Here is a 57,671-nt window from a genome sequence, read left to right on the forward strand (position 1 = left end):
CGCAATAGCCCGAGAAAGTCGGGCTACTGGCGCAAAGCTCCCGCGCGCATCAAAAAGGGGAGCCTTCGCCCCCTTTTTATACAAACGTTCCTCTACCGCGTCATTAATCTCCTAGTAAAACGGTCCCGCCGACGTCGAACATCCCGGGAATCCGTTGATGTCTTGAACAGTATGGAATGGGTACTGTTTCGCGGCATATTGGTTCTGACCGATGAGCATCATCGCCTTCTGATACCATGGCACGGGCTGCACACCTCCTCGCACCCTCGTATGTCGCGACACTCTCAAGGAAACTTGGCCCTCGCCCGATTCGGATTACCATGACGGCCCTCGTACAGAACGGGAGCCGCTTCCCTACTCTTATGCTAAAATAGAACTCATAGAATAACGGCTTAATTCAGCGGGAGGAACATACGCCATGTCACAATCGTCCGATATCTCCTATACGACCGATGAGCTTGCGAAGCTGCTCAAAATATCCAAGCTGACCGTCTACGACCTGATCAAAAAGGGCGAGCTCCCCTCCTACCGCGTCGGCAAACAAATGAGAGTAGACGCTGCCGACCTGGAGGCGTACAAGCGTCGGAACCGAATGATCCCGGAGGGTCCTCTCGGTCAGCGGCAACAGCCCGCCTCGCACGATGCCCCAAGCTCCCCGTCAATTCCCCGCTCCATCGTGATTACGGGGCAAGACATCAGTCTGGACGTTCTCGCCAGACATTTGGAAACGGAGCTGCCGGAATATCGGATGCTTCGGTCGCACATGGGGAGCATGGACAGCCTGATCCGCATGTACAAAGGCGAAGCCGACCTTGTCAGCACCCACCTCTTGGACGGAGACAGCGGCGAATACAACGTGCCTTACATTCGTCGCCTTCTCGTCGGCATGCCTTATCTCGTCGTCAATCTGCTGACACGCAGCGCGGGACTGTTCGTCGCGGAGGACAATCCGCACTGCATCGCAGGCTGGTCCGACCTGGCTCGTCCCGGCCTGCGCATCGCGAACCGGGAGCAGGGCGCCGGCGCCCGCGTGCTGCTCGACGAGCAGCTTCGCTTGCGCGGCATTCCCCAAGAGAGCTTGCCAGGCTACGGGGAGACGGTTACGAATCACCTGTCCGTTGCGGCCAAAGTCGCCTCCGGAGAAGCCGACGTCGGCGTCGGGACGGCCAAAGCCGCCTCCATCGTGCAAGGCGTCAGCTTCATTCCGCTCATTCAGGAGCGCTACGATCTGGTCATGCTGAAGAAGCCGGAGAACAAGCTCTGGATAGAGTCCGTTCTCGGCATTCTGCGTTCGGACGGTTTTAAGCGGGAACTTCGCTCGATTGCCAACTACGATTTGAGCCGCACCGGCGAGATCATGGCGGAGGCTTGACGCCTCCGCCAGGCGCATGCAGGATCGCGGATCCCTGACCCGGCTCCGGCACCCGCGTAAGAATGGCTCCACCGATCAGGAACAGGACGACAAGGCTGAACACGCCTGTACTGGTATTGCCCGTAGCTTGCGCCGTCAGGCCGACGAGCAAAGGTCCCAGGATCGAGGCGAACTTATCGAAAATATTATAAAAGCCGAAGAAGCGGTTCGCATTTTGTTTGGGCACCATTCTGGCGAAGTAGGATCGGCTCAAGGCTTGAATGCCTCCTTGCGAGGTAGCGACCAGCATGGCGAGAATCCAGAAATCGAACGCCGTCTTCATGAAGTAGGCGTAAATGCACACGAGGATGTACACGACGATGCCTGCGTAAAGCATCAGCTTGCTCCCGAATCGGTCGGCAAGGCGCCCGTATAACATTGCGAACGGAGCTGCTACAACCTGCGTCACGAACAAAATAATAAGCAAATCGGTCGCCTCGATACCCAAATCGGAGCCGTAGGCGCTGGACATCGTAATAATCGTGCCTACCCCGTCGATATAGAAGAAGTACGCCAGCAGGAACAGAAACAGCGCTCGGTATCGTTTAATTTCCTTCAGCGTGCCCCACAGCCTGCCGAAGCTGTTCGCGATAATGCGGGGCTCCCGTTTCATGAAGTGTTTTTGCCGGACATGCCGCAGCATGGGCAGCGTGAACGCACCCCACCAGACTGCCGTGATGAAGAACGCAATCTGGCTGGCCGCCGTCACCGACAGCGGAAGCACCTCTTGCTGAGCCAGAAGAATGATCGCAATGCTGACGATAAAAGGGATCGTGCTCCCGATATAACCAAGCGCAAACCCCCTCGTTGACACCTTGTTCATCCGTTCGTCATCGCTCACGTCGACCAGGAAGGCGTCATAAAACACATTCGATCCTGCGGAGCCGATCATAATAAAGACATAACAAATCAGCAGCAGCTGCCAATGGTCGTTTGGTATGAAGGTCAGCAGCGCCGTAGAGATGACGCCCAGCAGGCTGAAGCCGGCGAAGAAGGTTTTTTTGAACCCTTGGTAGTCGGCAATGGTCCCTAAGATGGGTCCCAGAAGGGCGAGAATGAGCGTGGAGATTGCGATCGCATACCCCAAGTACGCGGTAGAATCCGCTCCGCTAATGCCGGATTGCTCGGCAGCCGCCTTGTAGAACAGCGGGAATACGGCAGTCGATATAATGACGGAGTAAGCGGAATGCCCCCAGTCATACCACATCCAACTGCGTTCTTCCTTCGAAAACGACTTCATGGGCTTGGCCTCCCGTAAAAAACCGAATGCCTTTATTGTATAGGAAATGCAGGCTGCCCGGAGACAAGAACAAAAACTTAACATTTGGGACGATTTACTAAGCAGGCTCTTGCCAGCAAGGAAAACGAGTAGTATAATTTCAAGTAATCAGCGTTTAAGAAAACGCTGTCTATTTTAGCGTCGGGGTATGGCGCAGCCTGGTAGCGCGCACCCTTGGGGTGGGTGAGGTCGCACGTTCGAATCGTGTTACTCCGATCATAGTAGTCGATGCGGGAACCCGTATCGGAACAGAAGACCGCTCTCTACTGTATTTTTATATACAGTGGGGAGCGGTCTTTTTCGTAGGGATCCTCTTAGATCATCCTGCTTCGCTTCCGGAAGCGGCCCGGCGATAAGCCCGTCATGTGAGTGAACCACTTTGTAAAAGCATGAATAGAGCCGGCCTGAACATGGTCCGCGATCTCAAGGAGAGTATCGTTCGTGCTTACAAGCAGCTGCTTTACAAGCTCTATTTTACGTTGCATGAAGTAGTTATAAGGTGTTCGGCCTGTATGTTCGCGAAATAGACGAGACGCATGATCAGGGTGATAAGCGGTATATTGGCTTAACCATTGCCTGTCGTAGCGCTCTCTCACCCGTTGATCCAGTTGATCAGCTATAGCAAGCACAACGGGATTAGTTGTCTCAAGCGACAACTCGGACGCTTCGCCTGTTTTCTTCATCGCAATGAGCAGCTCGATTACATAAGCCCGCAGTTGCAATGGAGCAAAGGCTTCATTGGCGCCATAGACACGGACAAGTCTTTCGAAATAAGGAAGGAACACTTGTCTGGACAACTTCTGATAATCTTGAATAAAGAGCGTCTCCGAAAGGTTGTCGCCAATGCAAATACGGTTGTCCATGCGGGTGTATTCTTGTCCCTTCACGAAAGAAATGTGCGGCATTATGCGGCGATCGACTGGAACGAGCTCGGAGCTCCAGTTGAAATGAAGGCCGTACAGAGAAAAGGGCTCCGCTTCATCCGCGATGATGGAATGTACAACGTTAGGTCCGTAATAGAATAAATCTCCGCTGCAGGCCTCATATGCGTTCCCTTGAATGCATACGAGGCCTTTTCCCGATGCAACAAACAAGAACTGATAATCTTCGATGACACGCGGCCCGAAGCTGTCGCCGGCATGACAGTTCAAGTAGTTTGCATAAGATACGACGGGGGAAACCATATGCCACGGAATTCGGGCCGGATTGGGCTTGTCAGGCATTGGACATAGCTCCTCATTATATCGATAATCGTTAAATATAAGTCTGCACGATCTAAATACTTCTGTAAATACTGTATTTATACTAAAAGCTATAGATCGATATTTGATAAATAAGGAGGATTAGCTATGTCTCAGTCGCTTTCCAATCCCGACCACAAACCAGTAACGCGAACGTTCAAGGACTCTACAACACTCCTACAGGATGCCGAAGCGTTAAGGGATAGAGCGCAGAAAGATGGATATCTTTTCTTTAAAGGATTATTCCCTCGCGAGCTCATTCTGGAAGTGAGGCGCCAGCTTCTGACCATCCTGGATGCTAATGGACTATTGGATCGGAGCCATCCGCTTTTGTCAGGCGCTGCGAACCAGGCCGCTGTCGACAGTCTGAGCGAAGAAGAGGCGAATTGGAATGGCGTCGGAGTCCCGCTTCACATCTATAAGGAAGTGCAGCGTCTCGAAGCGTTCCATGGGCTGGCACATGAAGCGAAGCTGCTGTCTATATTCACGACGCTGTTCGGCGAGCGTGCCATTGCGCATCCCCGCAATATCGGCAGGCTGATGCTTCCTCACAAGATGGCGTATCCGACGCCGTCCCATCAGGATTTCATCCACATTCAGGGAAGCTATGAGACTTGGACCACTTGGGTGCCTCTCGGCGACGTCCCCGGAACACTTGGAGGCTTGACGATTCTGGAAGGAAGTCACCGTGCGGGACTGCTTGGGGTAACAGCGAATTCCGGCGCCGGAGGACTGGAATCCATTCTTTGCGGACTCGGATGCGAATGGGCCGGAGGGGACTATGAAGCGGGCGATGTCATTGCCTTCAACAGCCTGACCGTCCATAAAGCGCTTCGCAATCAAACGCCTGGTCGGATAAGGCTCTCTTGCGATTTACGATTTCAGCCTGCAAGCGAGCCTATTGAAGCCTTGTCCCTGCTGCCGCATGGACCCTATACGTGGGATGAGCTGTATATGGGCTGGGAACGCAAGGATCTGCAATATTACTGGACGGATGAGAAGCTGCAGCAAGTTTCATTTGACGAATCCATAAGATGGCAGAAGGATAAAATTTGCTGAGACCCCTACCGCGCTGCCAAGAGCGCGAGAGAGCCTCTGATTGGATTCAGGGGCTCTCTCGGTTAGCTTCAACTGGCAGTCTTCAACAATGGGTTGCCGGTTTGCCCCGGCTGTCTGCCCTTCCTCCATATTCTCATACCGGCATTGCAACTCGCGCGCACGTTCCCCCCAATATGAGTTCCGGTTTCAGCTTTTTTTGCATCATATGTTTTTTTTCAGGCTCGGAAATGGTCTTCAACATGAATTGAGCGGATCGCGTGCCCAAATCCTCAAAGGAAGCGTCAATGTATGTGAGGGGCATCGGCAGCAAGTCGGCCCAGCCGTTTTTGATCACGGAAATGACGGAAAGATCCGTTGGGATAGACAGATTCAAATGATCCGTTGCCTTTTTTATACCCAATACAATTAAATCGTCGGCGGTCACGAATGCAGTCGGACGATCGTCTTTGGACAAAACATGTAATGTGGCTTCATAAGCTGATTTCAAAGTGAGATCGATGTGCATTTCGCTTAAGTTTCCTATAGGCATGCTTGCTTCTCGGTAAGCCTCTTCAGCTCCCTTGCGAATATCTACCGCTAGCGTCATAGATGAAGGTGCGTTGAGTAGACATATTTTGCGATGACCGAGCTCTAGCATCCTTTGAACCGCAAGGTAGGCTGCCTTGACGTTGTCTACATCCACGTAGTTGATTTGCTCAAGCTCCAACCCCGGCCGACCGATGATCACAAACGGAATTTTTGCGGCAAGCAATTCCATCACGTCCTCGTTATTCACGGATGGACAAGTTAGGATCAACCCGCCGACTCGCTTCTCGCGATACAGTTTTTTAAACAACTCGCTATAATTGCGATCATCCGGCGACGTAAACAATTGAAGCACAAAGTCCTGCTTTGCATAATAATGGCATATTGTAGCGGATATCGTGGAGAAGAACATATTCTGCCTCACTTGTTCCACGTCGAAAGGCATGAACAAACCGACGGTTTTGACCGTTTTAATCGCCAAATTGCGAGCTACCGCGTTAGGATGATAATCGAGCAACGCAATTGCCTTTTGGACTTCCAAGACTGTCTCGGGTTTTACGAGCGGCAAGTTGTTGATGACCCGTGAAACCGTTTGTCTGGATACACCAGCCAACTTTGCTACATCGTTTATTGTACTGGACATGAATCATGCTCCTTAAGCTGCTGATATTTCAGAGTTTATCTGCTTGCGAATGCGTAACGGCCTGCTTCGGTTTCATAAACCCGAAATCCGTTTTCGTCTTTGATATATTGAATGCCGCAGGCCTGATCAGCCGGCAGCCCATTTTCCGTTATTTGCCCTGCGGGCAATATAGGAACGTAAACCATCGCGCGCGATTGCATGGGGACATGCACCGTCAGTTCGAACGATATGTCCGCCGTACGGCTCCATGCAGCATGTACAGTCCCTTTTACCGTGTCCAGCGTGGCTTCGGCCGAAGTCAGGTCGCCAAGCGCGTGAGGCTTGAATTCCATTTCGGACCAACCGGCTGCGGTTTGCCGAATACCGGCTATGTACTCATAATACCATTGCACGATGGTCCCGAACATATAATGATTTCTCGAACGAGTGTTAACGTCCCAATATTCCCATAACGTGGTCGCTTCCTGCTCAAACCATAGCCCCATACTCGGATAAGCGATTTGTGTCGCTGCCCGATAAGCCGCCTCTCCATATCCCAATCGGGTCAAAGTCGGGTAAAAATACTTATGACCAATAATGCCTACATCGGCATGACCGCCCATTCGCCGTTCAAAATCTTCGAGCAAGCGGTTCTCGACCTGCCTCTCGACATTCGAGGGCACCAAAGAGAGTGCAAGCGGCAGTATATTTGACGTTTGCCGGTATCCCGCTTCCTGGTTCGTATGATAAAGTCCCTTCTCCCGATCGAGACATTCGCGGTTCAGTGCTTCGGCCGTTTCTTCGGCCAATTCCCCGTACCGCCCGCTATCTGCCGAAAATCCCAATAGGCCCGCAATGCCGGCCATCGTTCGCAGCACCAAAATGAGGTGGAACGATGAAGTAATTTGGCCGCCCTCCGGGGAACGTCCCTCCGAATAGCCGGGAGCCAACCAATCGCCCAAATCGCTGCTGGACATTCCTCCGTCAAGCAAGGCGATCTCATATTCGGTATACCTTTTCAAACTGCCGTAATGCTCCCGGAGCACCTGCATATCGTCATAGTACCAATATAAACGCCAGGCGATCAGGACGTAGGCGCTGCTCCATTCCGGCGCGTGAAAGTTACCCCACCCGCTGTCGGGAACCATAACGGGAATCGACCCGTCCGGCCGTTGGGAATCGCGCATGTCGATCAGCCATTTTTCCCAGAACAAGGCCATATCAAACTGAAAGGCAGCCGTTTCGGCAATCAGTTGGGCATCGCCGAGCCAGCCATTTTTCTCGTATTTGGGCGTATCGGTAATAATGCCGTGAAAATTGTTCAGCAGCGTCTTGCGGGTTGCCTCGTGAATCCGGTTAAACAGAAGATTGGAGCATTGAAAACGTCCCGTTGACCGCAAATCGGTATGCACGCGTTTGCCTGTCACATCTGAAAGTCCCATGTTGATTCCTTGCCCCGAAATCTCTACATACCGAAAACCCTTATAGCTGAATTTCGGCTCCCATTTTTCAGCCTGCCCGCTCGATTTCAAATAGTGATCCGTTTGTATTTCCGCCTCGATCGCAGTCTGACGGTTATCGACGCGGCCGGTTTCATCCAGCTTTTCGCCGTAAATAAATGAGACGGATTGTCCAGGTCTCCCGCCTCGAATAGTCGCTTCCACCCAACCCGCTATCGTGTCTCCCATATCGAAAACATAGTGGCCGTCCCCTAAAACGGCCATTTTTGCAGCATTCACATGCCCCGCGACTCGGATCGACGGCATCGACTGGGCCTCAAGCCGCGGCGATGGTGGCGGAACTATCTTCGGTTTACATGCATCCGCGGCACAAAAATCGACCTTATTCCAATCCGTCCGGTATTTTCTTGCGTCGTACCGCTCACCGGCAAATATGGAATCGGATACGGTCGGTCCATCCTCGATCAACTCCCAACGATCGTCCGTCTTGACGAGCAGATCGGATCCATCCATATATAGAATGACCAATTGGGCAATAAACCGGGGATTGTCGTTCCACTCGGCCCTATGCCAGTTCCAGACATTGGGTGTCCGCAATCCGTAGAACCCTCTGCCAAGCTCAATGCCGACACAGTTTTTACCCGCCAACAGCTGCGGCCCGATATCATAGACATGATATAAATTTCGCTTATTATAAACGGTAAACGCCGGTTCCAACTTGTGGTCCCCGACTTTGCCGCCATTCAGATAAGCTTCGCAATAACCGGCCGCGCTTATATACAGCCTGGCTTGTTTGAGGGGCTTTTCAACTTGGAACTCCCTGCGGAAAAGCGGCGCATGTTCGCCGTCGGACGAGAGCCACGCACCGGACCAATCCTCCGGATGCAGGAATCCCGTCTCCCACCAAGCGATTGGGCTCCATGAGGAAATACGGTCCTCTTCGTCCCATACACATACTTTCCAGTAATAACGGGTAGCGGACCGCAATTTTTCTCCCTCGTAGTCGATACAAACACAGCGGCCGCTCTCGCATTTCCCGGAGTCCCATACATCCCCGAACCCGGAGTCCAGATTCTCTTCAAACATGGAAACCAGAATGCGATAAGCGGATTGACGCTGCCCTCGCCGCATGGACTCGTTTATCCAGCCAAGCCGGGGATTGGACTTGTCTATGCCCAATGGATTATTTGCGTATTCGGTTGTCAGCGAACTTACCTTAATCATATGAACAACTTCCTTTCTTACATGAGAACAAGTGCCGAGAGGAAAGTTCTCGGCACTTGCCCGTCGGGTTACAGCCACTTCTCTCAATTGTGAGTCTATTTAAATTCCACAGTAACCGTCGCACCGGCAGTATGAGAATAACTGAACTGTCTTCCCGCACCGTTAGCCGTTGAGGAAACCAATGATCCATTTACATAAACCTGGTTGGATCCGATCGCACCGGTTGTCTTATAAGTGACCGAGCCGGCAACCGTAGAACTTGCCGTAAATTCCAGTTCCGAACTGCTGTTAGCCGTAACCACAATATTCGACTTGGCGCCGGAAACCGGCGTAACTTGCAAAGGGTAAGGGGATAATGTCCCCTGCGTTCCCGATACCACAAATGGTGCCGGCAAGATTGAAGCCGCAGCGCTCTCTGCTTCAATATAATTTTTGTAAGCTGTATGAAAATCGCCGGCATTATAGGCTGTATTTCCTGCGGTCAACTTTGTTGAAGCCAGCGCGTCTCCAGGAAGAAGCGTGAACGAATTTTTTAAACGAACAGCGTCACGCTCTGCCGCAATCGTCAAATTCTTTCTGCGTTGATTGACTAATGTAGCAATGCGAATCGGGTCCCCGGAAAAAGCGCTCACTTTATCGTTAAAGGCGGCGAAGCTTGGGTTGTAATACGGACTGGATATGCTCATGACATTGTAAAGCGTTACATACCTGAGGCCCAGCATAAATGAGCCGGCCGTATTTTTGTCATAGTCGCCCAGCGGCAATCCGCTGTGCTCTTGGTTCAAGTTGGCGGTTCGCCCGACATTGCTGATGATTCGCTGCGCAAGGGAGTAGTCGTGACTCAGAAAGTAACTTTCGATCCCGGTTGCCGCTTCGTTTACAACCGCAGCCTCATAACCGGAATGATAAATATCAAATAACGGATACGTCGGATGAGTCGGATTTTGCGTGAACAGATTATGTTTGACCCCATCTGTCGCGTAGGCAATCGTGTTGTTGTCAATCTTCGTGACCGGTTTATAGAGACCCCTATTGATGTTGCCGTAGATAAACTGGTTGTAGTTATTCAAATTGGTCTGCCACCACTGTTTCATCGTATCCCAGTTGCCGGCGTACGGGTCCAGGGTCACGCCGTCCGCACTGGCTTGCGCGACGGCATCCGGTCCGAAATCGCCGGAACCTCGTACGCGCATATTCCCGCTGTTGACGGAAGCATACCCAAGCGTCGGATCCGAATCCGTGTCCATCTGATAGGCCCAGTAAGCCGGTTCGTTGTCGCCCGATACGCTCAGCAACAGGTTGTCCTGATTACTGTTCGCCAAATCGAGTATGTTCTTGTTTAATTGATCCGTGCTTAATCCAAGCCGATCCTTCTTGAATCGGTTCAAGGTTCCTGAAGCGGGGCTCGTAAATCCGCCGTTATTGAATGTAAGCCATGAGGTACTGCTCCAGATATTCGGAATTGTCCTTCCATAATGCGAATCCGTTGCGTAATTCAACGACTGCGTCAGCAAATTCATGTTCGGATCGCTGTAATGATCCGTGCCGCTGAACAGGATCTGATCATAGAGGATGGAATTGTACGGGCTGTTCGGCGTCCCGCCCCAAGTCGAGTTCAGATAAAGATTGACGGGAATTCCGGCGCTTTTTGCTACTCCCATAATATAATCGATATCGGTTTGCACGTTTAACGTGTCTTTGGCATACCATTCTTCTAACGAAAAACCCGGTTTTATTGAATTGCCTCCAAGATAATTGTCGGTGCGGGTAATTACATTATTCTTAATGACATCGACCTGTTCCGGAAAACGCTGAGTTGCGGAATTCTCGCTGGCACGGCCGAGCAAGGGCGAGAAATACATGGGAACATCGTACCTCGCCGCATAGGTGTCGAAGCCGGCATAGTTCCACATTTTATCGATGTATGCATGATTAACCGAACCGGGCAATTGATTGACAACTTTGACCGAAATCGAGCTTCCGGCGTACAACTGCGGCAAATCCACAAAATGCGTAAGCGCGCCGATTCCGCGATCATACAGATTTCGTGTCTTGAACAGCGGGTTGTGGGAACTTTTGAAAGACAGCGTCTGTCCGCTTTGCATCGAACGGTTCGTATACAAAGCGCCGCGCTTGTAAGTGCTCGTCGGATAAAAACCCAGCACGAATCGTTTGGACGAATCGAACGCTTTTACAGTTGTCAATTCAAAATAGTAGGTTCTTCCTGGATAGACAAGCACTTTTTGCGGAAACACGAAGGTAGCCCAGTCATACCCGCCCGGCACCTCGTCGGGGGAAAGAACGGCTTGCCCGATAACATCCGTATTCCAAGGCTGCGTAGCCAGGTAAGAGCTGTCGCTTGTCGTCGGCGTATCGTAAAGCGTCAACACCAAGGCATTATCCGCCGGAATCGAACCCGCCTTCTCCACTTGCAGGGCGATGGCCTGCAGTTCAGTCGTGTTTCCAACGGCAAAGGTTTGACCGGGAGGCGTCGAGTTGTCGACATCAAGCGCCGTAAACCCGCTGCCGGTCGACAATTGATCGGTACCTCCGACTTGTTGCCCGCCAACCTGTATATCGTACGAGGTAGGAATATTCGGGCCGGTTTTGAAGGATAACGTTTTTCCGCTTACCGAGGATCCGCCCGAGTAGAGCGTGCCGCCCGCATAGGAACTGGCGTCGTAACCGTAAAGAATGTACCGGTTATTCCTATCAAACGGCTTGCTCGTCGTAAACTCCATGTAATACTGGTTGCCCGGAAGCACGCCGACATCCTCGGCAAAGTTGAAAATCTCCCATGCGTAACCGCCTTGAACGGATTGAGCCAACAAAGTGCTTTGAGCAAGCTGTTGATGCTTATAGGGAGAATCCCACAAGGTCAATGTCAAATTCATGCTTGCGGAGGTCTGGACAAGTCCGACTTTCTCAATCTGAACCGCAATAGAAGGAATGTAAGTCGTGTTCGGTCCGGTCGTAAACGTTTGACCGGTCACGTTTACATCAATGGGTATGCCGCCGCTGCCCGAACCCGTCTGATCCGGATTATTTAACACCTTACGATAATTCGCCGAACCGACTGGATGGATCTCTCGGATCGCGAGCGTTCCATAACGACTCGAGTTGTTGGCCATGTTGACGCTAAACCAATCTCCCGCATTGCTGCCGGTATTTCGGTAATTATAAGTCTCGGCTATTTTTCCGATGCTTTCATTGTAAGTACCCGTTCCACCACCATTAGATGAAAGCCCATGGCTCGTTTCGCTACCGCTATTGCCAAAATCAACCGTATCCAGCACGCCGGCAATCGGGTCCGTCACGGCAGCCGTATAGATCCAATGATTGTTTGGCGCCGACGCGTCGCTGTAATTATTTACGATTTCATATTGAATCAGATGATTGCCATCTTTGGTCGGGGTCCAGGTCCAAGTCAAATATCTTAAACTCCAAGCCTGGCCTGATGCGTTCACCGCCATATTGAATCCGCCCCCTGGCGGGGTAATTTGCTGCGAGCTGATGTAATCGCCGTCAATATAGAGTTTCACGGTAACGTTCTGACCGGCGGGTGTAGGCGAATTCCCGTTATTCCCGATCTGCGTGGTTATGGTCATGGATGTTCCGACCGTACCGGTTCCAGACTTCACGACCGTCGTATCTACCGAGGATACTGTCGTATTAACGAATAATTCGATGCCGCTCGCCATAGCTTCACTCTTGCTCGCCGGGTAGACAAAGGATGTGAGGATTAGAACCGCAATCATAACAACTGTCCATGATTTGACTAACAACCTGGATCCTTTCATCATCGAACCTCCTTAAGCTTTGTCATTTAGGGTGGGACGGATGCCCCGACTCAGGCTGCTTTACCAGAGTCGGAGCACAACGTCCCATATGGCATTTCCCGTTTAGGAGCCGATCGTCAATTCGTTAAATGTAACGGAAACGATGCCTCCCCAATCAAATGCGGTTTCAGCAATGACCAGTTTCACATACGCGGTTTTTTTCTGTTGGACAAATGAAGTGAAATCCAGTTCAGTTATGCCACCTGTAAGATCTCCTACAAATTCATTTGCGTTCTCTGCGCTGTCACCGACATATACGCTGATTTTGGAACCGAATACGCCCGCTCTGACCGCGATCTCGCTCTTCAGACTCAGAAACGCGTCGCCCGCGCTATCCAGTTTGTATATAACGGTGGCTTGCTCATGTATGGGCCACGTATTGTCAGGACCGCCCTGCCCCTTATAAAACCCGCGAATCGCCGGAACGAATACGCCTCCGGCCGCTTCCACGTTACCGTAAATCGCCTTATCTGCGATGACGACAACCTCGTCCGTCGGAACTTTGTACGTTTCGTTAGCCTCTAGCGTGCGGCACACCGATTCGTTCGAACAGGAAGTCACCTGATCAAACCGGCTTTCGTAGATCGTTCGGACATCGGCAACCGTCAACGCCAATTTCCGTTCAATCACGGTTTCGCCTTGCGTCGCCCTAACAGTCAATTCGGTTGTTCCCGCAGTCACTCCGGTAACGATGCCTTCATCCGAAACGGTGGCCACCGATACGTCGCTGCTGGCCATATCGATCTTGAGCAGCTGCAAGTTCATTTCCACCGCTTGGTCGTTGTAGGCTTTGATGGCAATGGCGATCGTATCGTTCGCGCCGATCACATTCTTGTCAAGAACGGCTTCCAATTCGGAGAGCTTGTTGGAAGCAATCTCCAAAGCCAGCTTATTGGACTTGACGACATTGCCTCCGATTGAAACATAGGCTTGAACGGTCGTTGTTCCCGGTTGTTTCAGCTTCAAACCGCCTCCGGACGCTTCCGCCAGATCGGAATCGCCTATGATATAGGCGATCCTGGCATCCTTCAAGTACACAGGGTCGCCATTGCTATACCTGGCTTCGATCGTAAGCGGAATGGACTGCCCGGCGAACAGCGTACCGTCAGGAAGGCTGATCACGGCGGAATCGAGTTCGCGTAATTCCGCTTTCTTTTTGATTTTGACATCATTCAAGCTAGCCCACGTGTCATTGGAAGCTGTTCGAAGCTCGACCTTAACGTAAACCGTTGTCAGCCCCGCCACATCATCCGTCAATCGAATTGCGCGGGTGAGGGTGAAATTGCCTTCTTCTCCGCCGGGCTCGATTCCGCCGACTTCAGTCCACTCCGTCAAGTCGTCGCTGATCGACCATTTGACGCTTTGCGGGTCCGGATTCCCCATGATCGCCCTGCCGCTGTATTCGATCGCCAGCTCGGACATTGGCGTTCCGCTGTTGATCCTCCATACGATGCTGCCGACTTCGGATATATGATCCGGTCTGACCACTTTGTCCGCATAATTGGCATCCAAAGGCACAGTGCGGACGTTGTCAACGGAAAATGCGCGTTCCATCCAATCTCCATCCGCAAGCTCGAACGTTTCGGCGACAAGCGTATCGTACACTTCGGCGATTTTAAGTGCTCTGACAGGACTGCCCTCATACGTGTACGGACTATAAGTGACCGTAACCTGATCCCCGATTTCGAAGCCCAAGTCGTCCAGATCGGCAGTCAGAATGCCGCTCCCCGTCGCTTTAGGCGAATCAAGCACCGCATCCGCCCCAATTTCGAACTCGTGTAGTCCATCCAATTCAATCGCGGCATTGCTCGACACTCCCCGAATGGAGATCGGCCGAATGTCCGTAACGGTGCCGAAAATCTGGCCATAATAAGCACGAACATGGACGGCCTCGTTATTCTCGTTCGTCGTGATCCTGAGCAATTCCCCATCGTTCAATATCTCGATTGGCACCTCTTCAAGTTCGCCGTCCTCCGCACCGGCCGCTCCTCTTTCGATAACGGCGTCATCCGCAAGCTTCAGCTCTACGAAGTTGACGTATTCTCCGATTTCCGGGTCTTGCGATTCCAAATAAATGTATCCTTTTGGCGTCGGCTTGTTTAAATTCTTGTTCTTGCTGACAAAGGCAGCTTCAAAAGACTCGGGATACCGCTTCTCGCTTTCGGCAAACACCGTCAGTATAAATACCGCTTTTCCTCCGACAGCCAGAACTGCCCCGGAATCTCCCGCCGTCGTCGTTTGAACCGTATAGATGCCGCCATCATCGGAAACGGCTTTGTAATATTGTCCGTTCACGAGACCGGACAACGTAACTGTCGCATCCCGTACAACCTCAGCCTTCAATGAGAATCGCGTTTCTTCATCGGCTTCGTAGAGGACAATATCGGCGATGCGCTGACTGCCCCCGAGATCGATTTCAATCGGGAACTTGCCGAGCTTTCCTCCCCCCTTAACCGTATATTTTGCCGGCAAGGTCTCGGAAAGCTCGCGGATTAGCCGATCGTATGCTGTCCGATACTTCCCCGCGCGGTAGAGAGCCGTTATGGATTGGTAAGTGTCATTTTCGCCGGATTTGATCCGATACGCATTCATAAGCCGCTCGACATCCGCCCGGTAGCTGATCCATAAATTCCGAAGGCGCATCTGATCGACCGTGTAGACGGTACCATCCGAATGTCCGGTTTGTTTATCCCACGGCAGAAACGCTTCGAATGCCCAGATGGAGGTCCAACTGTACAAACTGGACGGCAACCCCGGAGAAAACAACCTCAGCTCGACATAAGCAACATCCGCATCGCGATCGATATGATCGCTAACCTCCACCACTTCCGAGTTGAAATTTTTCAAAGTCGCCGCCAGCGTTAAATCGCCTTCCTCCGGTCCGGCCCAAACTTCGACCCGGTTATCGGCATTCAGCGAACTCAGTGCTCGTCCTTCCACTTTCACGGTCAGACCGGAAGCGAACGAATCGCCATCGTTGTCCAGTCGGAAGGTCAGACGGCCGCCATCGACGTTCCCATTATCGGGAGTCGCTACATATTTTTCGACCAACACTTCTCGCTGTACGCCTTCGACACCGACGAGCATTGCATTTACGGTCAACGAATCCACAGCTTTGAAATCATATTTTCCAAATGGCTTGTCGTATGCGGGTACAGCGACCAGTTCTGCGCGTTGGCCGTCATAATCGTCAATCAACTGGCGATCGCCCGCATGATAGTTGTACACGTTCACATAGTCGGCTCCGTACATGTACGCTTGTTTCAGCGTATGCATGTCGGTGAGACTGCCTCGTTCCGCATTTACGTCCGCGTATTTGCCTCGAGCGACGATATAGTCCAGATAGCGGGCATCCAGCTCCCCGGCCCACTCCGCCCCGAAACGGATGTCATTCACCATATGCGTTTCCCAATGCGCCCTCTTCTCGTCCCAATCGGGATAGTTTGGCGTGGGGAACATATGCGTGTACGCATTCTCCATCAACTGGCTGTCGGGATAGATGATCTGCCCCTGATCGACGACGATGGCATTGTAACCGTAGCCTTCCGCAATGGCGCCGGAAAGCGTGCCGATATAAGTCGTAAGATTGCCCGACATCCACAACTTTTCCTCCTGGGACAAGCCATCCTCAGGATTCAAGGCAACGCCGTCGGCAGCCGCGGCAGCTATGGTGTCCGGCCCAAAGTCTCCACCGGCTTCCGGCGACGCATTAAAAGCAAAATAAGGCCAATATAATGGTTCGTTTTCGGTAAAAATGACGACAGGCGGCAGCGAACTTCCACTCGCTTTCATTGCAGCCGTCTTGCCGGAAATAAAGCTGGCAACTCCCTTGACCTTGTCGGCGCGCACTTGGTTGTAGTGCGCGTTGTTCATCGTCAGCCACGGCGTATTGGACCATATATTCGGCGTGGTCAATTTCCAGTTGCCTCTGCCGTCGATGTTGAGCGGGTCGTAAACGATCTGATTGTAAGGTATATCCGTCCAGCGACCGCCCTTGCCGTCAGGTCCGCTCGGCGTGCCTCCCCACCAGGAATTGATGCTGAGATGGATCGGGATGTCGGCATCGCTTGATAAGCGCATTAAATATTCCAGACGACGCTCCAGTTCTTTTTCGCTCCATTGCATGTAAAGAATTTCGAACCCCAGAGCAGGCTTGTACATATCCATTCCGGCATATTCATCCTTGATATCCCGAACAAGCTGCAGATCCGTCTCATAGTCGTCCCATTTGAGCACCGGCTGGAGCAATCCGACGGTCATCTGCCGGCCGATCTCTTCGTTCTCGAGCAAACGGTCAAATCGACTGTACGCCCATAGCCGGCCGAAGTGAACGCGCGCATCCCCATAATTCCGAAGCTCTACCTCGATTTTGCCCGCGCTTCCGGCAACGGAAGCGGGCACTTCAATAAAATAATGATTGGGACCTTCCGAAGCTTCCTCGTACGTCCTGAAATACACTTCTTCGCCATTGACCAGAACGGTATAGGCCAATAGCTCATCGGAACGGGTATGAATTTCCTCCAACTCCAGTGTGACTTCACGACCGGGATAAGGATGATCCATTTCAAAAGAGATACTCGATTCCGCTTCTTCTAGATATCGAACGGTGTATGTGTCCGCCAGCTCTCCGACTTTGGTGTCGATTTCATCGATTCCCGAGTTGCCTTGCACAATTAAATTTGCATGTTGTTCATCGTTCGTTTGTCCAAAAGCAAAATGGATGACTCGTTCCTGCAGTGCAGGAACGCCCGGCCCGTTCCCGGAGCCTGGGTTGCCTTCATTCTCCGACTCGGAAACCGTTGTTCCGCCAGAGAACGAGACCCCGTCCGCAACCAAGACCCGGCTGGGCGATTTCTCAAACTTTACGCCGTCAGCCCGTATGTCCGCCTCAACAACCTCCCCGTCTCCCGTCACATCTGCCTTCCCCTCGGCAATAAAGCGATCAATTCGGACGCCGGGAGACAAGTTTATTTTCGCCGAAGCTCCGTTTTTTGTAACAAGCAGTTGGGCGATCGTGCCTCCCAGGATTTGAACCGTCAACCCTTCCGACTGAATAATGACCGATTCGAAGGTTCCGTCCAGCTTCACACCCGAGTACAAATGCGTTACTGCGATGACCGACCCATCTTCGGAAATGATACGAACCCGTTGGTCCGGTTTATTGACAACGAGGGAGGCCAGAATGGAACGTATCAAATAAATGCCGTTCTCGCCGCCGCCTTCCATGTAAACGGTCCCTTTGACCGTAACGCCGTCAAGCGTCACATCGCCATCCCCGATGCCCGCGGCAAGGTAGAGATTTCCGTTAATCGTCATATTTCGCAAAGTAACGTCCTCGGTGTTCACTACCAGATTACCGTCGATATTTTCGGAGAAAACGCCGGCTGCATTCACCAAGCGACCCATCAACCGATCGGATATCGTCAAAGCCTCGGCTCGGGTCAACAGCGATGCAGGCGCGAAATGGCCAGAGGGCAATCCTGTAATCGCTTTCAGTTCTAATAATGCACTTATAGCTTCTGTCGCCCAGCCTGAGATTGTATCGGCATCCTTGAACTTAAGGTAAGCTTGCTTGTCCGATGCCTTCGCGCGAAACGCCTTGGCCAGAACAACCGCGGCTTCCTGTCTGCTGATCGGGCTTAACGGCCGAAACTTGCCGTCGCCATCCCCTTGTATGATGCCTGCTCCTATTGCCTTCAGCAAGTCCTCGCGGTACCAGGCTTGCGAGGGAACATCGGCGAGCTCCGCTTCCGGTTTCTCCGTAAACTTGAAGATTCGATTAAGCAAAGCAATGAATTCTGCGCGTCCTATGGGCCGGTTTGGTTGGAATGTACCGTCGGCATAACCGTTAATCAAGCCGTAGTCTTTCCAACTTCTTATTGTGGCCGCCGCCCAATGGGCGTCCTCTGTACGTTGGGTTTCAACCAAAGTCGGCTTCGCTATTGCATCTTCTGCAAAAGCAGTGGATACTGTCGTCCATCCTATTGCTAAGGCTAGCACGCATGAGACGAGGCGTTTGCTTCTTGTAGCCATACTTCACGCTCCTTAAGTGATCAGGTACAAACGGAACAATTTTTTATCTCAGTTGCAACGGTCCATTTTTATCAATGAACCGTTGCATCTGCTGCTTTCTAACGGGATTGCTTCGTCATCTCCTGAGGGGAAACGGCATAGCCGCGATCCATTAAGGCGATCAGGGCAAGCAAACCTCCCCAATGGTAGTAGCGGTCGCTGTTTTTTACGTCGCAGCCCTCGCCGGTATCGCCGTTGTAATTTTCATGGACATGCCCGTGCATCGCCCATTCCTTAAGGATGAGTTCGGCCGATTTGTCCGCAAGAAGCCGGGCCGTCTCCGTTTCTCCTTGGTTGCGCAGACCGAGATAGACTAGCATGTTCATCGGAGCCCATATTCGCCCGCGCCAATATTCCTGATCGGGATAAGCCGGATCATTCCGCGAGATGGAAGGCAGTACCCAATCCCCCCAGAACTCCTCCGGGTTTAATAAATGCTCGTCGATCATGCGCTTTACTTGCTCATCGGAAACGTACGGCGTCAGCAATGGATAGAAGTTCGTCGGAGACAAACGTTCGCTGAATGCACCCGTATCGGTCCTCAAATTACGGAAAATGCCCGTTTGCTCATCCCATAGCCGCTGCATGCCCGAACCAAACCGATCCGCCGACCGGCGAAGCGCTTCAGCCCGTTCGCGATCATTGAGAATTTCCGCGATCTCCGCCAAGGCGAGACAGTCCCAAATATACAAACCCATCAAACCGGCATCGGCAAGTTTTAGCGTATTTTTGGTTTTATCGAACGGGATTTCGTCGTACATCGGCGAATTATCCAGCCCGGATTCAAGCGCTGCTCCAAACGTGTCGTGGACGCCCGCCGATTCCCATAAGTTATCCGCTACCGGCGTCATCGGATTGGAGCCCCAGGCCAGCAACCCTTCCTCGATCTGCCGATTATCCGGCCACCAGGCGTTCCAGGCGCATAGCTGCTCGTATACTTCCTCCAAAAACCAACGATCACCGTATTTGCGATAGAGCTGCAGAACAATAAACGAGCCTACCGGCGGTTGTGAGCGATCCCGCGAAATGACCGTTCCCGACCAATCGAAGTTCGGCACGAAGCCGTCAGCCACAGCCGCCCGAGTGATCTCGACCGCATTAGCATAAGCAAGGTCGCGATTGTCCTCCATGCACATGTAAGCGGCAAAGTAGGTATCCCAGCAGAAAAGCTTGTAGCCCTGGTCGTTCCAGATGCGACTTACCGGCGTGACGACCCGTTGATATTTGGGTTCGTAGATTGTATCCCATGCCATGCAGGCTTGCATGGAGGCGTACAAATCCGCTGCATCGCCAAATGCCAATCGGCGAGCTTCCGCAATTCCGCGGCGCCGCTGATCGATGAGCGCCTGGATGGCCGCCAACCCGGTCGGCTTGCCGGTTGACAAGCCGACCGTCTCATGGAGCGACAAGGCGATATAGGGTCCGGATGCGGGAACATGATATTCCTCGACGACGGAGCCGGTCGAATAGAGTCTAACGTTCCGATCCGGAAAGACAGCCTCGATGCTACCGTCGTTCGCGTGTTGGACATACCCTTTGCGGTTCCACAGGATGCCGCATTCGGCGATCAGAACAGCGGGCTTGAGCTGGTTGCGCAGCGGAGTGACAAGCAGAAAAAGTTCTCCGTTTTCTACCGCGCTTTCGACACGCAGCTCGATGTCCCGCCATTGCAAGGTCAGCTCGGTATAAGACCCGTCGTAGCTGCGCAAACCGGGACGAACGACTTCCTGATCCTTGCCTTGCCGTCCGATCAGGGCTTCCGCCAGATAGCCGCCTTCCCGGTATTCCTTGATGCCGAGCTTGATCGCGGCGCTCTCCGGCAGCAGCACATGCGTCAGGACGCTGCGGGTATACCAGGTGTTCCAGCCGGACGACAAATTCTCTTGCACTTGATCGTATTCGAAGACAGATGCTGCAGTAGGATCCTGACTTATGTAAATGTCCGACATTCGAATCATTCCTTTATCGTGAATTGGATCGTGACAATTTCCTTAGGTTTCAATTCTAAGGTCAGACAACGATCGGTGCCGTCCGTCTCCAACGTCAGCTCACGGCGTACTTCGCCGTTCAGCCCGATGGCATGAGCGCCGAGAATCGGCAGTCGGACGCGGATGGAGCCGCTGGCAGCCGTTTCTCCGAGGTTGACTAAACGTAGTTCGATGCCCTCCCGGTCATCCGGAGCCGGACGCAGGCTGGTGACATGCAATAGCGCATTGTCGATCTCCAACCAACCGCGCTGTCCGCTTTGTCGATATTCCGCTATCGCTGGAACGGCTTCCTCACTTGGATCCGGAATGAGGATACCCCGACTTTGAACCGAAATGGCCTGTTCATCCGCCACGCGCCAAGGCGCGATAGCGCGATCTTGACGATCGACGGTCAGGCCATAGTGGAAGGTCAGCACCCTTTGTACTTGTCCTCCCGGAGTCTTTAATCCGGGGCCGGGACGATTGGTCGTCGCCATCCCGCGATCACCGCCACCGAGATAGGCCACGCTCCGCAACAAGGTAATCGCCAACGTCCCTTCATCGGCCGCGCGGTCGGAAGGAATCCATTCGTATTCATGGAGTCCATGCGCGTTAACGATCGTTCTGGTTTCACCATGGTCGGCAAATACGTAATGCTGGAACGGAAAAGTCGTCGGTTCATTTTCCACCCAGACGTCCATTGGGGGCTGCTGCACGCGGTCCGGCCGTTCCGAAACATCGAACGCGCCTCCAGCCTGAATCGGCCGTTCCCCCTTCTTCATCGGAAACAACAGACGCAAGCGATGGTCAAGCGCGCGGTTATCCACCGTCGTTTGGACCGACGCGGTGCGGCTGCGCGACACAAGCGTCACTTCAGTCCGGATGTCCAGCGCAACCAAATCCGAACTTCTCCTTCTCGCATCCGGTTCCGCCGAGCGCGGTACGAGCAGCTCATAGGAAACGGTCAAACGCTGCCATCCGCGACCTTCTCCCGATACGCGAATGCTTCGGACCATCGCAGACGTGAAATGTTCGTTTAGCAGCGGGCGGGAGTACAAATATTCGTCGCCGACGTCGCCGCTGTCCTCGAAGCGATGCAGACCCCGCAAATGCTCTCCGGTCTCCAAATCGGTCCAGGTCAAGGTTCCGTCAGATTCTGCCGTAATCCGAACGAACTCGTTTTCAATTGAATGGGAGGTCGCCCTCGCCGGGATGTGCGCAAATTCCGGTATTTTTCGCAGTTGAGCGGCAATCGTCTTATAGCCGAGCGGCGGCAAATTGCGAACGAAAATGCGGACTTTATGTCTGTAAGTCTCCCCCTTGCCCAGCGGATACCGCAACGAATCGGTTTCGATCGGACAAACCTTCTCGTATTCGACGATTTCCGCCTCGTACGATTCGCCGGCCTCGTCCGTGACTTTAACGGATCTGTATAGCGTGGCGTCATCCGCGTCAAGTTCGATTTCGGTTAACGCGTCCCTGCGCCAGGGCAACGAATTGAACAGCAGCACCGGATTGCCGCCCGGCGGCAGCCACGACAGATCGACTTTGTCGGACATCCGCGCAAGCGTCTCCGTGACCAGTTGCTCGCCGATATGACCGGCTTTGCGGTTACGCGTCTCCATTTCGTCATGGACATCGTCGATGCTGCAGCCGCAGATGCTGTCATGGGGATGATTCTGCAAAACGTATTTCCAGGCTTGCCGGACAAAGGCCGGATGATGCCCGTCCCCGGCTGCGAGCGCCAACGCCTCCAAAGGCTCGACCAATCGTTCCAGCAAATTTTGCACGGTCGCGTTCTGCTGTTTGAGATACACTCTGGCCGAAAGCACGTTCGGAATGATCGTGTTAATTACGCCCCCCGGCGTATGGCTCGTACGTCTGAATTCTCCGCCCAACACCGGAACCTTCGGCAATTCGCCAAAGCAGTCTCGAACGTAGCTTTCAATAGAAGAGAATTTCATCGGAGATTCATTCGGCTTTGTGTTCCATTGGTCGATCATTGCTGTAATATGCCGCTGCGGCTCCATATGATCGAAGCCATTCATCAACAGCACATGACCGCTCTTTGCATACGGACCGATATGGCCAATCAGCTCTCGCAGCCGCTCCTCGGCCTGCTCCTGGCCGACAGGCAAGTTCATGGCACTCGTATATCCGTACATGTGTGACAGGTGTACGGTCTTGACCTGATGCCCGCTCGGGCTCTCCCATTCGAATTCGGTTGGCACTTGTTCGGGAGTTCCGTTTAAGCCACGCCAGATGAGAGCGTACTCAAACCCGTATTCCTTCAACAGTTGAGGCATTTGAGCAATGTGGCCGAATGTGTCCGGCAAATAGCCGACCTCCAACATCGGTCCAAATGACGAGCCGATTCGCCTTCCTTCCTCCAGATTGCGAATCATGGATTCCCCGCTGACGAGAAACTCGTCCACAAGCACGTACCACGGACCGATGGTCAATCGACCTTCGCGAATGAACCGTTCAAGATCCGCCCGACGCTCCGGTCTGATTTCAAGGTAATCCTCCAAAGCTATAACTTGACCGTCGAAATGAAAGCGATATTCCTTGTCTTCGTCCATCGTGCGCAGCAGACGGTCGACCAGACCGACAAGCCGAAAACGGAAAGTTTCAAACGGCAAATACCATTCCCTGTCCCAGTGGGTGTGGGCAACTACATGTATCGATTTGTATGTGCTCATATAAACAGTCTTTCCCCCTGCTTCTTATGCTTTTACAGCACCAGATGTCATGCCTTGAACAAAGTATTTCATTGTAAAGGAGAACAATACCATAAGCGGGATCGAGGCGAGTGTCATCCCGGAGAACATCGAGCCGTAAATGATCTGCTGCGGATCCATGAACCGATATAAGCCTACGGTGACGGTTAACATGGATTGATCGGAAAGGACCAGCAACGGCCAGATGAAGTCGTTCCATGTCGACAAAATATTCACTAGACCCATCGATAAAAAAATCGGAAACGCAAGCGGCAACACCAACCGGAAAAAGACAACCGGCTCGCTGCCCCCGTCCATTCGGATGCTCTCAGTGAGTTCTCTGGGAATTTCTTCAAAAAAGGTGCGAAACACAAAAATGACAACCAACTGCCCGCTTGCGATATAAGGAAGAATCGCCGCCCATGGACTATTGATCAAATTCAAATTCGTGACCAGAACGAACTGCGGGATGAGCGTAAGAATGCCCGGTATCATTAAGAAAGACAACAATATCATAAACAGAGCAGATTTAAGCGGAAAATCGAATCGCGCGAACACATACGCACTAAGACTGGAAACAGCCAAAACGCCAATGACCGTGCCCCCGGAAACAACTAAAGAATTCTTCAAATACACGCCGATTTTGGATGCTGCATCGATGATAAATTCCACATGCGGGGTCAAAGGAAGTCCAAAATAATTGATCGATAACTGATAATTCGTTTTGAACGCCGTTACGAGCATGAAATACATGGGGAACAGTGTGAAAAACAACAACGCGAACAGGAACACAATGACAATGATGCGCGAAAATCTTTGGCTATTCATCTGCGTTACCTCTTTTCCCGCATAAACTTCATATTCAGCAAGGTCAATCCAAGCGTAATCACGAATAGAATGACGCCGATTGCCGAACCGGTTCCGAGCTTGCCGTAAGTAAATGCGTTATTAAACATGTACAGTCCAGGAACCATTGTGTCGTAACCCGGACCGCCCTTGGTCATGATAAGCTGATCGCTGAACTGTTGCGTTCCGCCGATTAATACCAATACAGTTGTCAATCTGATTTGCGGCAAAATCAATTGCAAGTCCACGGTCCAGAAGATTTTCCATGCAGATGCGCCGTCTATTCTGGCTGCTTCTCTTAAAGACTCGTCGATATTTTGAAATCCGGCCAAATAGATGAGGAATCCCAGTCCGCTTACCCACGGAAATCCTTTCATCATGATGGACAACATCGCCGTTAATTGGCTATCGCCCAGCCAAATTTTTTGCCAATTTTCCAAACCCAGTAAGCCGAGCATATGATTAAGCATCCCGTTTCCAGGTTCGTAGAAGAAAAGCCAAAACATCGTTGTGACCATGCCCGGAAGCACCATCGGAATCGTGAAGGAAACTTTAAAAAATCCGGCCAATCCGGTATTGCCCAGGTAGTTGATCAGGTACGCCCCCAAGATGGATGCGCCTTGCAGGATGATAATGTTCCACAACAGAAAGGCCAGCAGAATAATAAAACTGCTTCGGAAGATGGGATCCTGCAACAATTCGACATAATTATCCATGCCAGCGAATGTCGGATTCAAATAATTGGTCATGTTCCAGTCCAGAAACGACATTCTGAAAGCTTCTACAGTCGGGTATAACAGGAACAAGCCGACAAAGAAAAAAGTAGGAAATAGACAAGCGTAAAGCCACATATAGCGCACCGTCTTGCTCATGACTGCCTCCTCGTCCTAATCCGGCGCGATCGGCATACCATACATCTGCCGATCGCGCCGGAAACGATCCCAAGTTCAAAATATTACTGCGCAGCGTTCCATTCCGGATGATTTTTGACGGCTTCTTCAGCGAACTTTTTCAAGTCTTTTCCAAAGTCCTTCAAGAATTCATCCGCCGTCACCTTGCCCGCCAAAAATTCCTGCTGTTTCTTCAACCATCTGTCTTTTTGCTCCGGTGTGAATTCATGGGCGTGGAAACCCATATTCTCGTCATTGCCGAAGGACTCTACGATGGGCTTCAAAATTTCAGGAACTTCAACGCCCGATACGACCGGAATGAGGTTAAGATCCTCGGCGAGCACCTTGGCCCCTCCATCGGGGGCAGTCAAGTATTGCAAGAATTCGACGGACGCACCTTCAGCCTTATTGTCTTTTGCGTTTCGGCTGACGGCAAAGCTCGGCGTCGAACCGATCTTGTATTTATAGCGGACATCTTGACCGAACTCCGAATAAGCAGTGTCCAGATAAGGCATCGGCGCCACGCCATAATTGACCGGGTAGCTACCTTGCTGATGTTGATTCGGATACCAGCTGCCGTTAAGCACCATCGCGGATTTTCCGTCGTTGAATATCCCCTCAAACTCCCAGCTAGCGCTGTTGAAGCCTTCGTTAAAGAAAGGTTTCAAGTCGTTCATTAGCCGCAAGTATTCTCTCAATTCCGGGCTGTCCTTCGTCACTTTGTCCGCAAGGACGGCTTCTGCCCATTCCTTCGGTTCCACTTTGCCGGAACCGTTCGTATCCAGTTCGGCCAAACGCGATTTCCACAAGTAGCCGAATACGTCAGAAGCCAGCCAACCCAGGTTCCAATCCATGGAATTTTGAATGCTGAACGGGATATAGCCCGCATCCTTTGCTTTCTGCGCGACTTCAAGGAATTCCGAAATAGTGGCTGGTGGCTCCGTAACGCCGATTTCATTGAAAATATCCTTGTTGTAATACAAGTTCACCGTGACGACCTGCGTCGGAATGCCGAACAGGCGGGGGTTATTCGCATCGGTCATATCCGTCGCCGACTCGATCAGCCCGGGAAGGAACGATTCTTTCCATGGCTTGTTCGTGTAAGGGCTGACTTCGTCCAAATAAGGCAGCAGATCGACAATCCAGCCGTTCTTATATGCGTCAGCAAACTTCGAGGTACCGCTAACAACTTCAGGCTCGGAACGAGCGATGAATTGGGCTTGCAGCCAGCTCTCCGATTCCTGCGCCGGAATGTACTTCAAGGTTGCATTATTCCCGGACTTTTCATTGTAACCGGCTACAATCTTTTCGTAGGAGGGCCATGCGTATTCGCCTTGATTATGAACGACTGTAAAGGCAACAGGCGCCGAACTGACGGGCGAAGCGGAGGTCTCGGACGGAGTCGGAGTTCCGCTAGAACCGGAATTACCGCTGCATGCGGACAAAGTCGTCACGATCAGCGCTAACATCAAACAAACTGTGCTGGACTTTTTCATTGGCTATCATCCCCTTATGAATTGTGTCTCTTGTCAATCTTTTCTTTGTTACCTGGTATGATACTGATCAATTACTGTCGCTCTTTGCTGCCTCTCCTTCTCAATTGATTAAAATGTTAACGTTAACACTGGATTGATCATATCAGCAGCAGAAAGCGTTGTCAATATTCTCAACATAACATTTAGAACAGAAAATTCAAATGATTCTTCTCCCAAAGACTTGTATTTTTACGCCATAACGCATAAGCTTAGTAAAGAAATGCAACACGTTTAAATATAAATGTTAACGATACCAAATATAGATTGGGGTTTCCACGAATGGCTAGTACAATTACCGACGTTGCCAAATTGGCTGGCGTTTCGGCGCAAACGGTTTCCAGAACGATTAACACCCCTGAACTGGTCAGCAAAAAAACGTTGGACAAAGTTCAACGCGCCATCAATGCGCTCGATTATCATCCAAATATAACCGCACGTCTTCTTGTCAACAATAAAGCGCGATCGATTGGTCTTTTTATGCCGTTCTCGAGCGATCAGGTCAAACAAAGTCTGTTTTTTTCCACCCTTTCGGCCACCATCTGCCAGTTTTGTTCTCAGAATAATTTGATTATGCAGATGTTTACGTCCATGTCGCGAGAGGATTCCAGCCAGTTGTTCGTAAAGTTGTTCAAAGAGCGGCAAGTCGGGGGGCTGATCTTAACTTGTCCCTCAGTCAGTAACGAAGAATTAATTTATCTTCTATCAGAGAAAATTCCGTTCATCATAGTCGGTCGGCCAGGTATCCTTACTGCACAAATTCCCTACGTGGATGTTGATAACGTTAAAGCCGGTACAATAGCAGTAGAGCATTTAATACAGTTTGGGCATCGACGGATCGGTTTTCTGAATGGGCCTTCCAATATGACGCTTTCGATCGACCTCCGCGAGGGTGTAACTGCCATTTCCCGATCTTTCCCTGAGCTTGAAATTTTGGAAGCAGAGACGAATCTGACGTTGGAATGCGGCTATATCGAAGCGCTAAAACTTTTGCAAACGGAGAACCGCCCTACAGCTATTTTCACTGCGGACGATCTGCTAGCTGTCGGAGTCAAGAAAGCGGCCGACGAATTGAATCTTCGTATTCCCGAAGACCTATCCATCATCAGTGGCGTTCAAAACGGTTGGGGACATATTTTGCCTTATAAATTGACGCATGTGGATACGCAATTCGAAAAATTAGGCGATATTGCAGCCCAGCACATGGCACGCTATATTTTACATGAGGAACCCATTAATCTTTCTACGTTGCTAGAAGTCCGTTTGGTGGAGGGCCAGTCTTGCGGATACGTTTCTTAAGGGCTCAGCGCCAAAGACCAATTCGAAACATCCCCGCCTTACTCGCCGTATAACTTATCACCAGAAAAACATGGGAAAGGCGGCATGTATATGGAACTTTATTTCAGCGATCGTTTCTTCAGCGCGGGGACAACGGATATTATGAACGAGGGTGGGACGTCGGTAGGCAGGATGGATCTGGAGAGCATGCTGACTGCAACACTGTCGATCTATCGGGATGATTCGCGATTGAGTTATTCGGGGAAATTCCGATTTTTCTCCAATAAGTGGGAGGTGTTGGACGGCGCAGGTAACGAGATTGGCGTGTTGAGAGCCCGTTTCTCCATGTTCAGCAAACGTTACGAATACGATGCCGGACATCGGGGAGTCTATCAGATCGAGGCTCCCGCCTTCTCGCAGGAATATACGATTCTGGATGAAAGGGAGTCCACGGTCGCTACCTTCCAGAAGGTTAGCAACTGGCTCCAGGCAGGCGCCTTCCGACTCCTTAATCGATCGCCTCAGCTTGACGATTACGAGTTGATCGCGGTCGTCATGGGCGTGCACAACATGCAAAAACGCGCTCGCAACGCAGCCACATAATACAAGAGGGCGACGGGCAAACCTCTTTGCCCCATTAGCTCTTTGCTCCATTTGCGTAACAAGACCGCGCGAATCACGCGCGGTTTTTTACTCTAGATTGTTCGCCTCCATATGCGTCTCTCCCCAGGAACACATAGCGTCCAGAATAGGCTTGAACGACCAGCCATACTCCGTCAACGAATAGATGACCTTGGGCGGCACCTGATCATAGACCGTCCGCTTTACCATGCCGTCGTCCTCCAGCTCGCGCAGCTGCTGGGTCAGCATCTTCTGCGTAATATTCGGCATCAGTTTGCGAAGTTCGCTGGTCCGCTTATCCCCTTTGTCCAGATGGCACAAAATAACAACCTTCCACTTTCCCCCGATCACATCGAGCGTCGCCTCGACCGGAATATTGTAAGGCAATTTTGATTCCCTCCCTTTCACACTTGGCAGGGTACTTTTTAGTGCCTATAGCACTTTTAAGTACGTACTTACCAAAGCATACTGTTAGGCTTATACTAACATCCATGCAGCGAACTGCACAAGCAGCTCACGTGATGATGAACGCACATTAGTCGCTGCGAATTACACTTATACCTGGGAGGGAACATAGATATGGCACAAACAGTTGTCCGGGAGTCCTCGGTAACGAAAAGCAAGCAGTCTTCGGGATCGCTGGCTCTGTTCGCTCTGGCCGTCAGCGCGTTCGGAATCGGAACGACGGAGTTCGTCCCCGTCGGACTGCTTGCATCCATTGCCGGCGATTTGGATATCGGCATCACGCTTGCGGGTCTGCTTATTTCCGGCTACGCCATCGGGGTGGCCGTGGGCGCCCCTATCTTAACGGCGTTAACGAACCGCATGAATCGCAAAACATTGCTAATGACGCTAATGTTTGTCTTCATCGTGGGCAACGTCGTGGCCGCATTATCGACCTCTTTCGCGCTGCTTATGGTCGCACGGTTCATTACCGCGTTCTCGCACGGCGTCTTCTTCTCCATCGGCTCGACGATTGCCGTCCAACTCGTGCCCAAAGAGAAACAAGCCAGCGCGATCGCGCTGATGTTTACGGGATTAACGATCGCCACCGTGACCGGCGTGCCGTTAGGCACTTATATCGGCCAATCATTCGGTTGGCGCTCTACATTTTGGGGAGTAGCCATTCTTGGCATAATCAGCCTGCTGGCCATCGCCAAGCTGCTTCCGGTTAGCCTTAAACAATCGCCGCCTTCCAAGTTTGCCGATATGCTGCGCATTCTTGCGAATCGCAGTCTGCTGCTCGGCTTAGCCATCACCGCTTTGGGATACGGCGGCACGTTCGTCGCTTTTACCTATTTGACCCCGATCCTGCAAGATGTCATGCATCTGAAGCCAGGCACAGTGGGACTTGTGCTGCTGGTCTACGGAATCGCGGTCGCCATCGGCAACGAGATAGGCGGCAGATGGGCGAACCGTAATCCCATAGGAGCGCTGTTCCGGATGTTCGTCATTCAGACGATCGTACTCGTCGCAATGTCCTTTATGATTCCCTATCAAGTCGCCGGACTAATCGCCATTGGTCTGATGGGATTGTTCGCGTTCATGAACGTGCCCGGTCTGCAGTTATACATTGTCCAATTGGCTGAACGCTATGTACCGTCGGCTGTCGATGTAGCTTCGGCGCTGAACATTGCGGCATTTAACGTCGGCATCGCAATCGGCTCCATTACCGGCGGCATCGTCGTAGACAGTGTCGGCTTGCGTCACACGCCATGGGTTGGCGGCATTATGGTTCTCATCGCCGTGTTGCTTGCCGGCGTATCAATCCGTCTCGGACGGAAAAACTAGACTATTGATAAATTGGAGGCTTATACAAATGACTATTGCAAACCAATCGCAGCAACCAGCCACGTCGCTTCAAAGCACAATAACGCTTCATAACGGAATCTCCATGCCGTGGGTAGGTCTTGGCGTCTTCCAGGTGGAAGAAGGCCAGGAGCTCGTCGACGCCATTCGTTCCGCCGTCCGTCAAGGTTACCGCAGCATCGACACCGCCGCCATCTACGGCAATGAAACCAGCGTTGGCGAAGGCATTCGCCAAGCGCTCGCCGAAAACAATCTGACGCGCGACCAATTGTTCATTACCTCCAAAGTATGGACGGCCGACATGGGCTACGAGGCAACGATAGCCGCTTACGAGACGAGTCTGGGCAAGCTTGGTCTGGACTACCTGGATCTGTATCTGATTCATTGGCCCGTCGAGGGCAAATACAAGGACACCTGGCGCGCCATGGAGAAGCTGTACAAGGACGGTCGGGTCAAAGCCATCGGCGTGAGCAACTTTCAGACCCATCATTTGCGGGATTTGATGGACTCGGCCGAGCTCAAGCCCGTCATCAATCAAGTGGAATTCCATCCACGCCTGACGCAAAAGGAGCTCCTCGCCTATACACGCGAAAAAGGCATTCAGCTTGAAGCATGGTCGCCGCTCATGCAGGGGCAGCTTCTGCAAAACGAAACTTTGGCGCAGATCGCCGAGAGGCACGGAAAATCGGTTGCGCAGGTCATTTTGCGCTGGGACTTGCAGCATGGCGTCGTGACGATACCGAAGTCGACCAAACCCGTCCGGATTGCCCAGAATGGAGATCTGTTCGACTTCTCCCTCTCGCAGGAAGAGATGGACGCGATCGATGCGCTTAATGAGAATCGCCGAGTGGGACCGGACCCGGACAACTTTGACTTCTAATTCGATGCATGCGCTGTCTGCGGGCGTTGAGAATAGTTTCCATTTTTTTGCGCATACTAGGTAGGCTGCCGCGAACTTCAAGGCGTATGTTGGACACCTGCGGCAGATACTACGACTCGTATGCGGAGGTACACATGAATCTACTAGCCATAACAACGGCGCTGATGCTTTTTTTGCATCCCCAGGCGCATGAAACGGCTGCCCATGCAGGAGAAGGCGGCGAGGCGCCAAACGAAGCGATCTCGATCATCAATACCGAGGGACAGACGATCGGTCAAGCCGTATTGACGCAAAAAGGCGACAAAGTCGTGATCCATCTGGAAGCGGAAAAGCTGACGCCAGGCAAACACGGCATCCATATCCACCAGTTCGGCAAATGCGAAGCGCCGGATTTCAAATCGGCAGGCGACCACTTTAACCCGCAAGGGAAGCAGCATGGCTTCAACAATCCGAAGGGCTTCCACGAAGGCGATCTGCCTAATATCGAGGTCGACGCGAACGGCAAAGTCGCCATCGATATCACGACGGCCGTCGTGACGCTCCAGCCCGGCCACCCCAACTCCATTGTGAAGGCGGATGGCGCCTCCCTGATCATCCATGAGAAAGCGGACGACTACGTGACCGACCCGTCGGGCAATTCCGGAGCGCGTATCGCTTGCGGCGTGATCAAGTAGGTAGAGTCAATCGCAAGTATCCATCCGCGTTCACCGCACTCGAGCAAGTTCGGCGTATGGGCTGGCGCGAAATAAAAACGAATCTCATGTAAAAAAGCATCTCCACCAGTCTCTTCAGGACTTGGCGGAGATGCTTTTACGTTTGAGGTGACGTTACTAATGGTGTTTTCTCCCTTTAATTATGCCGGAATGCCTCCCCTGCCAACAATAGATGGAAAACATCCCTCTAAATCCGCTAAAATGGAGCTCCACTATGTTCATTGGATCAATTAGAGGGCGATATTCCCTCTAATTGGTCCAATTCATGGAAAATCATAGAAATTAGTTGGCGTTTTTCCGCTTGTTTATTACTCGTTCGACTGGGCATGCAGCTTGGCATGTGGCTCGGCGTGCGGCTTAGCATGCGGCTCGGCATGCGGCTTAGCATGCGGCTTAGCATGCGGCTTGGCGTGCGGCTCGGTATGCGGCTCGGCATGCGGCTCGGCATGCGGCTCGGCATGCGGCTCGGCATGCGGCTCGGCATGCGGCTTAGCATGTGGCTTGGCATGCGGCTTAGCATGTGGCTTGGCATGCGGCCCGGAGTCGGTTTAGGATGATGCCATCCCCCTGTTCCGTTCCCCACTCAACCCGAGCATTCAGCACAGGATGACGCTACAGCTCGCCTACTCCAACGGAGCCAGATACGCGCCGTCGATAACCGTAATGGCGGAGCTGCCCGGCGTCTTCCAGCCTACAGCGAGATGATCGCCGCCGCCCTCTTCCTTGTGCAGCACCTCGACGTAATAGCGTTGACCCGCTGTCAGCGTGATGGAGCCGGATTGCTGGCCCGGATTCTGCGTAAAGCTCAGCTCGTTCACCCAGTCGACGACTTCGCCGATCTGCACTTTGTTGCCAGGCGTATTGTCCGTGCTGAGGTACAGCACGCTGTTGTTGTCGCCCGCGACTGAGAATTGGTACGTGCCCGTCACCGTCGGCACGATATATCCGCGAATGCGCGTGCCGTAATTGTCGCCCCAGTTCGACGGCGCCTGAAAGCTTGTAAGCGTGCTGATGCCGGATGGCGTCGTCGACAACGGAATGCTTGCCACCGTCGGTCCCGTGATGCCCGTCCAATATTCGCGAGTAATGGAACCGGTCGGCGTCGTTCCGCCGGAAGCATTCGTCGTGACGCTCAGCGCGGAGCTTGCCGCGGATATGTTGCCCGCCGCGTCCTTCGCCTTCACCGTGAAGCTGTAGGCCGTGCTCGCCGACAAACCCGTCACGGTATAGCTCGTTGCGCCGGTCGTCGTTCCCGCCAGCGTCGAACCGTTATAGATCTCGTAGCCCGTCACGCCTACGTTATCCGTGGAAGCCGTCCACGACAAGCTTACGCTGATCGAGGTTTTAGATGGAGAGGCCAGCCCTGTCGGAGCCGTCGGCGCTTGCGTATCGCCGCCACCGCCTCCCCCTCCGCCAGTCGCCATGTTCACGAAACAGGATTTGTATTGGCCGGGCGCCGCGTCTCCAAACGTATTGTTGGAGCACATGACGCTGTTCGTGTACGTGCCGTAATTCCAACTGCTGCCTGCCCCGTAGCGCACTTCCTTCGTGCCCGTGAAGCTGCACCAGTTGTTCTCGCCCGCGCAGAGCTCCCATACCGGCACCGGCGTGGAATCCGTCGTGACGCTAAGCGCCGAGCTTGCCGCCGAAAGGTTGCCGGATGTATCCTTCGCCTTGACCGTAAAGCTGTAAGCCGTGTTCGGGGATAATCCCGTCACGTTGAAGGAGGTCGTGCCGCCGCCGATCGTCGTGCCGACGAGGCCGCCGTTCGCGTAGATTTCGTAGCCGGCCAGACCGACATTATCCGTCGATGCCGTCCATGTCAGCGTAACGCTCGTGTTCGTCTTCGAAGGCGAAGTCAGATTTGTCGGCGTCGTCGGCGCCGTCGTATCAGGCGGACCGGCTACGACCGTGATCGTCTGTTCCTTCACGTGCGCGCGCCCTCCGTTATCCCATACGCCGAGAATGACTTGATACGTACCCGGATTCTGGTAGGTATAAGTCGGGCTGACCGTCGTAACGGGCAAGCCTTCGCCCAGATCCCACAGGTTCTCGACGATCGTGCCGTTGTCCGTGGACGTGTTCGTAAATGTCACCGGCTGGCCAAGCTGCACCGTCAGCGGCGCGGTAAAGTTCGCCACCGGCTTCGGATCGCTGAATCCTCGGCTTGTCAGCTGCGTGTCCGTGCCGTTGCCGCTGACCGTATTGCCGCTCCACTCGAGATGCGAAGCGGACGTCGGATACTGATCGATGGAAGGTCCCCCGTTGCCGGTAATCGTATTGTTGACAAAGCTCAGACGATCCGTGCCGCCGGCCGTCGTGATCTCGATCGCTTTTCTGCCGTTGTCGCGAATGATATTGCTGTCGAACGTAATGTTCTGCGTGTTGCCGTGGATGCGGACCGCGTTGCCGTCATAACCGGGATAAGCCGCGGAAGGGTGGCCGATGGGACCGTCTTCGAATATATTTTTGTAGAAATATTGGAATTGCTCCGTCTGCCCCGTGCCCTCGCCTTGCAACTGCATGCCCCACATGACCATGTTCTGGATCGTGTTGTAATTCCAGAGCTGGTAGCCCGTGCCGGGCGATTGCTGGATGCCGACCTGCTGGCCGCCGTCGACGAGGTTGCCGCTTGTCACGCCGTGGTCGACCATGACCTCCAGGCCCATGTTGCCGACCGTGCCGTCCGACGCCCTGACGACGTTATTTCGCACGGCGATATAAGCGGAGCGTACGGCGCTGATCCAGTGGTCGACGTTGTTGTTCTCGATGATGGAGTTGTCGACGTTTGTATGAAGCTCGATGCCCAGACCCTCCATTTTTTTGCCCGTGCCGGTCACGGTATTGCCGCGAATGACCGCTCCCGGACTGTCGTCGTTCAGGAAAATGCCGCCGCGTCCCGTCAGATGGACGACGTTGTTCTCGACGAGCGCATTGTCGGAGCCCCACCCGATGCGGACGCCGCCGCCCCAGTCGGAGTTCACTCCGATGTTGGTGATGATGTTGTCCTTTACGACAAGGTTGTCGGTGTTGATGCCGTACAGAGCGAACGGTCCGAAACCCGAAGACATGGCCATGTCTTTGACGTTCAGATTCAGCATCTTGTTGCCGCTGCCGTTCTCCGAGACGACGACCGATTGGGGCACCGTGCTGTTGTTCGCGTCGAGCGTCATGTTGGACACTTCCGCACCCGTCAGGTTGTACAAGGAGAAAAACGTATTCGCCGTGGTCGAATTGTGTTTAACGATCGTCGTGTCTCTGCCCGCACCCGTAATTTTTACGCCGGACTTGCCGCTGACCGCGCTTGTTAAGTAATAAGTACCTGCGGGAATGAATACCGTGTCGCCGCTGGATGCCGCGTCGACCGCCGCCTGAAAGGCCGCGCTGTCGGAAACCGCGTCGTTGCCTGCGGCCCCGTAACTCGTTACGTCGAACGTCGCGGCATGCGCGATCGGCGTCGGCAGCACCGGCAGCAGCATCGACATGGCGCATAAAGCGCTGAATAGGCGCAGCTTCAGCCTCGGTCGTTGAATGATCGCTGTCATAAGTAATCCCTCGCTTTGTTTAGGGCGTGTCTGAATACTCCAAGGGGAGCAGATTTTGCCGAATTTTCGTTCCATGCAAGGAACTTTTGTGAAGGCGTACCGGGGGTACGTCAAACAAAAGTGACGAAGCAGGGGGCGGAAAGGCGGTGAAAGATGCCCCTGAGCGGGTTTTCAGACACGACCTAGATTGGCTTCCACTCAGAATGATTCCTGCTCTCTACCCTGATCGTGAAGTATACAATCCATGATGACTCTCTGTTGCCGCCGCTGTCGGCCTCACCTCCTTGTCATCATCTAGCCAATCTTTCCCTAGCCAAGACGAGCCTGCTTATTATGCTCATATGTAACTCTGGGTGCCCGCCCCATTCGCTTGATCCAACTATTATCTTTCTTTCTCTTGCAGATAGAATAGGGCGGGAATCCGGCAAACTCGCCTTCATTCCCGCCCTTCTATCGTGCAACAACCGCGCCGCGAAGCGAAACTGTTCATTTCTCGAATCGCTTTACTTGCCGGCTGTATTTATGATTAATAGCTGTATAATTCGATTCAACGTTGTCGAAGCTTGTCATCACGGATGTTCCAATTCGTCTTCATTCAAGGGGAAAATATAACGGAGATGGATATTTCCATAAGTCGACGACCACGTGCTCGAATTATTCGTCGCCTCCCGTTCGCCGCTAAGCGTGGACACGTATCCGATTCGAAAGTCCTTCACGCCAGTCCGGCTCCATTCCCATATGCCTAACGTGCCTCCCGTCCCCTGCCGTTTTGGAACCGACTTCTGAATATCTATCCAATCGTCCGGGATACGGCTGACTCCGTAACGCTGATCTTGCAAACTGACGCCCATCTCCATCTGTACGCGCGGGCTGTAAAAATCGTTGCCGTCCGATCGTCCCGCATTCCGATTGCGAATCAGATAGAAGTCGAGCTCTTCTACCTTGGATTCCGGGGCAAGGTTCCACACCAAATATTGTTTGGAGGGATCGTCTTCTCTTAAATGCCACATTTGAGGGTTGCCGTCGCTATCGATGGACCGAATCTCCCAATCGAACCGATCCCACACCCAGAAGCTCATACCGTAATCCCCGTTTGTCGACACGAACGGCACGAACAGATGCCGGCTGTCCAGCATGACAATGTCCTGCACCTCCGAGACGTCCGCCCGTTCATTCAACTCATTAATCATCCGCGCGGCCAGCTCTTTGTCGCTCATCGGCGTCGGCCCGATCCCGATCCATTTCCAGAAAATAAACGAACCGGCGGCAAGCACGAGGATAGCCGCAATGATCGCTCGCTTCATCAATGGCTCCCTCCTCTTCCGTCCGTCCACTGGAGTAAAGGCGACTTCGATTCATAATAGTAATATTGATTGTCCCGAGCAATAATGAGCCCCAAGCCGTCCGACTTGATGTACGCCTCATACCGAATGCCGCTGCCCCGCTTTGGCTCTGCTCCCAATAAAGCGTAAGGATAAAACTCCTTGCCTTGGTCGCGAGCCTCGTAATACCAATCCAGCGACTCTTCGAATTGCCGCTGCGGCTTCAAGTCATCAATAAGCTCCTTGAACCGGGCTTCATGCAACGACACGCCCTCCTCCGCGGATGGATGGATGCCGACGATTCGTGCATGATCGATCTTGGACAAATAAGTGGATAGTTGATCCTTGGGATAAACAAGCTCATGACCCCAAAACCCGAGCAGTCCAATAACAAGAAAAACATAATTGCACCAAAAGCCTGTCCAAGCATACGAACGATATCGGATCCTGGATGCCCAAGGCAGGAATAAATAGACCAGCCACACGCCAATTGGCACGATCGCCAGCTTTGCGACATAGCCTCCCAAAGGAAAACTAATAGAGAACGAAAACAGACTGATGCACGCGACGAGCAGCGCTCTCCATAGAGCCGGACGCTCGGACGATTGCCGACGATACCGGCGAAGCACGAGTCCTATCAGTATGCTCCAGCTTAACAGCATCGTCGCAATTCCTGCCAGATCGTCCGGCCACAGCTTGATCTCCAGCTCAAATCCCTCTTTTCCCTTTATAGTGATAACATGCACCCTAACCTTCCACTCTCAAAAAAGCAAAAACCGGGCAGCGAGGTCGAACCTTGCGCTGTCCGGTTGGGATTACCTATTTTTTAGGCTTATTCGGTTGAGCCGGCAGCCAATACGGCTTAAATAAACTGGAAGCCAGAGAATTGCCGTCGTGCGATGGGAAAGTAGTAACTTGGACTTCCCCTCCTCTTGAGGACGAACGCCTCTTTCTGGAGCCTTGTCCTTGCTGCCCGTCTCGTGCATGCGGCTTGGAGCGCTGCGGCTGCTGGCCACCCTGGCCGCCAGCCGTTTGGCGTCCGTTCGACGCTTGACGTCCGCCAGCTCCTTGCTGCTTCGAGCTTTGCGGTTGCGAATTCGCGGCTTGTCCTTTGCCTTGGCCCTTTACCTGGCCATCCGACGCTTGCTGCCCATTTGCTGTCTGCTGACTTTTAGACGATTGTTGTCCGCCAGCTCCTTGCTGCTTCGAGCCTTGCGGCTGCGGATTCGCTGCTTGTCCCCCGCCTTGACGCTTTACCTGTCCATTCGCATTCTGCTGTGCATCCGCGCCTTGCCGACTCCTTGCCGGTTGCTGCGCGCCTGCCGACGACTGGCCGCCCCCGCCGCGCTGTCCCTTCGAGCCGCCTTTGCCTCCAGCGACGGCGCCCGCTTCCGACGCGACGAACGCGGCAGCGGCAACCGCAGCCTCGCCCTGCATAGGGTACGGATGTCCGTCCACCACCGGTATCTTCTTCTGAATCAGCTTCTCGATGTCCTTGAGGTACGGCAGCTCCTCTTCTTCGCAGAAGGAAACCGCAATGCCGCTATGTCCTGCGCGTCCCGTACGACCGATCCGGTGAACGTACGTCTCCGGTATGTTCGGCAGGTTGAAGTTGTATACATGCGACAGCTCCTCGATGTCGATGCCGCGAGCGGCAATATCCGTCGCCACGAGGACGCGTGTCGCGCCGTTCTTGAAGTTGTTCAGGGCGCCTTGGCGTGCGTTCTGCGACTTGTCGCCGTGGATCGCCTGCGCCGTAATCTTAACACGGTTCAAGGCGCGAGCCACTCGGTCGGCGCCATGTTTCGTGCGGGTAAAAACAAGCGCCGAAGCGATCGACTCGTCGCCCAGCAGATCGGCAAGCAAGGCGATCTTGTTAGGCTTGTCGACAAAGTAGACGGATTGCTCGATGCGATCCACTGTCGACGATGCCGGTGTTACTTCGATCTTGGCTGGGTTGACCAGCAAAGAGTCGGCAAGCTTCGCGATCTCCGGCGGCATCGTCGCCGAGAACAGCATCGTCTGTTTCTTCGATGTAAGCTTGGCGACGATCTTCTTGACGTCGTTAATAAAGCCCATATCGAGCATCCGGTCGGCCTCGTCCAGCACGAGCACTTGTACCTTGGACAGATCGATAAAGCCTTGATTCATCAGGTCCATCAGCCTGCCCGGCGTTGCGATCAATATGTCGACTCCGCGCTCCAGCTTGCTCTCCTGTCCCTTCTGGGATACCCCTCCCACGATGGAGGTTGTCCGCAGCGGCGTATGGCGGCTGTATGCGAAGATGTTCTCCTCGATCTGAATCGCCAGCTCCCGCGTCGGCGTCAGAATAAGCGACCGGATCGGCCGGCGTTTGTGCGGAGGTTTCGGGCCCTCGCATAGCTGCTGAATGATCGGCAGCGAGAATGCCGCCGTCTTGCCCGTACCCGTCTGCGCGCAGCCAAGCACGTCCTTGCCGTGCAACGCGACCGGGATCGCCTGTTCTTGGATCGGCGTCGGCTGCGTCAATTGTTCTTCCTTCAAAGCCTGCAAAATTTCAGGCATTAATTGCAATTCATTGAAATTCATGTGTTCTCCTACATTCCTCAAGTATTTTGGTATGGGTGAGGGTCGTTCCTCACATCATACCACAATCGGGACGCTAGTGAGAACAATCCGTTATTTCCTTCTCTTTGCGAGCACAAGCTCCACCTTCCGAGGCTCCCCGGTCAATTGCAGCCGCAGGAACGCGACCCTGTCTCCGATCAGCTTCGCCGTAACGCCTTTCGAGACGGACAGCACCTCATAGCCCGATAGATCATCCCAATAAGCCAACCCCATCGGCATCGGCTTCCAGTAGCCGATCTCGAACGCCAGCGCAATCCTCTCTTCCGTCTTCTCATAGCCCGCAACAAACAGCCCCGGAGGTTTCTCCTCGAATTCATCGGCCATATTGCCCTGGCCCACATAACTGCGAAGCGTCCTCGGCACGCATTCGCCCTCCACGATCGCCAGCTGGCATTCCTTGTCGTAATACAGCAGCGTGCGCGGCCACGGCCCCGAGCCTGCTCCGCCCATCGTCAACGTATATTCGTTCGTCCCGGGCCGGATCAACGTATCTTGGGTCAGCATATAGGCCGGCGCCGTCTCTTCATTATGCTCGTGGTACAACTCCATTGCCCGAGGCACCGTCGTCAAGGTAATGGGATATTTCGTAATGTGGGCAAAAAAAAGTTCCAGCATATCCGCGCAAGCGTCTACATGCGAAGCCGGGAATACCGCAAAGCGCTCGCCGTATTCCATCTCGTGCGCCTCCTGCTGTTGGAGGAAAAACACCTGATCGTTGTGAGCCGTATTGTCCAAATAATCGGCAAATAGATTTTTCCAGTATTCGATGTCCTCGCCCGTACACAAGCCTGCCCTCAGCACGTCGTTAGGGTCGGTCGAATAGATCACCGGGCTGCGGGAGTGGTACGTCAAGTTCAGATCCCGAGCCGTCCATTCGCAAGCGACAATCTTGCCTTTGCCGGAATGAGGCGCTTTGTAACGCTTGCCGTCTACGTACCAGGAGCCCCAGGGAATGCCCTTATGCGTAATGCCGTCCCACCATACCTGCTCCCAGCAGTATCCCCACATTCCCTGGAAATCAAGCTCCTCCAGGATTTCGATAACTTCGTTGCAGATTTTGCCCCGGCCCGCTACCTTCGTCTTTGCCCATGGGAAGGCACTCTCCACGATAGCCCATGCCTCTTCCAGCTTCGACTTGAACACCGACTTGTCCGCGCCGCAATCCTCAATGAAAAAGGGCGTCTGCAAAATCACGTTATCGCCGTACCGCTCATGCCAATCGTTGATCCTCTCCTTCAATACGGGCACGGACCCCTTGTTCACGATCCAGGTGACCGGCACCCCGTGCTTGTGGGCGATCGCGGCCGTCCGGTCGATGCCGTCGACGGCGACGCCCTTCCCCCAAGGCGTATCGTAATGCGCGGCATAGCTGACGAACGTGTAGATCAAATTTTGCGGTTTAACCATGCGGCTTCTCTCCTTTTTGAACGACCTCTCTAAGAAAGAAAGCTGTCCGAGGGGATCCGCCTGGACCCCCGGGACAGCCCCGTCTTCCATCAAAAAATTACTTCTGCGCAGCTTTCCAAGCGTCAACTTGCGTTTGAATTTCCGCTCTGACCTTCTCAATGCCCGCATCTTCGAACTTCCGGTTGCGTTCTTCGAGCAATTTTACCGGATTCGCGATGCCGCCCGTACTGATTGCCTTGTACTCCGTCGCGATCGCGGTCAACTGCGTAATTTCATTTTTTACGTTGGTATCCTTAAAGACGAAGCCCAGAAGCGGAGAACGTTTCGCTTCATTGTTATACTGGATCCAGTTCGTGTAGAGGTCGTCCGGCTGACCCGGCTTCAGGTAATTAATCATTTGGTTGCCGACGACCCAGAACAGGGCGCTTGTGCCGTAGCCGGAATCCGCGATCGGCTCGATGCGGTTATCGCCTGCTTTTTTGTAATGCACGTCTTCTATGCCGTTAACGATCAGATTGACCACGTAAGGATCGGTATGCAGATAGTTCAGCACCATCATGGCGCGCGCCGGATCCTTGGACGTACGGGAGATAGAAAACATGGAGCCTGTCGTCAGATCCGTCGTAACGAGAGGTTCGTCGATGACGTTCGATATAAATTCGAACTGGTTGTTCGTGGACAGATTAAGTTCGATGTCCGCGCCCGGCTTCCAGACCGCGTTTTGATACCAGATCTTGCCTTGCTTGCGCACATCCCCGATATTCGTGCTCGAAGTCGCCGCATCGCTGTTCGTGTAGCCCAGCTCATACCAGTTGCGGGCGCGTTCGAACTCGGATTTGTTGATATCGACGATCTGCTGGTCGAGCGCGGAAATGATGCTGATGTTGTCCGACTTCGTGTAATCGTAAAAGAACAAGGCCAGCTTGCCGGGAGTCGGTCCAACCGGACGGTAGTTGGAGTTTTGCTCGTACATGGCGCCGTCGCCGCCGCCGCCGGATACGAAGTTGGGGATGATGTCCGGCTCGCTTTCTTTGATGACCTTCATCCACGGTTCGAGATCCGCTGTCGTTTTGATGGATTCCAGCGGGATTTGATACTTGTCGACGATATCTTTGCGCATCGTAATAGCACGGCTTTGCGTAATTTCTTTGTTCGTCGGAACGGCGTACAGTTTGCCGTCCAGGCGCGGCGCTTCCAGATAGAGCGGATTCAACTGTTCCTTAATGCCCGCGCCATACTGCTCCAGCAGTTCGTCCAGCTCGATAAATGCGCCCTTCGTTACATTGGAGAAGAAGTCCAGCCAGGAAGCCGTGAACACAAGGTCCATCTTCTCGCCGCTGTTCATCATCAGCTCCGTTTTTTGTTTGTATTCGGCTCCTACAATCGGATTCAGCTTCACGGTAGCGTTAATTTTTTCTCTAAAAAACTCGTTCAGCTTCTCTTCGACCAATGCAACGTCGCGCTCCGGTTTACCATGGTATGTGATAGATACCTCATACGGCTCGAGCTCGGGCTCCTTCGCCCCTTCCGTTGCAGCCGGCGCTTTCGTCGCCTCCGCGCTCTGGGTAGGTTCCGCCGTGCCGCTGTTGCCCGAACACGCTTGCAGCAACATCGTCATAAGAAGTCCAAGCGCGATCAGAATAGGCATACCCCGTTTTCTTTGTTTCATGTTTTACCCTCCTCGTTAGTGAGAAACGTCAACTTGCTTATATAGAACGATCGCCCCCCAAGGCGCCTAAGGCGGTGATCGAAGCTACCAACCTTGCCGGCGGATCAGCCTTTGACCGCGCCCACCGTCAAACCTTTGACAAAATACTTCTGAAAGAACGGATACACGAGCAGGATCGGCCCCATGCCGACGACCGCCATCGCCATCTGCAGCGATTCATTCGGCAGCTCCTGCATCAAGGTCGGATTCTGTGCGGCCAGCTCGACGTTGTTTCGCAAATACTGTACGTCGTTTAATACCCTCATCATTAAATATTGCAGCGGATACTTGTCTTCGCTCGATATAAAGAGCAGGGCGTTGAACCAGTCGTTCCAGTAATGAATGGTGCTAAACAAAGCCATAGTCGCCAGAACGGGCAACGAAAGCGGCAGCACGATGCGGACGAATATTTTTATTTCGCCGGCCCCGTCGATTCTCGCGGATTCGATAAGAGCCGGGTGGATCGTCGTCTGGAAAAACGTCCGCATGATGATGACGTTAAACGGCACGATCAAGAGCGGCAAAATAAGCGATAGATAAGAATCTTTGATGCCAAGCACCTGCGTATAAACGAGGTACCGGCTCACGATGCCGCCGTTGAACAACATCGTAAAGAAGAGAAAAAACGTAAATGCGTTGCGGTAAGGATAATCGCCCCTCGAGATCGGGTAGGCGTACAGCGCCATCAGCATGACGCTGAGCACTGTGCCTGCCACGGTAATGCCGATGCTGACCGCATAGCCGCCGAACACCATCCCGTAATCCTTAAACAGGGAATCGTAAGCAATTAGAGAAAAGCGGCTTGGCAAGAAGCTGTAGCCATTTGATAAAATGGAATCGCCATGCGTAAAAGAGACGATGATGACAAGCAAGACGGGCAGCAAACAAATCAGCGACAGGATAATAAAAGCGATATTCAGGATGGCGCTCGAGAACGGGGTGAGACTGTTCTCTCTTCGGCTCGTTCGACTTAGCATAAGGTTCACCTCTCGTAATGTCTTCGCGGCGCTTAGCGTTAGAACAACGCTTGTTCCCTGTTGATTTTGCGTACGGCCGCGTTGGTTGCGATGACCATAATAAATCCGACTACCGCCTGCACAAGCGCCGCCGCGGAGGACATGCCGATATCGTTCATCTTCATCAGCGAGCGGTATACGTAGGTATCGACGACGTCGGTGACGGGATACAACGCTCCGGAATCCTGCGGCACTTGATAAAAGAGGCCGAAGTCCGCGCTGAAGATGCTGCCCATGGATAGAATCGTCATGATAATAATAATCGGCTGAATGGACGGCAGCGTAATATGAATCATTTGTTTCCACTTGGACGCTCCGTCGATAATCGCCGCCTCGTAATATTCGGGATCGATGCCGGCGATGGCCGCGATATAGATGACCGCGCCGATGCCGACTCCCTTCCAGGCGTTAACCAGAATCAGAATGTAAGGCCAAAACGCCTTCTCTGTGTACCAGTAGACGGGATCGATGCCGAACCACTTTAGCACCGTCATGTTCATAAAGCCGAAGTCGGGATGCAGGAACGCGTACACCAGGTAGCTGACGACGACCATGGACAAGAAGTTGGGCATGATGATAAACGTCTGATAGCTCTTCGCCAGAAACTTCCTGCGCAGCTCGTTAATCGCGACCGCGATGCCGACGGACAAGACGAGATTGACGGCCATAAACGCCAGGCTGTACAAAATGGTGTTCCTCGTAATGCGGATCAGCGAGCCCGACGAGAACAGGAAGTCGAAGTTGGAGGTTCCCACCCAAGGGCTTCCGAAGATGCCGTCGATATAATTAATGTTCTTGAAGGCGATAAACACGCCGAACATCGGAAGATAGCTGTGTACCAGAATGACCAATGCCGTAGGGAGAAGCATGAACGTCAAATATTTGTATTTCCACATTTGATGCAACCATAGCGCGAACCCGGTTCGCTTTTTCCTGGGCATCGCCTCCGAGGCCGAGCCGCCCCGCTCTCTCATCACTTTCTCCATGTGTCCACTTCCTCTCTCATGAACCTAGTATAGGATGCGGACGGTCATAGAGCGATGATCTATTCCTTGATGAATGTGATGGATAATGAGTTGTCTTATAAAAATAAATCGAACGGAAATCGATACAAGCCCCAATAAAGAGTGCAGAGAGAAGGAGGGACAACGGATGGAACGCTCCATCGAACATTCAAAGCTCGCGGCCGAAGCGCTGGCCGGCAGCCGAGAAGCTTACAGCCGCTTGTATTCGGAAACCGTCAGGGAGGTTTACCAGACCGTTCGCTTCCTGGTCCGCGAAGCATCCGAGGCGGACGACGTCGTTCAGGATATTTATTTGGCGATGTTCCGTTCTTTTCCACGCTATGATCCCGCCCGGCCTTTTCGGCCTTGGCTTATGGGGATTGCGATGCGGCAAATCAGGAATCACCGAAGAAAAAGGTGGATGCAGCTTCGAATTGCAAAAAAAGCGGAAGCGGTGCAGCAAACGGCGGAATACGATTTTTCCGGCGACATTACAGATCGGCTATCTCGTAACTCCTTGGCGCAAAACGTGGAGAAGCTTCCTTACAAGCTGAAGCAGACGGTTATTTTGCATTATTTTCACGAATACACGCAGGAGGAGATCGCCCTGATTCTAGGCATTCCCCTGGGCACCGTCAAATCGCGTATTCATGCCGCTTTGCAAACATTGCGCCGCAAGCGGCAGCTCGGGTTATTTCGAACGGGAAAGGTGGAGGAACTACATGAATCTTGAACGGGAGCTCAGAGAGGAATTGCGGATGCGCGCTTTGGAACAAACGGAGCCGCCGGTCTATCTCGAAGAATCCATTTGGAAAAAACAGATTGGGCAAAGGAGCAAACCTATGAAAAAATGGTTGATTGCGGGAGTTTTATCCGCCGCGCTATTGATTCCGACGGGCGCTTACGCCGGGTATACGTATTGGGCCGATACGATCTACGGTTCAAAGGAGCAAGCCGAGGGAATAGGTTTGAATGCCCAGCGTTACGAGGATTTGGAGAGAAGGCTGGCGGAAACAAAGCAAAGCCTGGCCCCGGAGGATTTTGAAGAGTTTATGCTGCTGCTTCAAAACCTCGGCGGTCTGGTGCTGAAATACGGCAGCGACGGCGAAGCTCCGACTACCGAGCAATTGTCGGACGCGGATTATGAAAGCTACCTCCATTGGACAAGCCGACTGGAGCCGCTGCTCGCCAAGCTGAGCGAAGCGGAAGCTTCGCGCGATGCCGAAGAGCGCAATCAATTTGCGGACGAGCTGTTGGCCATGGCCGAGAAAAAGCTGGACGGAGAGGAGTTGTCCGCGTTCGTCCGGCTTGTGCAGGCCATGCAAAAGTATGAAGCAAAGGTATCGGATAGCGACGGAAGCCTTCACATGGAGCGTCTCTCGCCGGCAGAGCAGAAGGAATTGAATCGCCTTCGCGAGGAAACCCAACCGTATTTTGAAAAACTGGGCATTGAAACGGCGCGTAACCATCCATAAAAGATAGAAGGGGGCCGTCCAATAAGACTCAAAAAAAAGTTGGGCGGAAAACCAATTCCGTCCAACTTTTTTACTTTTTCAGGAAAGTGGCGAGGCGGATGCCTGCCACTTAACATTCAACCAAAACCGGGGCGTCCAGCATTCCGTTTTCACTGAGCCGGCCTATTTGATGGACTGTGTATGAATTTTCATACACGTTTGGCCAGATGCCGGCTGTTTGGTGAATTGTATATGAATTTTCATACACGTTTGGCCAGATGCCAGTCTGTTTGGTGGATTGTATATGAATTTTCATACACGTTTGGCCAGATACCGGTCTGTTTGGTGGATTGTGTATGAATTTTCATACACGTTTGACCAGGAGCCGGCCTATTTGGTGGATTGTGTATGAATTTTCATACACGTTTGGCCAGGTACCGGCCTATTTGGTGAATTGTGTATGATTTTTCTTTACCCATCAATAAGGATTACTCGCGCAGGAGCCGCGTCGATCCCGGTTAGCTTAAGCGGTGCGACAATTAAGGTATACGCTCCTGGCGGAACGTCTTGGAGTCTCAAACCTTCGACAATGACGATATTCCGCCCCATTAATGTACGGTGTGTAGGATAACCCGGCTGAGAGCGTTCAATCCCAAGTGCGTCTATCCCTACGAGCGACACATTCAATTCCGCCAGATAAGCCGCGCCATCCTCGCGAAGGTAGATAAATTCGGGATCAAACGCTTCGGTGAAGGAATTGGCCGTTTTCAACAAAATCCTCTCCCCCTCTTGAATGTTGAACGGAAGCAGGTCTTGTCTGGCGATCTCTCCCCGGATCTTGGTTAAATCCAACACCCTTGCAGTTCCTACAAGCTGCTCCAGGGTGATCGTTTCGATTGTTTCTCCATTCTCCAGCATATGTAACGGTGCATCCACATGCGTACCTGTGTGTACATTCAATGATATTTTGCTTTCATGAGGTTTGCCTTGTTGATGATTTTGGACATTTGTAATAGATGGCCGTTTAAGTTCACTGTTTTTCCAAACCTGCATATCTTCTTTAATGGTCATACTTATATCATAGATACGACTCAAGCTTATCCCCCCTTCATTCTACTCTCTTTGACTTGTTTCTTTATTTATAGAGCGGGCCATACGCCGTGCAGGCTCTGTAATCTACTCCTTCAGGATCCTTGGTCCCGAAGGCGCTCCAGGAGCTTGGACGGAACAATTGCTTCACAGGTACATTATGCATATTGACCGGGATACGCAGCATGCTCGCCAGCGTAATCAAGTCTGCACCAATATGTCCGTAGGAGACAGCACAATGATTGGAACCCCAGTTCTCCATGACAGAATACACATCATCGAATACAGGATCATCCTTTATACGGTCAGGTACAAACCAAGTTGTAGGCCAGGTAGGGGTTGTCCGCTGATCAAGCCTGTCATGCATATCAGACGGCAATTCTACCGTGTAGCCTTCAGCTAGCTGTAGGACAGGACCAATCCCCTCGATCAGATTGATACGCACCATTGTAGCTGCCATACCGCCCTTGGTCGTATAGTCCGTCGAATAGCCACCTCCCGCAAATTGATCCATGTAGGTAGGACGCCAGGAAACAGCCTGCAGGCAATCTGTCACCTCATCATCTGTAATATCCCAAAATGGTTTCATGGCCGGGTTACCATCGATCTTCTGCTCCCCTGTTCCATCTAGAGCCGCTGGACCCGAATTAATTAAATGTATAATGCCGTCTGCTGCAATTCCCGTTAATTGTTGCCCGGTAACCCGCTTTACTGCTTCGGGACTCCAATAAGTTCTTACATCAGCGAATACTTGAGCCGCATTAGTCAGCAAATGCCCCATCAGCATCGTAATCGCATTTAAATTATCATTTTCCGTCGCCACAATAAAGGGCTCGCGCTTGCCGCTCCAATCAAAGGAGGAGGTTAGAATTGCTTCCAGGAAATCCGCGCTGGGATAATGGTCCGTCCATTCCCTCTGCCCTTGGAAACCTGCGGCTATCGCATTATAGCCGTATGCCTCCTCTTCCCAGCCGAGCTCTGCAAGACTCGGGTTGCCAATCATCAGATCACGCGTAATGAGGGCCATCTTGACCACCGTTTCCCAATTGCGATCCTTTACAGACCTCTCGAGCCGCATCTCCTCCGGGTTGGGATCGTCTCCCTCTATACAATTCGCCTTCACCCAATCAAGCGCAGCCACGTATTCCTCCGGATCGAAGATGCCGCGTTCTATACGTCTTGTCACCTCGGTCATATCGACATAAGCATTGCGCATTCCGAGATAATGCTGATAGAAGCTGTCATCCACAATACAACCTGCAATACCCATCGAAACCGATCCAATAGATAGATAGGATTTTCCTTTCAGCATAGCTACAACAAGACCCGCACGACTGAATCGGAGCAACATGTCACTTACATCCGCAGGTATTGAAGTGTCATCCAGATCCTTCACATCTCTACCATATATTTTGAATGCAGGAATCCCCTTCTGATTATGGGCCGCATGCAGCGCCGCCAAATACACAGCCCCCGGGCGCTCTGTTCCATTGAAGCCCCAGATCGCGTGAGGAATTTGCGGATCCAGCTCCATCGTCTCAAGGGGATAACACCAGCCTGACGCAACCGAAATCATGAGGCCAACGCCCTCTCTGGCAAATTGCGCGGAACAACGGGAAGCCTCGCTTACACCGGAAATCAATGTATCGCTAATGACGCAGCGCACCGGACTGCCATCTGGATATCTAAGAGTTTCCGTCAGCAGTTGCGCCACATTGTGCGCAAGCTCCATCGTCATGTCTTTCAGCGCCGCCTTGACCAGTTTTCTGCGATCAATAATTGGACGTATTCCGATTGCGGGAAAACCGCCCGAGTAGCGATTTTGCAATGATATCATGCCTATCCCCCCACTCCTTCATATGTACCGGACAGACCATGTTTCTTCATCAAACTTTTAATAAAAGAAACTCCTTCACGAACGAGCGTATCTCCATTGCTGGCCAGCCGCCTCCATACCCAAGTGTTCATGTTGTCAGTCACGTCTACGAACGACTCAAGCGCAGCATATCCTTTATAATTCAACTCGCCAAGCGCACGGAACAGATCATCCCAATGGACAAGCCCCGTTCCAGGAATCCCCCGATCATTCTCGCAGAGATGATAGTGAATCAGGTCGGCTCCCGCGGCTTTTGTTGCTTCATAGAAGCTTTTTTCTTCCATATTCATATGATAAGTGTCCAGATGAATCTTAATATTCGGCTCTCCAATCATCGCTTTTAGCTTCAGCGCTTGCTCACATGTATTGACCAGATAGGTTTCATACCGGTTAACCGGCTCCAGTCCGATCTGTACACCATGGCTTTGAGCATAAATTGCAGCCTCACGAAGACACTCGGCTGCATAGCCCCATTCCTGTTCCTTTGGCGGCGCAGAGGCCGCCTTTACATGCTGCGAATAGACGACTCCCGAGAAATTGGTTTTCCCTATCGCAGCCGTCGCCGCAATACACTCTTTGAGATAGTCGACGCCCTTTCGTCGAATCGACGCATCCGTACTTGTTATATCGGTATCGCCGAGCAGCACAGTCGAGGTAACTGCGTCAAGTCCGGCATCCTCCAAGCGGCGCCTCACCGCTGCAGCATCAAACGTATCAAGCGTCATGAGCGGAATTTCAATAAAATCCAGCTCCAGCTCCTTTACCCTGTCAATTAAGTGCAGCGTTTCATTGCTCCAACGCGAACACCAGGCATAAGCGTGAATACCCAGTTTCATGATCCGGACACCTCCAAAAGATCGATAATATGCTGCGAAGCCATCATTCCCATATTATCAACGGCGTTAAGGGTAGACGCCGCGCAATGAGAGCTGATAATTAAATTATCAAGCTGCAGCAATTGGGGATTGTTCGGCGGCTCCTGCTCGAAAACATCAATTCCAGCCCCCCAAATACGTCCGCTGCCAAGCGCTTCTATCAGCGCATCCTCATCGATTAGCCCGCCTCGTGCCGTATTGACAATGACCGCATTGGGCTTCATCCAGCCGAATGCCTCCCTGTTTATGACTCGTGCCGTCTTCTCGTTTAAAGGCATATGCAGACTGATAAAATCCGCCTCCTCCAGGAGCGATCTGATCGTATCGCAATAGCGAAAGCCCCGCTCCTGTGCAAGCTCCTCATTGCGATATACATCATACGCAATGATCGTCATGCCAAAGCCTGCCGCCCTTCTCGCGACTGCCTGTCCAATTGCGCCAAACCCGATTAACCCAAGCGTCTTCCCATACATATCAGTGGCAGTCACTGTCTTCCACTGATTAGAGCGGCACTGTCTGTCGATGTACGCTACCTTTCTGGCTGTTGCGAGCATCAAGGCAAAGGTATAGTCCGCAACGGCCTCGGTATTGGCTCCTGCTGTCACTGTAACCGGAATGCCGGTTTGCCTAGCGTATTCTAAATCAATATTGTCTGTGCCAACTCCATATTTAGAAATCGCTTTCAGCTTTGGCGCGCTTGCCAGTACGTCGCGGTCGAGCGGATCCACTCCTACAATGACACCATCCACATCCGCTATCAATTGCAGCATTTCCGCCTTGCTTAATATGCGTCCATATGGATTAGCTATAATTTCAAATCCGTGCTCCCGAAGCATCTCGATCGGCATCATGCTGTTTTTCCCGAAAGAACGCGGCGTTACCAGCACCTTTTTCCTTTTGTTCATCGCCACTCCCTCCCGTCGCCATTATTTCCATTTGGGATTGTCCAACAAAACGACCTCTTTGTTCTGCTCTACGACTATATTACGGTATCCCTTCGTTTCAATCGTCCCGTAATCATGGCCCGCATCCGCCCGAAATACATAGAAAGTAATCAACGGCTCATCGCCCGTATTGATGCTTCGATGCGCATATCTTCCGGGCACGTAAACAGCCTTCCCCGGCGTAAATTCCTGAACGTCGCATTGGCCCTCTGGATTTTCCATCAGCATCAAGCCTTTGCCCCCGATACAGTAATAAACCTCTGCCGTATCCAATATCGTATGGAAATGTCCTTTGGTCATATAAAACTCATTGCCCACCTTGCCCGGATATACAATACTTGTTCCGAAGGCCAAATTGCCGTCCGACTCCGGGATGCCGAGCTCATGAAATTCGTATACAAGCGGATCTGATCCTTGCATGAGTTGATCAAACGCCTCATCATCCGCATACATACCTTTCATTTGCGACAGGTAGCGCTTGAGTGATGGCTTCGCATTGGAAAGTCCATTATTGAGGCTGAAATATACGGTAAAAGGCGAAAGCGGGTTCTTCATGATATCCGCTCCGGAATCAGCTGCTGCCATTAAAATTTGCCTCCTTCTGCTTTGCTGGCCTTTCGCAACTCCATAGCGATACGTTCCAATCGTTCGAACCTTTCGCCTTCAATACTCGTGTGGAATACTTCTGCAATGACCTGAGTCCAGCCATGGATAAAATAAATCCAGCCATCCTCTACCCACAACTGTTTGCCGGCCTGCTGAGACAACGCCTGGTGTTTAAAATCGAGCTCCCCCCGGTAATTCAGCTCCCATACCAGACTACTTATAGGGAATTCCGCTTGATCCGTCAGCGGCGAGCCCGGTCGATCCTTGCCGAGCCCTGTAGCGTTAACGATAAGCGAGCCCCGCGGCATCTCGGCAAGCACCCGATCATTGTCAAGCGGCTCGGGACAAAGCCGATATTCGAACTTAACAGGCGTCTCTATTCGGCCAAGCAATTGCTCCGCTGCATGGAGCCGTTGCTGACTGCGGTTGGTAATAACAATCCGCTCCGGCACATTGCTCCCATGCTCCCTCTTCGTCAAATAGCCGGCAATCGCCAATGCGCTTCCGCCCGCTCCCATAATCATCGCTTGACCCTTGCTGGTCTCCCAATGCCGCGCAGGAACAAACGCCTCCAGCGACAGTCCGCTAGAAATGGGATCCTTGGCATGTCCGGCTAGCGATTCTCCATTTTTGGAGATCGAGGAAACCTCCTCGAACATATCGGCATAATCATCAAGCGTATCAAACAAATCCTTGGCTGCATGGTACAAATCAATTTTGTGCGTCGTGACCAGTGCCCCGAGCGAAAGCGGATCCTTCTTAATAAAATCAACCGCTTGCCGGTACAATTCCGGATCGGCATGGATGCCAATATCAATGCCCTTTATTTGCGCATCCTTTAATCCCAACTCTTCCGCCCATAGCGGAAACAAGTTCATAATCGATGACTGGCCTGTCGTCACTCCGATGAAATACATGGTTGGCTGAGCAGCCTTTTCTGGAAGCCCCATCCTCATCCCTCAACTTTCATATTTCAGTTGCCGATATAAATCATTCATCGTATTAAGCGTTTTTAAATAATGACTGGCATGCCGTTCATACTGACTGCGCTTCCCTGGATCAGGGTAATAGCTTTGAGTGGCACCGGTGAGTCCTGCAACAGAATCGGCAATGCTGGCAATCATCCCGGTCCCCTTGCCAACCAATAACGCCCCCGCAAGCAGCGATGAATCAACCGTGTCCAAAACCCGATATGGAATGCCAAGCACATCCGCTTTAATTTGATTAAACACGGAGCTGCGAGCGCCTCCGCCCGTCACGCGAACTTCCTCATAATCAACCTTGCCAATGAGCTGCTCCAGCGTGTTCAAGTAATACTTGTATTCATAAGCGATTGCCTCCAGCATAGAGCGGAACAAATCCCCCTTGTCATGGGCAAAATCCAGACCGCTCCAGCTCCCCTTCATAGACGATTGGTTGGGACAAACACGTCCACCGTAATGCGGAATAAACATTAGTCCCCCACTGCCTGGCTGTTTGACGGAAGCGAGCTGATTTAGCTCGTCGTAGTTGCTGCCCGTCTGTTCCCTAAGCCAAGACAAGCAGCCGCCGCCTCCATTGATATAGGCCAGAGGAGTCCATAATTCCGGCAGTACGGATCGGGCATAAATCAAAGTTTTCCCTCCCACGTCCGGCTTGTATTGATCCACGCAGCAGGACAACACGGAAGCCGTCCCCGCCACATCAAACAATTGACCGGAGCTGACAATCCCTGCCCCCAGGATAGACGCTGCCGTATCTCCGCAACCGGCTACAATCGGAGTACCTTGCGCTATTCCCGTCAGCTGGGCATATCGAGAGCTTAGACCGCCTATGACCTCCCATGGCCGCACTATACGCGGCATCTTCGTCTTGTCGATATCAAAGTCCTGCAGCAAAAGATCCGACCACGTTTCCTTCTCCACATCCGCAAATCCGGTAAAATGAAGATGTGTATGGTCGATAAAAGCATCCTCCGCTTTTAATTCAGCCAGCTTCCCTGCAATATAAGCGCTTGGTACCAGAAACTTGGCGATTCGGTTATAGATCTCCGATTGTTCCCTACGCCACCAGATTATCTTAGGTCCGTGCGCATACGTGACCGGGCATCCCGTTATACGTATGTATTCTTCCTCGCCCCACTCCTTGATCAGAGGCATTGTTGCTTCACAACGGCGATCCAGCCAAGAATCAAAAGGCATGACCGTATTCCAGTCCTCATCAATCCCCAATAGGCCGGCCATCTGCCCGTCAATGCCGATACCTGCGATTTGCTCTTGCTTGATGCCGCTTTGCTCTACGACAGAGCGTATGCCTCTAACAACCGATGCCAGCATTTCCTCCGGATCCTGTTCCACCAGCCCGTTGCCGCCCCTAATTAATTGAGATGGGATAAATGCGGTAGCCTGATGGGTACCGTCGAACGCAACTAACGCCACCTTGGTGCCCTGTGTCCCCACATCCGCCGCAATCGCATAATTCGTCCGCGCACTGCTGCTCATCCTCGATAAATGCCTCCTAGTCAAATGAGATTAGTGTTTTGATGCCTTGCGAGCTTCCCGCATAACTCAGCGCTTCATTGAACTGTTCGATCGGGTATCGGGCGGAAATAAGCGGATTAACATCGATAATTCCGTTTGCTATAAATTGCAGGGTTTTGTGAAAATGATGATTGTTGGCTTTCGTCGTTCCCGTTACCATCAATTGCTTGTAGTGAATCGCATTGGTGTTCAAGTTCACCATTTGTCTATCTTTGGGCAGGCCTCCAAAAAAATTGATTCTGCCTTTCATTGCCGCAAGTTCCACCGCAAGCTGTTGCGCTTCAGGCGAAGGATTGGCCGTAACGCACATATCAATTCCTTTACCTTCGGACAGCTCGTAGATCCTTTCTTGAATCCCTTCCGGCCCAACCGGTATAAAGGTAGAATCAACCTCCTTGCAGATACGAAGACGATCAGGAGAACGGTTATTGATAAATACTTTCCCCGCCCCAGACATCTTCGCTAACATCGCGTACATCAAGCCGATAGGCCCGGCGCCTATAATAAGCACATTATCTCCGGGATTAACAGGACATTGTTTAATCCCGTTGTAGACACAGGACAATGGCTCATTCAAAGCTGCGGCATCGTCACTCACATTGTCCGGAATCCTTACAATATTTCCGAATCGAATTGCTTGCTCCGGGATGCGAACATATTCTGCAAAGCCGCCATCCGACTGAATACCAAGAGCTGTATAGTCCCGGCATAGATGCTGATCCCCTTGTACGCATGCATCGCAAATCCCGCATCCCATGTTCGGCGCGACGGTTACTCTCATGCCTTCACTGTAGCCTTCTACCGCACTGCCGACCTCGGCAATGATACCGCTGAACTCATGCCCAAGCGTTCTCGGATTGTCAGCCGTTACACCTGGAAAGCCGTTTTTGATTATCCTCATATCCGTTCCGCATATACCCGCCCGCTTCACCTGGATCAACAGCTCGCGTTCATTAATAGTAGGCATTGGCACATCTATGATTCGAATATCGTTTTTTTCATATAATCGGACCGCCTTCATTGTATGCCCCCTTCCTGTCAACCTAATTTAACAACCGATCCCGAGCCAATCGACCGGTTACCCGCTTCCACAACCTTTACAGCCATCTTGCCATCATATCCCGTCACTCTCGGATTCCTGCCTTCGAGGATCGAAGCTATAAAGTCGGTATCCTCCGCCAAATAAGCTTCCTTGAACAGGGAACGCCAGCTATTCATAAATGGGCGTTTCAATTGATGGTCGCGTCCTGCAACCACTATGGACTTCTCGTGTGTCTGCCCTAGAAAAATAACGCCCTCTGTCCCGACTACCTCCACCCTGCTGTCATAGCCGTACTGAACATAGAGCGCTCCGTCGATGCTTCCTTGTTTGCCGTCGCTGAATTTGGCCGTTAAGGCAACGCTGTCATAAAAGTCAGGGTATTCATGACGAATCTCCCGGTTGCGGAAATTGCCCCCCGTAGCATATACCTCCGAGATCTCCGATTCGGCAAACCATCTGAGCGTGTCAATGTCATGACTGTTGACTTCTGCCAATGGACCGTTGCTTTTCTTTAAATCGTACATCCATGGCATAGGTTTGCTTGGTCCTCGCGTCAACGATTTCACCAATACAACCTCGCCTATGGCCCCACTGTCAATCTGCCTTTTTGCTTCAATGAAGCTATCGTCGAATCGACGCATGAAGGCCATCTGAAGAGTAACCCCTGCAGATTCGCATGCGGCTATCATTTCATCGCATTCTTTCTCGTTCATCGCCATGGGCTTTTCGCACAATACATGTTTGCCTGCCCGTGCAGCCGCAACAACAATTTCCTTATGATAGATAGTAGGGGTTACAACCACCACCGCGTCAATATCCTGATCATCCAATGCCTGTGTGTAATCTGTATAGTACCGATTAATCTCTAATTCGCGTATCGCCTTCTCTGCAGCTTCCTGACTTGGGTCCACAACGGCTACAAGTCTTGCGAACGGAACATTTTTACGAAAATTATGTGCATGAATCAATCCTGCCCGGCCCGCTCCAATGACACAAATCCCGATTTCGCTCTTCGAATTCATTGCGTATGCCACCCTTGCTATAATTATCGTTTGTTATCTTTTACAATCATATGTTATCGATCGCTCGGCATTGATGTGTCGGTCGAGGCGACAGAGAACTAACAGGAGCCGCCCCAACTGCAGGCTCTCTCATTTCAAAAATGGCTGTGATAGGACTTGGCTCAAAAAAATAGCGGTGTCAGGGTGCGAAACCTGCACCGCCATTTTTTGTTTTACGCAACGTGTAACATCACGAATTTACAGACAACCAGATCATCTTGGCGATTTCGGCACGGGTCACGTCCGCTTGCGGATCGAAGCGCCCCCCGCCTTTGCCGCTCACGAATCGGAGCGCTTTTGCGTCCGCAATCGCGCTGCGCGCCCAATGGGATGCATCAGCAATATCAGTGAACGCATCCTCGTCACTAACCTCAGCCTTGTCTTTGTTTAAATAATCGTGCAGTCTCATCAGAATAACAGCCGCTTCTTCACGGGTAATCGTCTCTTCCGGACGGAATCGTCCGTCGAAGCCCGTTACCAGTCCAAGCTCATGTGCTTTGTGCACGTATGCCGCATAATATTTGTCGGATGCAACATCCGAAAATTTCGGGGAACCCGGCACAAGTTTGAAGAAGCCAAGCGCCTTCACCGCGACGACCGCAAAGTCTGCTCGCGTTACGGCATTATCTGGGAGGAATCTCGTCCCGTCAACGCCTTCAATCGCATGCCGAGCTGCCAGCTTGCTGATAAAGCCCTTCGCCCAGTGATTATCCGTATCGGCGAATGTCTTGCGGTATTCCAGTATCGCGTAACTTGAGAAATGGGTGGTGTTGAATATAACCTCATTGCCGTTGAACGTACCTCCCATATAGACTGCTTCCCTGCCATTCAGGTAATAAACGCCGGCCATATCCCTATCCAGTCCTGCCAGCTCTTTGTCCGTCAGCGTCCGAGTAACAGTTACCGCTTTGTCGAACTCGCGAATCGGCGTTATCGTGCCGTCACTACCAACATAATTTAATTCCAACTCGTATACGATTGTCGTGTTGTACATCGACTTGTCGCCCTTAATGACATTCGCCACCTGGTTGTCCACAGAGCCTCCTTGGCCGGTACCTACGAAAAGGCGAATTGTGCCGTCCCCCGCTCTTGCTTGAACCGGCAGCGCTCCTGGCGGATATTGTATCGTTATGGGAGGCGTAACAATTTTCAGTCCTTTACCACTCTCCTGTAGTGCCGCGATCGCTCCCGTCGGCAGCTCCAGTCTGATCGGCCCCCTGATGTCGGCTTCCATTAGAATGACCACATAATCGCTTGTGGCGCCAACAATCGCCTTGTCAATCTGCGCTTTCGTTATTGCAAATGCAAGGCTTCCAGAGGTTGCCTTCGGTTTGACGACAATGACCCCATCGTTTACACTCGTTTCGGTGCCATTATCCTCATTCACTTCTCCTACATTGCTATGGCCGCCTCCCGGATTGGGCTCCAGTTTTCGTCCAATTTTAAATGCCATGGTCTGATTAGAATTCATCTCAATCTCAAACTCATTGTTTTCAAAATCGATCTCGGATCCGGAGATCATCTCCGTGATGACTAAATCACCATTTAACCCCATTTCTTCAGGGTCAAATTTAATTGTCGCCGTATTGCCGGTTGTCTTAGAATCGT

The 57,671-nt window shown here is 52.3% G+C and carries 41 protein-coding genes and 1 tRNA gene (1 of these 42 running past the window's edge); 11 read left to right on the forward strand and 31 right to left on the reverse strand.

The window, feature by feature from the left end:
• Positions 1-111: 111 nt before the first annotated feature.
• The gene (locus B1748_RS37540) at positions 112-243 is read right to left on the reverse strand and encodes a hypothetical protein (RefSeq protein WP_256975718.1); all 132 of its coding nucleotides are present in this window, start codon (positions 241-243) and stop codon (positions 112-114) included.
• A gap of 175 nt (positions 244-418) precedes the next feature.
• Here B1748_RS37540 and B1748_RS16625 point away from each other — a divergent pair, with 175 nt between their 5' ends.
• Positions 419-1,372 carry a helix-turn-helix transcriptional regulator gene (locus B1748_RS16625; RefSeq protein WP_087569060.1) on the forward strand — a complete coding sequence of 318 codons (954 nt, stop codon included), beginning with the start codon at positions 419-421 and terminating at the stop codon, positions 1,370-1,372.
• On the opposite strand, the gene B1748_RS16630 is transcribed toward B1748_RS16625, so the two are convergent.
• The gene (locus B1748_RS16630; RefSeq protein WP_087569061.1) at positions 1,356-2,651 is read right to left on the reverse strand and encodes an MFS transporter; all 1,296 of its coding nucleotides are present in this window, start codon (positions 2,649-2,651) and stop codon (positions 1,356-1,358) included. The genes B1748_RS16625 and B1748_RS16630 overlap by 17 nt on opposite strands.
• A 181-nt stretch (positions 2,652-2,832) precedes the next feature.
• Between B1748_RS16630 and B1748_RS16635 the strand changes: the two genes are divergently transcribed.
• Positions 2,833-2,906, forward strand: a tRNA-Pro gene (locus B1748_RS16635).
• A gap of 98 nt (positions 2,907-3,004) precedes the next feature.
• Here the strand turns inward: B1748_RS16635 and B1748_RS16640 are convergent.
• Positions 3,005-3,913 carry an AraC family transcriptional regulator gene (locus tag B1748_RS16640; protein WP_087569062.1) on the reverse strand — a complete coding sequence of 303 codons (909 nt, stop codon included), beginning with the start codon at positions 3,911-3,913 and terminating at the stop codon, positions 3,005-3,007.
• A 126-nt stretch (positions 3,914-4,039) separates the two neighbouring features.
• Here B1748_RS16640 and B1748_RS16645 point away from each other — a divergent pair, with 126 nt between their 5' ends.
• A complete protein-coding gene (locus B1748_RS16645) occupies positions 4,040-4,990 on the forward strand; it encodes a phytanoyl-CoA dioxygenase family protein (protein WP_087569063.1) in 951 nt (316 codons plus the stop codon).
• Between the two features lie 133 nt (positions 4,991-5,123).
• Here B1748_RS16645 and B1748_RS16650 read toward each other — a convergent pair whose 3' ends face one another.
• The 9 genes from B1748_RS16650 to B1748_RS16690 form a co-directional block, all read right to left on the reverse strand.
• A complete protein-coding gene (locus B1748_RS16650) occupies positions 5,124-6,158 on the reverse strand; it encodes a LacI family DNA-binding transcriptional regulator (protein ID WP_087569064.1) in 1,035 nt (344 codons plus the stop codon).
• Positions 6,159-6,193: 35 nt separating this feature from the next.
• Positions 6,194-8,821, reverse strand: a complete 2,628-nt coding sequence (locus B1748_RS16655) for an alpha-L-rhamnosidase (RefSeq protein WP_087569065.1) — start codon at positions 8,819-8,821, stop codon at positions 6,194-6,196.
• 95 nt (positions 8,822-8,916) lie between these two features.
• A complete protein-coding gene (locus tag B1748_RS16660) occupies positions 8,917-12,621 on the reverse strand; it encodes a hypothetical protein (protein ID WP_087569066.1) in 3,705 nt (1,234 codons plus the stop codon).
• Between the two features lie 102 nt (positions 12,622-12,723).
• Positions 12,724-18,693 (reverse strand): S-layer homology domain-containing protein, encoded by a 5,970-nt coding sequence (locus B1748_RS16665; RefSeq protein WP_087569067.1) that lies wholly within the window; start codon positions 18,691-18,693, stop codon positions 12,724-12,726.
• 98 nt (positions 18,694-18,791) lie between these two features.
• Positions 18,792-20,681, reverse strand: a complete 1,890-nt coding sequence (locus B1748_RS16670) for an MGH1-like glycoside hydrolase domain-containing protein (RefSeq protein ID WP_179215628.1) — start codon at positions 20,679-20,681, stop codon at positions 18,792-18,794.
• 5 nt (positions 20,682-20,686) lie between these two features.
• Entirely contained in the window at positions 20,687-23,401 is a 2,715-nt protein-coding gene (locus B1748_RS16675; RefSeq protein ID WP_087569069.1) for an alpha-mannosidase, read from the reverse strand.
• Between the two features lie 24 nt (positions 23,402-23,425).
• Positions 23,426-24,247, reverse strand: coding sequence for a carbohydrate ABC transporter permease (locus B1748_RS16680; RefSeq protein WP_087569070.1), 822 nt, complete (start codon positions 24,245-24,247; stop codon positions 23,426-23,428).
• A gap of 5 nt (positions 24,248-24,252) precedes the next feature.
• Positions 24,253-25,137 (reverse strand): carbohydrate ABC transporter permease, encoded by an 885-nt coding sequence (locus B1748_RS16685; protein WP_087569071.1) that lies wholly within the window; start codon positions 25,135-25,137, stop codon positions 24,253-24,255.
• An 83-nt stretch (positions 25,138-25,220) separates the two neighbouring features.
• Positions 25,221-26,651 carry an ABC transporter substrate-binding protein gene (locus tag B1748_RS16690; protein ID WP_087569072.1) on the reverse strand — a complete coding sequence of 477 codons (1,431 nt, stop codon included), beginning with the start codon at positions 26,649-26,651 and terminating at the stop codon, positions 25,221-25,223.
• A gap of 318 nt (positions 26,652-26,969) precedes the next feature.
• Here B1748_RS16690 and B1748_RS16695 point away from each other — a divergent pair, with 318 nt between their 5' ends.
• Positions 26,970-27,986 carry a LacI family DNA-binding transcriptional regulator gene (locus tag B1748_RS16695; RefSeq protein ID WP_087569073.1) on the forward strand — a complete coding sequence of 339 codons (1,017 nt, stop codon included), beginning with the start codon at positions 26,970-26,972 and terminating at the stop codon, positions 27,984-27,986.
• A gap of 90 nt (positions 27,987-28,076) precedes the next feature.
• Positions 28,077-28,568, forward strand: a complete 492-nt coding sequence (locus B1748_RS16700) for an LURP-one-related/scramblase family protein (protein ID WP_087569074.1) — start codon at positions 28,077-28,079, stop codon at positions 28,566-28,568.
• 87 nt (positions 28,569-28,655) lie between these two features.
• Here the strand turns inward: B1748_RS16700 and B1748_RS16705 are convergent, their stop codons facing one another.
• Entirely contained in the window at positions 28,656-28,973 is a 318-nt protein-coding gene (locus B1748_RS16705) for a winged helix-turn-helix transcriptional regulator (RefSeq protein WP_087569075.1), read from the reverse strand.
• Positions 28,974-29,165: 192 nt separating this feature from the next.
• On the opposite strand from B1748_RS16705, the gene B1748_RS16710 reads away from it, so the two are divergent.
• The 4 genes from B1748_RS16710 (at position 29,166) to B1748_RS16725 (ending at position 32,545) form a co-directional block, all read left to right on the forward strand.
• Complete coding sequence (locus B1748_RS16710; RefSeq protein ID WP_087569076.1) at positions 29,166-30,377, forward strand: MFS transporter; 1,212 nt, start codon at positions 29,166-29,168, stop codon at positions 30,375-30,377.
• Positions 30,378-30,405: 28 nt separating this feature from the next.
• The gene (locus tag B1748_RS16715) at positions 30,406-31,275 is read left to right on the forward strand and encodes an aldo/keto reductase (RefSeq protein WP_087569077.1); all 870 of its coding nucleotides are present in this window, start codon (positions 30,406-30,408) and stop codon (positions 31,273-31,275) included.
• Between the two features lie 134 nt (positions 31,276-31,409).
• Positions 31,410-31,949 carry a superoxide dismutase family protein gene (locus tag B1748_RS16720; protein ID WP_256975719.1) on the forward strand — a complete coding sequence of 180 codons (540 nt, stop codon included), beginning with the start codon at positions 31,410-31,412 and terminating at the stop codon, positions 31,947-31,949.
• A 260-nt stretch (positions 31,950-32,209) separates the two neighbouring features.
• Positions 32,210-32,545 (forward strand): hypothetical protein, encoded by a 336-nt coding sequence (locus B1748_RS16725; protein WP_087569078.1) that lies wholly within the window; start codon positions 32,210-32,212, stop codon positions 32,543-32,545.
• A 66-nt stretch (positions 32,546-32,611) separates the two neighbouring features.
• On the opposite strand, the gene B1748_RS16730 is transcribed toward B1748_RS16725, so the two are convergent.
• The 8 genes from B1748_RS16730 to B1748_RS16765 all read right to left on the reverse strand — a co-directional run bounded on the left by B1748_RS16730 (position 32,612) and on the right by B1748_RS16765 (position 44,579).
• The gene (locus tag B1748_RS16730) at positions 32,612-35,533 is read right to left on the reverse strand and encodes a fibronectin type III domain-containing protein (RefSeq protein ID WP_179215629.1); all 2,922 of its coding nucleotides are present in this window, start codon (positions 35,531-35,533) and stop codon (positions 32,612-32,614) included.
• A 569-nt stretch (positions 35,534-36,102) separates the two neighbouring features.
• Complete coding sequence (locus tag B1748_RS16735; RefSeq protein WP_087569080.1) at positions 36,103-36,837, reverse strand: hypothetical protein; 735 nt, start codon at positions 36,835-36,837, stop codon at positions 36,103-36,105.
• Positions 36,837-37,601: a hypothetical protein gene (locus B1748_RS16740; protein WP_087569081.1), complete on the reverse strand. Its 765-nt coding sequence runs from the start codon at positions 37,599-37,601 to the stop codon at positions 36,837-36,839. The genes B1748_RS16735 and B1748_RS16740 overlap by 1 nt, the downstream gene beginning before the upstream one ends.
• A gap of 73 nt (positions 37,602-37,674) precedes the next feature.
• A complete protein-coding gene (locus B1748_RS37545) occupies positions 37,675-39,423 on the reverse strand; it encodes a DEAD/DEAH box helicase (RefSeq protein WP_087569082.1) in 1,749 nt (582 codons plus the stop codon).
• A gap of 90 nt (positions 39,424-39,513) precedes the next feature.
• Positions 39,514-40,869: a hypothetical protein gene (locus B1748_RS16750; protein WP_087569083.1), complete on the reverse strand. Its 1,356-nt coding sequence runs from the start codon at positions 40,867-40,869 to the stop codon at positions 39,514-39,516.
• 97 nt (positions 40,870-40,966) lie between these two features.
• Positions 40,967-42,538: an ABC transporter substrate-binding protein gene (locus tag B1748_RS16755; RefSeq protein ID WP_087569084.1), complete on the reverse strand. Its 1,572-nt coding sequence runs from the start codon at positions 42,536-42,538 to the stop codon at positions 40,967-40,969.
• A gap of 104 nt (positions 42,539-42,642) precedes the next feature.
• Complete coding sequence (locus B1748_RS16760; RefSeq protein WP_087569085.1) at positions 42,643-43,554, reverse strand: carbohydrate ABC transporter permease; 912 nt, start codon at positions 43,552-43,554, stop codon at positions 42,643-42,645.
• 38 nt (positions 43,555-43,592) lie between these two features.
• Positions 43,593-44,579 (reverse strand): ABC transporter permease, encoded by a 987-nt coding sequence (locus B1748_RS16765; protein WP_256975720.1) that lies wholly within the window; start codon positions 44,577-44,579, stop codon positions 43,593-43,595.
• A gap of 166 nt (positions 44,580-44,745) precedes the next feature.
• Between B1748_RS16765 and B1748_RS16770 the strand changes: the two genes are divergently transcribed.
• Both B1748_RS16770 and B1748_RS16775 read left to right on the forward strand, forming a co-directional pair.
• On the forward strand, positions 44,746-45,330 hold the full coding sequence (locus B1748_RS16770) for a sigma-70 family RNA polymerase sigma factor (RefSeq protein WP_087569086.1): 585 nt from the start codon (positions 44,746-44,748) through the stop codon (positions 45,328-45,330).
• 109 nt (positions 45,331-45,439) lie between these two features.
• Positions 45,440-46,072: a DUF3600 domain-containing protein gene (locus tag B1748_RS16775; RefSeq protein ID WP_179215630.1), complete on the forward strand. Its 633-nt coding sequence runs from the start codon at positions 45,440-45,442 to the stop codon at positions 46,070-46,072.
• 450 nt (positions 46,073-46,522) lie between these two features.
• Here B1748_RS16775 and B1748_RS16780 read toward each other — a convergent pair whose 3' ends face one another.
• From B1748_RS16780 to B1748_RS16825, 10 genes are all read right to left on the reverse strand, one after another.
• Positions 46,523-47,146, reverse strand: coding sequence for a cyclase family protein (locus B1748_RS16780; protein WP_087569088.1), 624 nt, complete (start codon positions 47,144-47,146; stop codon positions 46,523-46,525).
• Positions 47,147-47,186: 40 nt separating this feature from the next.
• Positions 47,187-48,977 (reverse strand): L-fucose isomerase, encoded by a 1,791-nt coding sequence (locus B1748_RS16785; protein ID WP_087569089.1) that lies wholly within the window; start codon positions 48,975-48,977, stop codon positions 47,187-47,189.
• A 2-nt stretch (positions 48,978-48,979) separates the two neighbouring features.
• Positions 48,980-49,852: a sugar phosphate isomerase/epimerase family protein gene (locus tag B1748_RS16790; RefSeq protein WP_087569090.1), complete on the reverse strand. Its 873-nt coding sequence runs from the start codon at positions 49,850-49,852 to the stop codon at positions 48,980-48,982.
• Entirely contained in the window at positions 49,849-50,796 is a 948-nt protein-coding gene (locus B1748_RS16795) for a phosphoglycerate dehydrogenase (RefSeq protein ID WP_087569091.1), read from the reverse strand. Before B1748_RS16795 ends, B1748_RS16790 begins: the two co-directional genes overlap by 4 nt.
• Before the next feature lie 21 nt (positions 50,797-50,817).
• Positions 50,818-51,420 (reverse strand): glucose-6-phosphate isomerase, encoded by a 603-nt coding sequence (locus tag B1748_RS16800; protein WP_306299330.1) that lies wholly within the window; start codon positions 51,418-51,420, stop codon positions 50,818-50,820.
• Positions 51,420-52,391 carry a shikimate dehydrogenase family protein gene (locus B1748_RS16805; protein WP_087569092.1) on the reverse strand — a complete coding sequence of 324 codons (972 nt, stop codon included), beginning with the start codon at positions 52,389-52,391 and terminating at the stop codon, positions 51,420-51,422. The genes B1748_RS16800 and B1748_RS16805 overlap by 1 nt, the downstream gene beginning before the upstream one ends.
• Before the next feature lie 9 nt (positions 52,392-52,400).
• Entirely contained in the window at positions 52,401-53,921 is a 1,521-nt protein-coding gene (locus tag B1748_RS16810) for a xylulokinase (RefSeq protein WP_087569093.1), read from the reverse strand.
• A 16-nt stretch (positions 53,922-53,937) separates the two neighbouring features.
• Positions 53,938-54,981, reverse strand: coding sequence for an alcohol dehydrogenase catalytic domain-containing protein (locus B1748_RS16815; protein ID WP_087569094.1), 1,044 nt, complete (start codon positions 54,979-54,981; stop codon positions 53,938-53,940).
• Positions 54,982-54,998: 17 nt separating this feature from the next.
• Entirely contained in the window at positions 54,999-56,024 is a 1,026-nt protein-coding gene (locus tag B1748_RS16820; RefSeq protein WP_087569095.1) for a Gfo/Idh/MocA family oxidoreductase, read from the reverse strand.
• Positions 56,025-56,253: 229 nt separating this feature from the next.
• Positions 56,254-57,671: the end of an S-layer homology domain-containing protein gene (locus B1748_RS16825; protein ID WP_087569096.1), read on the reverse strand. 3,964 nt of this gene lie beyond the right edge of the window; 1,418 of the gene's 5,382 nt are visible here — the last part of the coding sequence; the start codon falls outside the window, past its right edge; the stop codon is at positions 56,254-56,256.

This window comes from Paenibacillus sp. MY03, assembly GCF_002165585.1.
GTDB lineage: Bacteria > Bacillota > Bacilli > Paenibacillales > Paenibacillaceae > Pristimantibacillus > Pristimantibacillus agaridevorans.

Bases quoted from the DNA above. Each gene is read 5' to 3' on its own strand.
- B1748_RS16625 (WP_087569060.1), top strand. From the start codon at position 419: ATGTCACAATCGTCCGATATCTCCTATACGACCGATGAGCTTGCGAAG.
- B1748_RS16630 (WP_087569061.1), bottom strand. From the start codon at position 2,651: ATGAAGTCGTTTTCGAAGGAAGAACGCAGTTGGATGTGGTATGACTGG.
- B1748_RS16640 (WP_087569062.1), bottom strand. From the start codon at position 3,913: ATGCCTGACAAGCCCAATCCGGCCCGAATTCCGTGGCATATGGTTTCC.
- B1748_RS16645 (WP_087569063.1), top strand. From the start codon at position 4,040: ATGTCTCAGTCGCTTTCCAATCCCGACCACAAACCAGTAACGCGAACG.
- B1748_RS16650 (WP_087569064.1), bottom strand. From the start codon at position 6,158: ATGTCCAGTACAATAAACGATGTAGCAAAGTTGGCTGGTGTATCCAGA.
- B1748_RS16655 (WP_087569065.1), bottom strand. From the start codon at position 8,821: ATGATTAAGGTAAGTTCGCTGACAACCGAATACGCAAATAATCCATTG.
- B1748_RS16660 (WP_087569066.1), bottom strand. From the start codon at position 12,621: ATGAAAGGATCCAGGTTGTTAGTCAAATCATGGACAGTTGTTATGATT.
- B1748_RS16665 (WP_087569067.1), bottom strand. From the start codon at position 18,693: ATGGCTACAAGAAGCAAACGCCTCGTCTCATGCGTGCTAGCCTTAGCA.
- B1748_RS16670 (WP_179215628.1), bottom strand. From the start codon at position 20,681: ATGTCGGACATTTACATAAGTCAGGATCCTACTGCAGCATCTGTCTTC.
- B1748_RS16675 (WP_087569069.1), bottom strand. From the start codon at position 23,401: ATGAGCACATACAAATCGATACATGTAGTTGCCCACACCCACTGGGAC.
- B1748_RS16680 (WP_087569070.1), bottom strand. From the start codon at position 24,247: ATGAATAGCCAAAGATTTTCGCGCATCATTGTCATTGTGTTCCTGTTC.
- B1748_RS16685 (WP_087569071.1), bottom strand. From the start codon at position 25,137: ATGAGCAAGACGGTGCGCTATATGTGGCTTTACGCTTGTCTATTTCCT.
- B1748_RS16690 (WP_087569072.1), bottom strand. From the start codon at position 26,651: ATGAAAAAGTCCAGCACAGTTTGTTTGATGTTAGCGCTGATCGTGACG.
- B1748_RS16695 (WP_087569073.1), top strand. From the start codon at position 26,970: ATGGCTAGTACAATTACCGACGTTGCCAAATTGGCTGGCGTTTCGGCG.
- B1748_RS16700 (WP_087569074.1), top strand. From the start codon at position 28,077: ATGGAACTTTATTTCAGCGATCGTTTCTTCAGCGCGGGGACAACGGAT.
- B1748_RS16710 (WP_087569076.1), top strand. From the start codon at position 29,166: ATGGCACAAACAGTTGTCCGGGAGTCCTCGGTAACGAAAAGCAAGCAG.
- B1748_RS16715 (WP_087569077.1), top strand. From the start codon at position 30,406: ATGACTATTGCAAACCAATCGCAGCAACCAGCCACGTCGCTTCAAAGC.
- B1748_RS16720 (WP_256975719.1), top strand. From the start codon at position 31,410: ATGAATCTACTAGCCATAACAACGGCGCTGATGCTTTTTTTGCATCCC.
- B1748_RS16730 (WP_179215629.1), bottom strand. From the start codon at position 35,533: ATGACAGCGATCATTCAACGACCGAGGCTGAAGCTGCGCCTATTCAGC.
- B1748_RS16735 (WP_087569080.1), bottom strand. From the start codon at position 36,837: ATGAAGCGAGCGATCATTGCGGCTATCCTCGTGCTTGCCGCCGGTTCG.
- B1748_RS37545 (WP_087569082.1), bottom strand. From the start codon at position 39,423: ATGAATTTCAATGAATTGCAATTAATGCCTGAAATTTTGCAGGCTTTG.
- B1748_RS16750 (WP_087569083.1), bottom strand. From the start codon at position 40,869: ATGGTTAAACCGCAAAATTTGATCTACACGTTCGTCAGCTATGCCGCG.
- B1748_RS16755 (WP_087569084.1), bottom strand. From the start codon at position 42,538: ATGAAACAAAGAAAACGGGGTATGCCTATTCTGATCGCGCTTGGACTT.
- B1748_RS16760 (WP_087569085.1), bottom strand. From the start codon at position 43,554: ATGCTAAGTCGAACGAGCCGAAGAGAGAACAGTCTCACCCCGTTCTCG.
- B1748_RS16765 (WP_256975720.1), bottom strand. From the start codon at position 44,579: ATGGAGAAAGTGATGAGAGAGCGGGGCGGCTCGGCCTCGGAGGCGATG.
- B1748_RS16770 (WP_087569086.1), top strand. From the start codon at position 44,746: ATGGAACGCTCCATCGAACATTCAAAGCTCGCGGCCGAAGCGCTGGCC.
- B1748_RS16775 (WP_179215630.1), top strand. From the start codon at position 45,440: ATGAAAAAATGGTTGATTGCGGGAGTTTTATCCGCCGCGCTATTGATT.
- B1748_RS16785 (WP_087569089.1), bottom strand. From the start codon at position 48,977: ATGATATCATTGCAAAATCGCTACTCGGGCGGTTTTCCCGCAATCGGA.
- B1748_RS16790 (WP_087569090.1), bottom strand. From the start codon at position 49,852: ATGAAACTGGGTATTCACGCTTATGCCTGGTGTTCGCGTTGGAGCAAT.
- B1748_RS16795 (WP_087569091.1), bottom strand. From the start codon at position 50,796: ATGAACAAAAGGAAAAAGGTGCTGGTAACGCCGCGTTCTTTCGGGAAA.
- B1748_RS16800 (WP_306299330.1), bottom strand. From the start codon at position 51,420: ATGGCAGCAGCTGATTCCGGAGCGGATATCATGAAGAACCCGCTTTCG.
- B1748_RS16805 (WP_087569092.1), bottom strand. From the start codon at position 52,391: ATGGGGCTTCCAGAAAAGGCTGCTCAGCCAACCATGTATTTCATCGGA.
- B1748_RS16810 (WP_087569093.1), bottom strand. From the start codon at position 53,921: ATGAGCAGCAGTGCGCGGACGAATTATGCGATTGCGGCGGATGTGGGG.
- B1748_RS16815 (WP_087569094.1), bottom strand. From the start codon at position 54,981: ATGAAGGCGGTCCGATTATATGAAAAAAACGATATTCGAATCATAGAT.
- B1748_RS16820 (WP_087569095.1), bottom strand. From the start codon at position 56,024: ATGAATTCGAAGAGCGAAATCGGGATTTGTGTCATTGGAGCGGGCCGG.